This window comes from Bacillus sp. AFS012607 (assembly GCF_002558005.1).
In the GTDB taxonomy this organism is placed as follows: Bacteria; Bacillota; Bacilli; order Bacillales; family Bacillaceae_G; genus Bacillus_A; species Bacillus_A thuringiensis_S.
This window is the reverse complement of the sequence record NZ_NTVM01000010.1, coordinates 1-56,970: the sequence shown is the minus strand read 5'-3', so window position 1 is coordinate 56,970 and position 56,970 is coordinate 1. Positions and strand designations below refer to the sequence as shown.

The following is a 56,970-nucleotide window of genomic DNA, read 5'->3' as shown; positions in this document are numbered from 1 at the left end:
AACGGCATAAACAGTACAATGTTCAAAAGATACGTAGTACTACCTACCGTATCAAATAGAGTCAAGTTGATTTGACTTACACGAATCCACGTTTCATATCTACTTATATCCCATACAGTCGCGATTTGCGTCACCTTATACACTAGCGAAAGGTAGAATAGAAAAACATACACCCATAAAAAATGCCGAATAGATATATTGTTTTTCGCTTTAAAATAAAATCCAATTTGAAACACAATACAAAAAATTATAGTAAAAAAATACGTATACAAATAACTAATCAAAACTCCTGTATGCATGTAGAATCCCCTAACTTTACATTTTCATCTATGACTTTGTCTTTTTTAGTCTCCTTCATGATGTAAGTCATTTATAGGATAGGAAAAACTTTTAAAATAAAGAGTGGGATAAACATAAAATTTTTCTTAAATCTTCAGTTGGGTTTTATTATTACTCTTCTTAGGAATCCGCCATTGATAGCTAGGCAACAACATGCTTAAACCTAACAATACTATCATTTTTGCCTGTAATACTTTAACCGATGCAGCATATATAAACTCATGTGAATCGTTTGTTCAGTTAACACATGAAATTAAGAAATATATGACGTACTATAATCACTCTTGCTATCAATAGAATTTAAAGAAAATGACTCCTGTTTGCATACAGAAATCATCTTTTTTAGGTTGCCTAACTTTTTTTAGAATGTCCTTTACAAAAGGTACAGATCAAGAGCACCCTGTTCCTATTCGAGGGGATCAACTATACCTTCTTCCCTTAAAATCACACAAACCCATTTACAAATCCATAAAAGTAGATATAATATCCTTATGGAACCTTTATTAATTTATAAAGCATTGTCAAATGAAACAAGATGTCAAATTTTATCATGGTTGAAAAATCCAGAAAACCATTTCGATGAAAAAGCTTATCTAGAGCAAGGCCTTAGTTTTCAAGTTGGAGTGTGCGTAGGAGATATCCAGCTTAAAACTGGCTTAGCCCAATCGGTTATTTCTAGTTATTTATTAACTATGAAAAAAGCAGGTTTACTACAATCTGACCGAATTGGAAAATGGACCTACTATCGCCGAAATGAAAAAACAATACGAGAGTTTTCTGAATACGTTCAAAACGAATTATAAAATGAAAGCAAATAATCAACCTACCAATTGATTATTTGCTTTCCCACATTCTACTTTTATATAGCTGTCCAATACATTCTTTTTAAAACTTCGCTACCTATAAAAGTAAGAAACATAGAAAGGAGCATTTTTTTAACATATCATATCTAGTTATTTAGATATATGTCTTTGTATTTAACATTACATAATTCTAATACTATTGACATCCAATCATGCTCATTTCTTTGTTAATAAATCGATTTTACTTTCAAAATAATAATAAGAATGGAGAGTTTTACAAATGAAAAAAGTAAGTCCTTTACTTATTCTTACACTAGCAATAGGGGTGTTTGGAATTATTACTACCGAGATGGGTATTGTCGGCGTATTACCACAAATCACTCAGAAATTTGGCATTTCAACTGCACAAGCAGGATTTTTAGTAAGTATATTCGCACTAGTCGTTGCTATTTCTGGTCCGTTTTTAATTCTGCTCATTTCTAGTATTAATCGCAAAATAATTTTATTAACAGTCATCTTTGTTTTTGTTATTTCAAATATAATCTACGCTTATACAACACAATTTGAAATCATGCTTGTTTTTCGTATTTTACCAGCAGCACTTCACCCACTCTTCTTTTCAATCGCTCTTGTAACAGCTGCTAAACTTGCCCCTCCTGAAAAGAGTGGTCAAGCGGTTACAAAAGTTTTCATGGGAATTACGGTTGGCTTTGCACTAGGTGTACCATTAACCTCTTACCTTGCAGATCAATTTTCATTAGAAATTGCTTTCTTATTCGGAGCGCTTATTAACGCCCTTGCATTTATTGGAATGCTAATCTCACTTCCTTCTATGCCCGTTAAAGAAAAAATGTCTTTCGGCAAACAAATTCGTATACTCGGCAAACCAGGATTATGGTTAAATATTTTAACCATCACATTCCTTTTTGCAGCTATGTTTTCCGTATACAGCTACTTCGCCGAGTACCTTGCAAAAGTAACTTCCATGAATGGATCTCTCATCAGTATCATGCTATTCATATTTGGTATAGTTATGATTTTAGGCAATCATTTATTTGGTAGTCTCTTGCAAACAAGCATAGTAAATACAGTAATATCGTTCCCTATTTTATATTCTATTGTTTACATATTGGTTTATTATTTAGGTTCTTATCTTGTTCCAATGATTTTTATGGTATTCATTTGGGGAATCGTGCATGCTGGTGGATTAATTGTTGGTCAAACATGGTTAATAAGTGAAGCAAGAGAAGCACCCGAATTTGGTAATAGCCTATTCGTTTCATTCTCAAATCTCGGAATTACTCTAGGAACAACTATTGGAGGCTGGTTCATTTCAAACTTAGGTATTCATCAACTTATTTGGAGTGGATTTATATTTACACTACTTTCATTTCTATTAATTATAATAAAACTAAAATTTTTCACTTCTAATAACCTAGCTTCATTATCAAGCTAGTACATTTTCAATTCCAAATTGGATAAAAAACATTATAAAGTGAAACTTTAATCAGCTCTCACCACTTGGGCGTTTACAGGCAGCCCGGCAAATAGCGGGATAAATTCTATATAAAATACTGGTTATTCTTCTTATAAGATTTTATAAACTATAAAGTATGACACTTAGAGCCTTTAGCTATAATTACAAGTTAAAGGCTTTTTATATAAAAACAGCTTTAAAAGGTGCTAATCTTATGGAACATCATCAAAATAGAATACTAAAAAAAGGCTCCATTGCTGGAGCACTCAAAAAATAATATAACTAAACGAATTAAAACAAGGAACAGACAATTAAAATATACAAATAAAATATAAATAAATCTATATATATGTAATATTACATATAAGAACCCTATTTATCGCTGCTATAATAAACTTACTCGATGATTGTTATATTATTCATAGGTTATACCTTCTTAACACCAATTTTACAAAGAAAAAAGGACATCTTAATTGATGTCTTTTTTCTTATATGATAACGACGCAATACAATTAAGATGATTCCAATCGAAAGAAGGCACCTTAAAGTGTTTTTTCTTCATTACACAATACGAAAGCATACTCTCTTTCGCCTTCAACTTTATGTAATTATACATATTAACAAAAAATACACTTAATGAATATTAAATATAGTAAAATATAAACTGTGGACACGTTCTATAAAGCAGATTCTTTTGATAGGCGTAACATATCAATCATTTTAGGGGATGTGGCGTTACTCCGATACTAATCTCAAATTTCTTGTATTTTATGAACTAACAATCTGGTGTATATAGATGATTCTGTTTTATAGGGTGTGTTTACATTTATAACAAAGGGGTAATACGGATAGATTCGTATTAAATGAAAATGGTTCAAGTCGAAGGAAGGCACCTTAGGGTGTCTTTTCTTTATTCCTCCGCATCCCTCATACTGTAATACCCTAAATTAATAATAACCAAGAAATATCCCCCCATAATTCCAGCAGCGAATGTCCACATGAATTCATGGTGTTCTATTTCATACATAATAATCGCACCGAGTATTGCGGCTGCGAACCGATTCATCATTCCGAGCATCGGTGCTTTTTCTTTTTTTACAATGCTATCTCCGAACTTTTCAATACGCCTTCCTAAAATCCAGGCGCAGTACATACTCACCAAAAGGCCAATACTTATCCCTACAAACTGGGCTGAAAAAGGTGTCAGCAACCATCCCAATAACATTACGCCTAGCAAACAATACATTTGTATGTTGAACGATCTTAGTGCCATACGAATCATGTTATTCTCCTTTATCTTTCTCATTGTAGTTCCGTATCATCAATCCAAGCTTTCAGGCTTCAAGCTTTCAGCTATATCTTTTTTAAAATGAGGAAATTTGATTTTGCTCACCATTAAATAAGCGAGTACGCATGTACCAAATGCCACGGAAACTGGATTATTTAGGCGGCATAAAATGAGGATACACATCGCCGCAAATGGAATGGGCATTCCGATGAATGTTGGGAGTTTGCTTTGCCGTGTGTTAAACCTCGCAAGCCGAAGCATTCCACAAATACTATACGCGAGGGCACATATCATCCCGATAGACTGTAAATCTTTTAACGAAGCACTATATGCAAGAATAGACGGTGCCACACCAAAAGTAACTAAATCCGCAAATGAGTCTAGCTCTCCGCCTATTTCCGAAACAGAATCAAGTTTCCGAGCGACCATGCCATCAAAAAGGTCAAACAACATACCCGTAATAATAAAAACTGCTCCCAAATAAATATCGTGAACGAAAACAGCGTGAATAGCCAAAAGCCCACACACAAAATTTGCTATCGTAATCATATTCGGTATGTAACTCATCACATGCTTCCCCTCCTTTCTACTAATTGCTCCATCTCGGGTCTTACTCATTACAATCAATATCCTTCTGCTTTTCTTCCAATATCACTTTATTTATTTTCGTTAACGTATCGGTCATTTGCTCTAGGGCATTTATATCGATTTTGGAAAAGTATTTCTCAATTAATACATCATCTAACTCAGACAACCGCTCTATATACTTACTACCTTTTGGACCAAGTGTAAGAAAATACTCCCTTTTATTATTAGGGTTTACTTGTTTTGAAATCATCTGTTGTTTTTCCAATTTCGATAAAACTTGGCTCACAGCACTTTTCGTTATATTAAACGTACTCGCAATGTTATTTGCTGTCGTGTTTTCATTTAAATGAATATGAAATAACATGCTCTCTTGCTGCCCAGTAAGACCGAACTCATCCTTTAAATCTTGAAATAGTAAAATATAGAGTTCCGTATAGGCTCGATTCATTTCATTAATTACTTCTTTATACGTTCTAGTCATAGCATCCTCCATGCTTTTATTTCGTTTCACTTAATAGTTAAGTTTACTTAACTTAACTATATTATACCGTTATGTTCGTGTAAAGGGAAATATAACTCTACACTTTATCAGCTGTGCTTTTAATGTATGTAAAACTTTCTCTCTTCATAATCTTCTACATCAGCTTCTTCCCAAAGCTCACGATTTTCCCCTCGCTCGATTAATGCAAACCTCCCCTTTCTCCAGTTGTATTGCCGCAAGACCAATGTATAAGACATAGCACCTATATCAAGTTCATCTAAATACTCTTCTAAAACAAGCTTAGTTCCTTCATCTAAACACTTAACAAATAGTTATGAATAATCAAAATTAAAATCAAATAAATTCCATATAGACCCATTACTGGTTAAAATGTTATAATGAAATCACCCTACATAGTTACTCATAGCCAGACTGAGGAACTAGCGTCTTATTAAGTAATGCGCATAACTAAAATAAAAAAGACACTTTTTAAAGTGTCTTTTTTATTTATATTCTATTCCTAGGAATTATCTCTTTTATAAACAGAATCTATCAAACAGTAAAGGAGACTAACAGATGGAACATCCTGTTGCAAGAGAATTACGTTTTATACGTGTATGTCTTATCGTTTTGATTATTGTCATTGCATTCTGGGATCGTGAGAAAACTGTGGAAATCACTGATCACGGTAGTGAACCTATCGTAAACACGAGCAATATGACCCAAGTTGGTGAGAATACATTTGCATACAAAGACGAATCTAATCAAATTAAAATATTTAAGTTTAATCCAGATACAAATGAAATAAAATTAATAAAAGAGTTTTATGCTAACGAATATTAATGAAATTACATTGGACAAAAGGCACCTCAAGGTGTCTTTTTTATTTTCAAAAGGACCCGCTCATGTTTATACTTCAAAACATAAAGTAAATGGAATCCGTTAAAAAACACGAGTGACCCTTTGTTTTCCCCTCTTATTAAAGGAGGAACTATTATGGGATTTGGCGGTAGTTGCGGTGGAAGCTGCGGTGGAAGCTGCGGTTTTTCTGGAGGATTTGCACTATTAGTTGTATTGTTTATTTTATTAATCATCGTTGGAGCTTCTTGCTTCTGCTAAAAAACTATTGGAAAAGACACTCTTATATGGGTGTCTTTTCTTTGTAAACTAAAATGTATGTGAAATGAAAACATAGTTAGAATAGAATACTCACTTAAATTATTTTTCACTTCACAAACTACATCCAAAAAGTTGGATAATTTCTTTTACTACTCATATTATTAATGAATAAAGCAATAACTACAATAACAACGGAGCCAATTAAAACTGGTGTTACTAAATAACTCCAACTATTTGCCCCTAAAATAACGATAATCGGATCGGCGCCTGCTGGAGGGTGCGTCGTTCTCGTTAACATCATAACGGCTATTGCCATCCCCACCGCTAAAGCAATTGTCCAATATTCATTCCCAAACAAATGATATATTGATAGACCGATGAAAGTTGAAATCAAATGTCCTCCAATAATATTACGCGGCTGAGATAATGGCGCATTCCAAACTCCAAACGCTAATACACAACTCGCCCCAAATGGAGCCATTAATAATTCTGTAGAGGTTATGCTCGTTAAATATGTTAAGGTAAGAATTGTTAAAAATCCCCCTAGTAGTCCCGTTAAAGAGTCCTTTACATTTACTTGTAATGGGCTTCTTCCTTTCCCTTTCATTTTTGTAAAATATCGTACACTTATTGGTTGAGGATCTTTCTGCTTAGTTGCTGTTATATTATCCATCGTTCTCCTCCTTTATTTACCAACAATTATAACTTGACATAACTAACCTGTAAACATTAATTTCAAGGGTTAGTTCAAGAATACAAAAAAAGAATCAACTGTTATAAGTTGATTCCCTAAACTTCTTCACATTTTCGATTCTGGAATTTTGCTACCTTTTTCCGGTTCCCACATATTTTCATAGAACACCATTTTCGTTTTCCACTCTTATCTATAAATAATAAAACACAGTCAGGGTTTGAACACCTTTTAAGGAAAATAAGCTTATTTTCTACTATTAAAGTTAAAGCATCAAATGCAATTAACGATGTGAGTACATCCTCGATTTCTCCAACCGGGATAGGTACTAGCTGCTGTTCAATGATTTTATATGTAAACGGTGCTTTCTCAATTTGTTTTTCTAAATACGTAATAAAATCATTGGAAATTTCGTGCTGATCAGCAATTGCCTCAAACTGCTTTCTCATTATATTTCTTATTTCTAATATACTAGATGTAACCAGCTTCATTCGCTCTTGAATCCCTATAAATGTTTTTCCATTCAAAAAAGGAAGATTAACCTTTATTACATATAGCCATTCTAATACATCTTCATCTGTTATTAATAAATCATAACGTTGTCCACGCTTAACTAACTCTGTATTTACTAAATCTAATGAGAGATTTCCCGATATAAGTGGGAATTGTTTTGTTTCCTGCATGTACTCATCACCTTCTCTTTAAATAATCATATTCCAAATTAATACAGAAGTACAACTTTTTTATAAACTACAAAGTATGAAGATTAAAGTCTTTAGCTATAATTACGACTAGAGGCTTTTGTATGTAAGTAAATGAAAAAGGAGCTAATTTTATGGAACATAATAAAAATGGAGTGCTTGCTTTAATTGTTTTATTTTTAGGATTAGTGTTTTTTGTTAGTGGAATGGTTTATCATTTATGGGGCTCATTTTAATTTCAACTTTTAGACAGATAAATAATTCGAATCAGAGAAATGCACAATATTTTCCCTTTTCCTTCCAAAATCAATATAATAAGATATAAAATGTAATGCATATAAAGATAAATATATATAGCACTCATTAAAAGTGCTTCTATTTTGGAAGGAAGAAACAAACGATGAACAAAAAGTTATTAACATCATTATTATGTAGCACATTCTTGTTTGGAGTATCAGCTTGCAATTCACATGATACATCTGCGAAAAACGAGCAAAAGACTTCAAAAAAAACAGAGAATAACGAACTTAATCGCAAGGTTCCGCAAAAAGAACTTCCTACCAATGTAGATTCCTCTGATGTATACATGTCAATGGGATCTGCCGAGTCATTAGATGTTCTAGGGACTGGAGAAGTTAAAGCACAAGGTGTCTTTAAAGTATTAGATATCGCAGTTTATAATCACAAAGAAGAACCCATTACACTAGATATCAACAACTTTAAATTAATTGATGGATTTGGAAGAGAATATCACATTTCCAATGAATATCAGTCAGTACTTAAAGCTGCAAATATCTCCACATTCAAATTTAATATTGTTAATCCTAATGAAAGTTCGGAAGGAAACATTGTATTTGATGTACCGAAAAACACGCAAGGATTAACCTTAAAAATTAATAATGATAAGTTAGATAAAGAACTCCAATTAAAAGTGGAATAGGCCAAATAAATACGTCTACCTTAACATTCTCTACTGACATAAAAAAGTACAGTCTTTTCTACAGCAGACTGTACTTTTTTACTTATCATTTCACATAACATTCCCTAATTTTTTTGACTAGATGCTCTCCAATCACGAAAAGATGTTGGGCGTCCAGAAAAAGCTCTTTGCTTTGTAACAGATGGTTTTTCTTCAGGAGTCATTGTTTTTTCTTTAAGATTCGCTGGTTTTTCTTTAAGCGTCACTGATTTTTCTTCAAGAATAGTCACAGCTGTTTGCATTTTTTCTAACTGTTCTTTCAACAATTGTTGTTCAATCTTTAAATCCGTAAGTAAACGTAAAATCATCTCAGAATTAGCCATAAGATCCTCCTTCCCCCAATACACAGAATAAAATACAATATGTAGAAGACAAAATACCGGTGACAAAAATAAGGTCGTCAACTCTTTTTAACTTCCAAAATCCTTTTATTTTTTTAAGGACCTGCTCCATTCATCCTTAAAAACATAAATTAAATTAAATCCATTAATAAATGGTCTTTATGGAAGGAGGAGTTAATATGGGCTATGGCGGTAGTTGTGGTGGAGGCTGTGGTTTCGGCGGCGGATTTGCCTTACTTGTTGTGCTCTTCATCTTATTAATCATCGTTGGCGCTAGCTGTTGGGGCGGCGGATTCGGCTGCTAAGGAGAGGCACTCTTGAGAGTGTCTTTTTTTTGATATGCGGCTCGTATACATATTGTTCAAATCTATATATTTTTTAAAAATATAGATTTAAAACATATTTCTCAATGAATAAAATAACTTAACATGGTAAAATAATATTTGGATGGGAGTCCAATATATTATTAAAATTAAGATGGTTCAAGTCGAAGGAAGGCACCTTAGGGTGTCTTTTCTTTTTTATAAATAATTATAAATTAAAATCGCAAAAGATACTTACTACTTATAAGGAACATTTTGTTTAGTCCAACTATCCCCATATTTATTTGAAACTAATTACTATCATAAATATAAAGAAGTTATGGATAAAATAGTGAGGTAAATAAAACAAAATATAGATTTGATTCATATTTCTCAACGAGGTACCACCAGCGTTTTTTTTAAAATAAGCTAAGCAAAAAAATAATCAGCTGCCCATATGGACAGCTGATTTACATCATTACATTTCTATTATTTATCTTACCACCTGAACAGATGCTGGTTTCCACCCCTGATTTTCTACCCAATCAATATTAACCTTATATTTTTTATTATTTTGCTTATCTCGTACATTACCGTAGGCTTTATTATTACCATTATTCCCAATAAAATCGAAAATCAATTGGCTCTCTGGAACATCAACAGCATAAGAAATTGCTTTTTTCATCTCACTCCAATCTACTGTTCCTTCTTTAAATTTCATTTCAGGTTTTGCTCCTTGCTCGGTACCAATTGGCTTCCAAGAAGGATTAGTTTGAGAACCCTTTTCTTGAGATGCCGCTTTTTCTTCCTCATTATTTTCATTTCCGTTTGTTTTTACCGATTTTTCTGCTTTTGATTTCTCTTCTAGCTGTGCTGCTTCTTTATCTTCAGTTTTCTNNTTTCTTCTCTTCTATCTTTGTTGCTTTCTTTTCTTGAGCAATTGCTTTCTTTGATGTATTAGAAGCAGTAAATAACTGGTATGTCACTATACCAACTGTCACTAATATTAAAGTAAATGCAATATTAAAAATTGCCTTTTGACGACGATTCTGTTGTTTTTCTTGAAATCTACTTACTTGTCCCATTCTTCAAACCTCCGCGTTTACTTTCTCCTCTACTCTTTATGTATTATCTCTATAATTTTCTTAATATTTTATTAAATAATAGAAATAAACTACACTTTCCTACAGGATCTCAGATCATAATAAAATTTATTTTTTTCAAGCATCTGACATATGTCATTCAAAATAGTTTAATACATTAAAAATTGATAAGCTTCCGCACTTAAGAAACCTTCAATTTTATTCAAAGGTGATTCCAATTATGTCCACATTAGATCTCCTGTAGAAAGCTTTTTAACAATTAAACCTCTTCTTCCCTTATTTATAATTTTTAAATTAAATTTCCCTCTATAGTATAATAAAGATGTTTCGTTTTCTAATGGGGTATGTCGTAAAATCAAAAGGGATTTTATCTCTTTTACCTTCTTTTCAGAGTAAATTTCACCACTAGGAAATTCTATTATTCCTAATGTAATCTTTAATTCGCTCTCATCGAAAGGCCACTCCTTATTAAGTTCCCTTATCTTTTGTATAAAGCTTCTTTTGGTTTGTCCTATATATAGCAATGTTACATTCTTAGCACATACTCTAGAGATTGCAAATATCCCCTTCTTAGAAGCTTCTTCCCTATTATAAAAATCATTTATACTATACATTCCATACCATTTAATATTTACTGTTTCTATGAATCTCACCTCATTTTTAGACAATATTATAATTTCTGAATGTTCAAATTATAATAGACGCATAGTCCTGATTACTTGAATTATAAATTGTGCTTTTCAATAATACATTTTATTATTACTAATTTCAATAATACAAAAAAAATACAATATTATAGTTTAATTACAAAACTTTATAAAAAAACAAAGTGATGTCGTACCAAATATTATATTTTTTCAATATCAGACTATCGTGAACAAAAGTTAGAGAGTTATGGAATAAAATATAATTTGTATGTACATACATTTCTTTAAAAAGAAGTTTTGTAGTTTGCAACTGAATTAAAAAAACATAGATTTTTATGACTCTTTTTGGGGATATAGCAAAGTGGGATCTTTTATATGCACGTTACTATACCGAACTAAATTTCGGTATAGTATTTTTTTGCAGCTCCTTGATTTTTCACCAAATACGCATAAAAATCAATAGTATGAAAATAAACTACTGGCTAAAAGTTTACTTTCGATAAAATAAAAAAGAACCTGCTCCATTCATTCTTAAAAACATAAGGTAAAGTGAACCCGTTAAAATACACGAATGAACCTTAGTTTTATCCTCTTACCTAAAGGAGAAACTATTATGGGCTATGGTGGTAGTTGCGGAGAAGGCTGTGGTTTTGCTGGTGGATTTGCTTTACTTGTTGTACTCTTTATACTATTAATCATTATCGGATGCAGTTGCTTCTGCTAAAAAACTATTAGAAAGGACACTCTGATATGGGTGTCTTTTCTTTATGGAAAATATCTACTATCAACCTAATTAATTTTGCCTTATAACTTCTATCATCAACAAAGGGTGATACAAACTATTACATATGTTTGTACCACCCTTTGTTGATGCGTTTAGACTTCACAAGTGTTGAAGTTTTAGACTTCTCCCTTAGTGCACCCATATTATTAGAACATCCTGTAATCTGTAGACAAAATGTAGCTAATAAAAACAATATTAATAATTTCTTCAATAAATCCTCCTACATACATAAAACACCATATGTTACAAAACAAACATAACATCAACTCTTTATAAAAACAATATAATCCTCGGTCCTTAAGCTATCTCTTAACATAGGAGTACCGTCACATATCCATCAAGCTAAGATTTTAAAATATCCCCTGCTTAAGGAATTTGTAAGTATCAAGTAAGAAAAACGAGAGCTTTGTTTTCTATAATCAAAATAGAAAGTGAAGGAAAAAAGATTATTTCTGCGATTAATATGCATGTAACAAGAGAAGAAATCTACATTTTTTTAGAATAATAATATTAGTATGTCCAAGTTTTGGAGATTGCTTGCAAATATTTTGAAGTTTTCGCACCAGAATTCTAATTACCATACTTGTTTTTTGCCATCACATATTGGAGGTTAAAACATGATTAAAAAAAAGAAAATACAAAGATTAGCACTTACCTTTATCCTACTCTTTTCTTTAGGCATTTCATCTTTCTCGCTTACAACAACTATTCACGCAGATACAAGCGAGGAACAATCTGCTGAAAAGAAACTAGTCTCTTTAACGGAGCGTACATCATTATTTTTTGAATATCTCCAGAAAGGTAAGTATGCAGAGGCACTACAGTTGACGTCTGCTGCTTTTCAATCCAAGTTTACAGCAACCACATTACAAAACTGGTGGACACAAAGTGGCTGGAGCGGGATAAAAAGCATGGGAATCCCCGTGATAAAAGAACGAAACTTGGTCCATCAGACGGTGGAAATTCCAGCAGCTACCGAAGGAACTACCATACCGCTACTCCTTAAATTCACACCTGGCGGGAAAGTAGATGAAATTGGCGAAAGGCCACCCGAGGAATCTTATACCATCCCGCATCCTAGCTATGATCAACCTGACTCCTATCAAGAACGTGAAATCGTCATTGGAAATTCTACCTATCCGTTACCAGCGACATTAACAGTTCCGAAACATAAGCGTGGTGAAAAGCTGCCCGTAGTTGTTCTTGTTCATGGTGCTGGCATCCATGATCGCGATAGCACATATATGGGAACAAAAATCTTACGAGACATTGCGGTGGGCCTTTCATCCAACGGAATTGCAGTGTTGCGCTATGAAAAACGCACCTTAGAACACGCATTAAAGATGAGTACAGAACCTGGTACGTTAGACCGTGATACTACAGATGATGCTATATTTGCAGCAAAATCAGCAGCGCAGCAGGAAGGCATTGATCCAAATAATATTTTCATTCTTGGACATAGTCTAGGAGCTGGTACAATGCCACGTATACTGAGCAAAGCGCCTTCCTCACTTGTCCGAGGAAGTATCTTACTCGCACCACCTGCACGCCCTTTGACTGACATTGCCATTGATCAGTATGAATACCTTGGGGCGTCAAAGGAAGAAATCACTGAACTAAAAAGACAGGTTGCTTTTATTCAGGATCCTACTTTCAATCCTGACCGTCCTCCAGCTGACTACAATTTTGGGTCACCTCATTTTATGTATGATGTTTCTAGGTGGCGTCCAGTTGAAGAGGCAAAATTACGAAAAGAGCCTTTACTCATTCTGCAAGGAGCACGCGATTACCAAGTAACAGTAAAAGATGAATATACAAAATGGCAAGAAGGACTTTCAAACCGCGGAAATGTTCAGTTCAAAAAATACCCGAAATTGAATCATTTCTTCATGGAAGGTGGCGGTGAATTAAGTCTTCCTAGTGAATACGAAATCCCTGCTAATGTTCCCGAGTACGTCATCCAGGACATTATTACATGGATCAACGAGACAAAAAAATAAGAAAACATCAAAATCCTTCATGCAATCATCATTGCGTGAAGGATTTTTGAAACTAGTGATTCAGACATATCTATTATAATTATATTTTTCTACGCACTAAATAAAAAGCTAAGGACCCCATAATGACAGGTGCAGCGAAGTCAAAGAAATGTGAAAAAGTAAAAGTAAAAAGAAAAAGAAATGGTATAAGTGTATAGATAAATGCTAGTCCTATAAATAAAGGAATTCCAAATTGAAACTCTCGACATCGTTTAATTTTCCTATATAAAACTTCCCCAAGTAAACAAGCTATGAGAGCTGGTATACTACCATAAGTGACGATAGTTTTTATGAATCCATGTAAAACGTCCGGGTGAATAAAGCTAGGATTAAAAATATATGAAATTAAGAACCATCCAAAAATAAAAGCAAACAGACTTGCAGCATAACTAACTACAAATTTTATCAAAGTAAGCAACGTAATCATCCCCATAATTTCCTAATATTATCTTCATTGTATCATTTTCTCTTAAAAAGACTCCAAAAGGATATACTTGCCCTTCAGCTTTCTTTTTTAACGCTTGTTCAAGACGTATTTTTTGATGTTATTCTGTATAAAAAACTTCTGGGAGCAACCTGCTCTGTTAGGTTGATAGCGATGGGGTGCCGCCAGCTTTCCGAAAAAATCACGCTAAGCCAAAAACCATAATAAGCTGTCCGTATGAGCAGCTTATTTACATAAAAAAAGACACCCTTAAGGTGCCTTTCTCCGACTGGATAAACACTTTAATTTTACTAATGTGTATTGGACTTTCCATCCTCAATGAATGGAAAGTAGAGATGCTTCAATTATGTACCGATCTGGAGCGTCTCCTATATAGTCAAAAGGATAACAAGTTGTTAATGTTAATGTTGACTCACTTTTTTCTACAATAACTGTTCGATCTTCTGAATCTGTTATCCAATGCTTTTTAATTTCATATGTATATGTTTTATTTTCATATTCCACGATAAGTTGGTCATTTTCCTTTAATTGACCAAGCTCGGTAAAAACAGTATCTCTATGTCCACTTAAAACTGTATGACCATTTCCAGATGGTGTAGTAGTTAAGTCACTAACAAACATACCTACACCCTTTTTTAGTACTTTATCATCAGCTCCCCAATATACAGAGTATTTCTTTTGTATTTTAGGGATAATTAAATATGCTACTTTATCTCCTAACTGATGGTTTACCTTTGAAGCAGGAATTTGTACAGGTTCTTCAGATTGTAATGAAGTGTCAATCTTTGTCTCTGTCTCTATCTCTGTTTGATTGATTTTTTGCGTTTCATTTTCTTTAGAAGGTGTGGAGGTCTCATATTGTTTAGCCTCGTTAGTTGTTAACGACTCTGCTGATTGTCTAGCACTATACCATTCTAGAAAATAATAGGAAAAGATAGTAAGTCCAATAACAGTTAAACATAAGCCTATCCATTGTTTTTTATTCACTTTTATCACTCCATTTGAAAACGACAGGATTTCTCCTGCCGTTTTAAGGAACTATTTTATGCGTTTGTCTTTTTACGACGGAACATTAATACAGAACCAGCTAATGCTAATCCTAAGCTTGCTAACATCATTGTAACACCGTTTGATGCTGTATTAGGTAATTTTTCACCTTGTTTTTTTGTTTCTTTTTTCACAACTGTATTAGTATTTTTCTTTGTTTCTTTTGCAGTTGTTTGAGGCTTAGTTTGTTCTTGTTTATTATTTGTTGTTTGGTTGTTTTGTTTTGAATTCTCTTGCTTAGTGTTTTCTTGTTTAACAGGTTCTTGTTTAGTATTTTCTTGTTTAGGTTGTTCTTGAGGTTTAGTAGTTTCTTTATTTTCTGTTGTAGTATTTGTGCTCTTTGGATATTTATAATCTTCACATGGAATGCCGTCTTTATCATTATCTAAACGGTGTGGATCATTTCCAACACCATATCCATTTTGATCCCAGAATGCTTGAGCATCTTGTTGACTTTTAAAATGGCCACAGTTTTTTGTATCATTAGGACTCTTAGCTGCAAATGCAGAAGAACTGTACCCCACTGTTAATAGTGTTACCGCTGTTGCTGAAGCTAATAATTTTTTCATAAATTTCTTCATCCCCCTAAATGGTATGTATTTACATTGAAATATTTTACATTTAAAAATCTAAAAATACAATAATAATTTGTAGATAAATGTAAGATTTCTAGATAATAATACCAAACTATTAATTCATATATTGTCATATTATGTCGAAAGAAAATAAAAAAAGAGCCAAGGCCCTCTTTAATAACTACTAATAACCATAGTCACTATTCTCACAGTAATATGAATTTGATTCATCACAACAAATATATGCTGTTTGTTGGATAAATAATGGACTCGGTGAAGCGTTAGCTGTAGTAGCATTTGAGAAAGTAATACTTGAACATCCTCAAATAAGAAAGTTCTTGTATCTCCTGGTGTTAATGTAATTATTACAATTCTACATGCCTAATAAGGAAAAGGTATACCGTATACTTTATACAGTTGGCTATTGTCAGGAATCATTTTGCACGAAAGAAAAGACACTCTATATGAGTGTCTTTTCCAATAGTTTTTAGCAGAAGCAAGAAGCTCCAACGATGATTAATAAAATGAATAACACAACTAATAAAGCAAAGCCTCCAGAAAAGCCACAACCGCCACAACTACCACCATAACCCATAATAGTTCCTCCTTTAGATAAGAAGGGAAAACTAAGGTTCACTCATGTATTTTAATGGATTCGTTTCATCTTATGTTTTTCCGCATTGATTGAGCAGGTCCTTTCGAAAACTATTCACATATTAACTATATTTTTAAAAATGAATAATTTAACTATAACAATAAATAGATAAATTAATATAATGTATTAATTCTAAAAGAAGGGAGGAATAGCCATGCAATTAGTTTGTTTTAAAATAGTAAGTGGTCAGTATTTCTTGTTTGTAGAAGGTATTCAAATTCCTGTACCAATTCCAGCAGTTGCTGCAGCTTTATTAATTGGTTTAGGAGTAATTCCACTTTGTTCTTAATGTAAAGAATTCGGATCATTCCTAACTTTCAATTGGAAAAGCCTCAAGTATATGAATACTTGAGGCTTTCTTTATATCAAAGAAAAAACACCTTATAGCGCTTGAAGATCTCCTGATTTAATTAATGCGGCCGTTACATCATCACCGAAAGTATTGAGACAGAATACTTGCTCGTCTACCTTATCCATCACTGTAGCTTCACCTATCACGCCACCTTGAAGTTTAATAAAATAGTTATGTTCTTCTACAATTTTACTAAAATCTCTATTTGCCCATCTTTCAGTAATTGCTAATAGCTCTTCTTTGTTCTTGAAATTGTTTCCGTTTAGAATATTTCTTACTTTCTCTGCATTCTTTTTGGACATAGGGGTTGCTCCCTTTCCTTCACACGCTTTTACTTTTTGATGAGTCATGCTATGCATAGCTGAAATAACTTCTTCTTCAGTAGAAGTTACTGTAATGTGAAGTTGTGCATTTGAACCTTTCACTTCTGCTTCATTCGATAGTATGTCTTCTTTATTAACCTCTGCAAAAACATGGTCCTCACTCCCCATTGGGACTTCAGCAAACTGTAATATTCCATAAGTCATACCAGTTGCAAGTACTACTACCCCTATAATAGATGCTAGCCAATACGTTAGCTTCTTGTCCATCTTCATTTCCCCTGTCTTCGTTTAAATATCTTAACTAAATAATACCATATTTAATTCCTTTTTATTGAAGAGTCTCTAATTTCTACTATTTAAAAATATTCTCATCGTCTAATGTAATACGATATAATCATTTTATAATACAAAAAAATCATATTCTCATTCCCTATTTTTTTGGAGGTGATTGTCTTGAATAAAAACATCAATCTACTTCTTCAAATAATAATTGGAATTATAATCATGATCGCACCTATTCTCATAACAGGATCTATATACGATGTCACTAAATCATTTGGTGAACTATTAGTGGCAGAACTTATTATAAGAACACTTTCTCTCATTATTGGACTTTTAGTTATTAGTACGGCTTTGCATCGTTATTCTCAATAATTATTCATGTTCAAAAAATACAAATATTTTACATACCAATTCTTATGTATAAAGACACCCAAAACAAGTGTTACGAAAAAAATATAAAAAAGACATCTTTTCTAGGGAAAGATGTCTTTTTTATATAAACCTTAACGTTCGTTCTGTAAAACCCTCGCTGCCTTTACTCCTTCTTTCTCTTCTTTTAAGAATAACGATACGATAAATGCAACAATAATAAAGATTAACCCAAGTGCAAATGCACCTTGGAACCCTGACGTTAAACCGTTTAACTTCTCTAATGGATCCAGTGGATTTGCGGAGCTTTCCATATACTTAGTTGTTCCTGAAGACATTTTCGAAATAAAGATAGCTGTACCAATTGCACCAGCTACTTGTTGCAACGTACTAAATAGTGCTGTTCCGTGCGGATATAAATCTGGTGTTAATTGATTTAAACCGTATGTTTGTGCTGTCATGACAAACATGAGTCCAACCATTAATACGCTATGCATGACAATAATTTGTACCATTGATGTATCAGGAGTAATGCCTTTAAATAAGAACATTGCAATTCCTACTAAGACAATGCCGGGAACGATAATAACTTTCGGACTAAATTTATCAAATAGTTTACCTGCGATTGGTCCCATTATGGCGCTAATAACACTTCCCGGAAGCATGATAATTCCTGATTTAAAAGCTGTAACGAGTAAAACGGTTTGCAGGAACATCGGTAATAAAGTCATCGTTGAAAATAGCGACATCATCACAATGACAATTAATCCAACTGATAATGTAAACATCGGAACTTTAAATGCTCGTAATTCTAAAATTGGATTCTCAATTTTCAATTGTCGAACGGCAAAAATACATAATGAGATAAGCCCAACAATTAAAGCGCCATACACTTTCGTATCGGACCATCCTAAATCACCCGATGCACTAAAGCTATACACAAGCCCGCCAAATCCTAATGTCGATAAAAGGATAGATGGGTAATCTACTTTTGGCCTTGTTAACTCTGAAACATTTTGAATGTACTTCATCCCAATCATAATGGAAATGATCACGATAGGAATAACAATATAGAATAACCAGCGCCAATTTAATGAATCCACAATTACTCCAGATAATGTAGGACCAATTGCCGGAGCTGCCATCATCACAAGTGCGATTAATCCCATTGTCGCACCACGTTTTTCAGGTGGACAAATGATTAAAATCGTATTCATTAATAACGGTGTAATTAACCCCGTCGCTACAGCTTGGACGATACGGCCGACTAATAAAACGGAAAATGTCGGTGCGAATCCCGCAATTAATGTACCGACTAAAAACGTTACCATAGCAATCAAAAACATTTGTCTCGTTGTGAGCCATTGCTGAAGTAACGCTGTAATTGGGACTAAAACCCCAACCACCAACATGTAAGCTGTAGAAAGCCATTGAATCGTTGAAGCTGTTACGTCAAATTCTTTCATTAATACTGTTAACGCATTACCAAGTAATGTTTCATTTAATAATGCAACCATTGCACCTAAAAGTAATGCAATTAAAATGGGGGTATGTTTCAAATTAGAAGTATCAACTTTGCCACTTACAAGGCTCTTAGTTGTCATATTCATTTACAGATTCTCCTCCTGTTTCTTACTTAAAAAACTTTAAATACACCGGAACACATGTAATATAATATACATATGTAGATTAAAAAGGGAGAATCAATTTTCAGTCACTGTATATTTAATCTACAAAAAAGGAGAATTGTAGATGAACGATAGTGAAAAACAACTTGATTTACGTATTAGACGTACACATAAATTACTGTGGGATTCCTTATTTGAATTAATGACGCAATCAAAACAGAAATATAGTACGATCACGATTAACCAAATATGTGACCGCGCAATGGTACACCGAACAACCTTTTATAAACACTTCGAAGATAAAGATGCTTTATTAACATTTGGATTTAAACGATATAGCAAGATGATTGCTGAAATACCGGTTTCAGATCGATTAAGTAAACCATTTCAAGTAATGGAACAATTTCTACACCATGAAGAAATCGGTAAAATATTAGAAACGCAAATGTCTGATGAACAATTTATTAACCGGACACAGCATTTAAGTCACGAAACGAGAAAACAAGAAATAGAAGCGTTAAATCAACTGCACAAAAATCATACGATGCCCAATGATTTAATCATTGAATTTTATTCAGGGGCAATCACCTCATTAAGCGCATGGTGGTTTAAAAGTGAAAGAAAAGTTTCTGCTGCTGAAATGGATAGGTATCTCCATCAACTTATTAATCGGGATATTTTTCAGTTTGAAAAGGAATAAGACTACACCTTTTCAATCATGCAATAAAGTGAAACTTTAATCAGTGGGGGGTTTTGTTCATCCCCCACTGATTATCAGCCCTCACCAATCGGACTTTTACGGACAGCCCGACCCCCACCTAACTTCTTTGCTTCCACTGAATTTTGAGGTGGGGGTGTTACTGCCCGTTAAAGCGGGATCAAATTGACCACAAAATAGGAATATGATATATTTTCCGTAGAATACTATATAAGTGTAACAGCGAATAAATTGGCATATAATAAAAAGAAGAGATGCGCTAACATCTCTTCCTTAACTGCTACCGTATAGGGTGGTGGTTATTACACGTTACTATTTTTTACGAAACCCACCCTTTTGCTTCCTACGGCGCGGAGTGGGTTTTTTGTTGTCCTTACCCAGAAGTTGCTTCCGCAAAAAATACGCTGAAACTTCACGTACAGTCGCTTTTACAAATTCTTTTACAAGGTCAAACAAAAACTCCATATTATCACCCCCTTTCCTTCCAAATGGAAAGAAGGGATAACCACCCACCCTCACAATATGCAGTTACATATATTTTATTAAATGATTGTAAAGATATTATGTAAACAAAATAAATGAAGTTTTACATAGAAAAATATGAGTTTATATTATTTTCATTCTCTTCAATTAGATTTTCTTTTTAGATGCTATCTTCAAATAAGGTAGCATCTAAAAAACGTTAAAAGGAATTTTCTCCCTAGTGTCTTCTTATATTTTATGTAATCTGCGCATTTAACCTTTTCTACGTTCTTTAATTACTTACTGAATATAGTCATACAGATTTTTCGCTAACAATAAACAAGTTACTGTAATGAAAAGAGCACGAACATACCCGCTTCCTTTTTTTATAGCGAATTTGGAGCCAACAATCCCTCCAGCAATTTGAGCAATCCCCATTATAAAACCATATGCATAGTTTACTTGCCCTACATACATAAACATCAACAATGCACCAACATTACTTCCTAAATTAAGAAGCTTCGCATTACCTGCTGCTTTTAAAAAATCATACCCAATAAATAAAAGAGAAAACATTAAAAACGAACCTGTTCCAGGACCTAGAAATCCATCATAAAAACCAATAGCAAAAATAAAAAAGGTAAAAATAATGACGTGTCGACCAGACAATTTCTTATGAGTGGAAATACTACCCCAATCCTTTTTGAATATCGTATAAATAGCGACCGCACCAAGCATAATCAACATCAATGGCTTCAGTACTTCTGGATTCATTAAATGAACGGTCCATGCCCCTATTATGGAACCTATGAAAGTGAGCGGAACTAATTTAAACGCCGATTTCAAATCAAGATTACCAGAACGATAAAATACAATATTACTAGTTGCACTTCCCATTGTCGACGCTAGTTTATTCGTAGCTACTGCACTTGCTGGATTCAGTCCTGTAAATAATAAAGCTGGTAAAGCAATGAGTCCACCACCACCTACAACTGAATCAATAAATGCAGCTACAAATCCAAAAACAATCAAAATCATTAATACAGATGGGTCTAAATAAAAATCCATACTATTAACCTCCCCTTTAGTCACTATTCGAATAGTAACTAATAATTTGCTAAATGTAAACAGTTATTGTAACGTTGAAATATAAAGTGAAACTTTAATCAGTGGGGGGTTTGTTCATCCCCCACTGATTATTAGTTGAACCAATCGGGCTTTTACGGGCAGTTGATCCCCACCTAACTTCTTTGCTTCCGCTGAATTTTGAGGTGGGGGTCTTACTGCCCGTTAATGCGGGATAAAAGCAAACATCGGAGGACGAAAAAAGTGGACTACATAGTGCAACAGCTTAAAAAAATTGGTTTCAATGAATATGAAGCTAAATCTTATGTATCTCTTGTTAAACAAGGACCTGTCACAGCCTACCAAGTGAGTAAAGATTCGGGTGTCCCAAGAGCGCGAATTTATGAGATTTTAGGTAACCTTGTAGAAAAAGGAATTGTCATGAAAGAAGAAATAAATGACACCACTCGCTATTCACCTCTACCTGTTGAAATCTTTTTACAGAAGGCGCAATCAGAATGGCAGTCTACATATGAAGGAATAAGTGATTCATTAAAAAAACTAGAAACTTCCGAGGAAAAAACGGATAATCGAGTGATTACTTTAAAAGACAATCAAACAATCATTAGCTATTGTCAGGCATTAATAAAAAAAGCAGAACGACGTATTGTCATTTCAATGTGGGATGAGATGTATGAAGCATTAAAAGAAGATCTATCTGAAGTAGCTGATAAAGTTTCAATACAAGGTATTACCCTGCATGTTGAAAATCCCATTAAAAATCTAGAAGCCCATCGCATAACACCTTATACAGAAACCTTGTCTACAGAACATTGGTTTATTGTATCAATAGATTCTAAAGAGATGATTTATGGACCATCACTTGAAGAGCGTAATATTGCTTTTTATACAGATGATCCCGTCCATATATACTTATTAGAGGATTATGTATGGCATGATGTTTTAGTAAATCGACTTGTCCGACGTAGCCAAGATGACTTGCAGCAATGGATTACTGCAGAGAGAAAGTCTTTCTTTATGGGGAAATGAGGAACATATTCAAGAGCAAACCAAAAGATTTGCGTATTAAACCTAACAACTTCTCCGTACAAAAATAGCCGACTATTATATAGTAAATATTCGGCTATTTTTGTATAAATTTATACAGACGCTGCCATTACCCCGGCGATTAATGAGATAAACGCTTCTCCCACTCTTTCACCTTTTCAATTGTTACATCTAATTTTTTAGCTATTTCTTCTACACTCATTCCTTTAAAGAGCATTCCAGCTGCCGAAAGTGCTTTATCAATTTCTTCTTGCTTCTCTTGTTCATATAAACGACCTACTTTTGTCATCCGTAACCACTCCTTTACCTTTTTATATGCTTTCTTCTATTTTATCATCCAATCTCCACAAACCGCCCAAACTCCTTCAAAAACCTCAGCTTAAAACTCCCCACAGGCCCATTCCGATGCTTTGCCACATGAATCTCCGTCATCTCTTTCTGCACCGTTTCCTTATCATAATAATCCTCTCGATACATAAGCATAATAACATCCGCATCTTGCTCAATTTGTCCTGTCTCTCTTAAATCAGATAAAAGCGGGCGCTTATCTTGACGTGACTCTACAGAACGAGATAATTGCGACAATGCTACTACACAAACATTTAAATCACGCGCTAACAACTTAAGCTTCCGTGAAATTTCACTAATCTCCTGAAATCGATTGCCCTTATGCTTTGGATCTCCCGTAATAAGCTGCAAATAATCTACAATGACTAAAAGCTTCTTATCACCATGCTTCCGCTTTAACTTACGAGTTTGCATCCAAATATCTTGCACCGTAACACCTGCATGATCATAAATCTCAAGTGGTAACTCACCAATCTCCGCAAACGCCTTACTCACCTTTTCCCAGTCTTCCATCGCAAAACGGTGCTTCGGATTTTTCAGCCTACCACCTGACACTTCACCTACGCAAGAAGCCATTCTTTTTAACAATTGCTTACTACTCATCTCTAACGAAAACAATCCAACCGCCGCTCCAGACTTCGCCGCATGCAGTCCAACATTTAACGCAAACGCAGTCTTTCCCATAGAAGGGCGCGCACCAAGGACAATAAAATCACCTTCCTGCAATCCGCACGTCATCTTATTTAGCGATGTATAACCAGTCTCAATACCTGTAATTTCTTTCACATCTTGATGAAGCTCTTCATACAAACCAACTAACGCATCCTTCAAATCAAACTCACATACGCAGTCCTTTTCCTCTAACTCACAAAGTGCCGTAATCGTCTCACCAATAACTTTCTCATTCTTCTCCGCAATAAGACGCTCTCCCATCTTGTGCCCGAGAACACCCGCCTGATACATTTTCCAGGCACCTCGAACAAGCCCCTCATAATAAGAAAAGTTACTAGTCGCAGGCACACCATCCATTAATCCTATAAAATACTCCATTCCCCCGATCCCCTTCAAAAAATTCGGATCTACTCTAGAAATGAACGTCACAAGATCAATCGGTTGCCCCTCCTCTTCCATTTTTCGCATTAACTGAAATATAGACTTGTGCACGGGCATAGAAAAATAGTGCTCCGTCAAACGGCACTCCTTAATAAGCTCTCCATCAAGTAATAGAGAACCTAGCACCGTCTTTTCCGCCTCTACATTTTGAATACTCATGGCCGCCACCCGCGTTCCGCTAAAAAGCGCTGCAACTCTTCCTCTGACGGCTTATTCTTCTCCCACTCCTCACACTTCGCCAAAAAATTCTCCGTCTCTCCGCTACTAACAGACGACTCCTTCTTTCGAAACCTTTCCGTATCCGCCTCAACCTCAGACACTTTCGTAAATCCTTTCCCGTGCCATCCCCTCAAAATCCCCTTCACATAAGCCATCTTCCGATTTTTATTCTCATACGAAATTTGAAGGGCCTTCAGCACAAGCTCCTCTGACAAATCATTCATCCACGCATTCAATTCCTCTACCGTATACGGAGACAAACTACCAAAATGTTGCTCATAAAACGTGAACACCTTACTTCCCGTTTCCTTCTCTATCCCCTCTTCTTCCACTGTTTCCTCGCAAACTGGATTAACATCATCCATATCCATATCACTAGGCATACCGAAATGTGCTAAAAGCATCGGAACATTCAGCTCCTCCTCCGCACACTTCTGAAGAAACATATGTACAAACTCCTTATTCTTCACACCCTTCAGCTCACGGAGCACACACTTCTCCACATTCGTATTCGTCACAGGATTATAACGAAGCCAATTTAAAATGAATAACTCCCGCGTCTCCACATCATAAAGGATCTTTCCATAATCAATGAAGCGCTGCAAAAGCTTATCAACAGTCTCCCGGTTATAACCCGTCTCCATCTCAGCTAACCGCTTCGGAAAAGGAAAAATCCCACACTGCGTCGTCTTCGAACAAGTTAACAAATAAATATAAAAATACCGCTCCTCCGGCGTCAAATCCAATACAAAATCATCCTGCCAAAAATTCACCTGCACATTACGATACACCGCCATCCTAATTCCTCCTGTCTCCATTCAAAAATGAAAAATCCCTCTTTGTACTATATATAGAAAGGAGGGCCAGGTTTTTGGCGTGTTATTTCAAAATTTTTTTCGACGCCTACTACGGTGTTTGTTGTTGTTTTTGTTTTTGTTGTGTTTTTTCTTAGTGATTTATTACTTGGTAGGGGCTTGTAAGGGGCTTAGGAGGGGTTAGTTATCGGTTACTTCGATTAGGAAGACTCGATCTGAGAAGCCACCTCTTTCTTCTGCCTTCTTTTTGCGGATGTTGTTGATTTCTTTTAGTGTTGTGCCTTCGTGTTTGGTTAGGGGGTTTATTAGTTTTAGGAGGTTTGATAGTTCTTCGAGTTTGTAGGGTTTTGTTTTTACTTCTAGGTATTCGGTTAGTTCTTCTTGTGTTTTTTTTCAGAGTTCTTTTATGTATTCGTCTTCGGGTAGAATTCTTGTTATGGGTGTTTTTCCATTGGTTTTTATTATTTGTGGGATTTTGTTTCGGATTAGTTTGTTGTAGGTTGGCATGGGAATTCGAATAATGGAGTTCAGAATTTTTTGATGATATCCTCTATATCGCTTTGAGGTGTATCAAAATAGTTTGTTATCTCCTGTATTAAATGGAGAAATTCTTTCACGGTAACTGGAACATCATGATGAGTTGGATTTCCCTTCCTTATATCCTTTCACATCGCTGCATCCATTCTTTTAACGATCCTATCTTAATTTTATACTTTGAACAGATTTATTGGAGTATACGTTCTCCTGTTTTATAAGCAAGTAACACTTCCTTTTTAAACTTCATAGAGTATGGGTTTTTGACATAGAAAAAAACTTTAAGGTAGACAAGTTTTTATTTTTTAATCTGTCTACCTTAAAGGGAACATATCAATTTGTCGATGTGACCTTTCTAATTTAGTAAGAACACAGAATACTATACATCTCGACCACATTATCCCGCTAGATGTATACGGTAGTAATGACGCTTCAAATTTCCAATTATTATGCGAAAGGTGCAACACTTCTAAAGGAGCAAGATTTACAACCACCAGCTTAGTAAGCACTCCTGTTTGGAATTTGTAAATATCGTTCTAATTCACTAATAATGCTCTCTAATCATCGTCATATCCTCTTTTTATTTTCTAATAAATAAGGCCATATCAAAAGCAAGCATCCCCCGATGCCATTTTGATACAGCCTTATTTACTACTGCTCTTTAATCATTTTAAGGACATGCTGGTATTAAAAACTTACTCTACCTACAAAACATTACCATCCTTTAAATAATCATAAAGCTTATTATCCATCGATTTCTCCATAATCATGTTCATCGTAACAACCGGTAGTTCTTTTCCATTTTTATCTTGCATTTCAGTTTGTTCTACACTTGCTTTATCAGGTCTCGCTTTTCCTAAATAGTAAAAGTCGCTTCCCTCGTCATCATCTTTTTTCACAAAAATATGGACGTCAATATTATTTTCTTTAGCATCAATAATTGTTTGAACTTCCTTTGATTTTAATGTTCTATTACTTCTTGTATACCATTTAAGAACATCTTGATTAAGGAATTCATCACCATAGTCCACACTGGATTCTACCTCATCATTTTTATGGTATGTGATAAATATTGGACAAGTATAGTACTTTGTCTTATAACCATACATAGTTGAGCTCTCATCATTATGCCAATTTAAAAGTTTACAAACATCTTTTCTTGAGTATTTTTTATATACAGTAAGGTTACTATCACACTCATAGTTTTTGCTCTTTTCCCTTGCACTTTTAATAATGTCCATAACCATACGCTTAAAGTATTCATTTTGTTCTAAGCTTTTTCGGATAGAATCATTAAACATATACGCCTTATCGTCCTGTAAAGAGAGAATTGGCTTTTCTCCATATTTCTTTTGGCTGTTTTGCAAGAAAAATTCTAATTCAAAAATTCGTTGTACAGAAGTAATCGTATCATCATCTGTTAAGCAATTAGATTCTTCAAGTTGCTTTATATACTCATCTTTATCAACTTTTTCTTGCTTTAGTAACAATTCTAATAAAACAATTTCGTTTTTACGTTTTCCATTCAATACTTCCAATGAAAACATCGTTAAAACTTTATTTTCGTACTCTGTTAAGGCAGGGACATCTTCTTTCATTTTCAATAAGAACTGATAATAGTTCGAATATCCTTCTGCCAGTACAACTGGATCAATAGAATGGTTTACTATAAAGTCATATAGATATGGAGTTCTTCCTATTCTATTTTTCAACTCAGCAAAAGCTTCCTTTAATACTTTCATTGCTGTTAAATTACTATTATTAATCGCTTTAAAAATTTGCTTTTTCGCTATCTCTTCAAAGTTAACTGTTGAAATACCTTTAATATAACTCGTATCATTTGTATATCTACGTATATTGTCTTTATTTTGTGATCTATCTCCTGAAAGGGCGATTGGAATTAAATAGTTGTTTTTATAATTTCCAATAAAATCAATGATTGTAACAAAATCTTTCGAGTCGTGTTTTCGAAGTCCACGCCCCAGTTGCTGTATAAAGATAATACTTGATTGAGTTTGTCTCAACATAACAACTTGGTTCACACTTGGAATATCAATTCCTTCATTAAAAATATCTACCGTTAGAATATAATCCAGTATGCCATTTTCTAATTGATTCACTCGCAGTTCTCTTTCCTCTTGGGAATGATCACCGGTTAATGCAAATGTGCGAAAACCTCTATTATTTAAGGCATATGATAATTGTTCTGCCTCATCTTTTCGGCTGCAAAACATTAATCCTGTTACTTTCTCACCAGAATAACCATAGTATTTTACTTTTTCAACTACATGATCCACTCGCTCTTCCGTAACAAGTTTAGATAAAGCAGTTGTGTCATCTATCTTTTCACCATTATATTCAAAATCAGTAACTCCGAAATAATGAAAAGGACAAAGCATATCTTCTTCAAGTGCTTCTTGCAAACGAATTTCATAAGCAATATTGTAGTCAAATAGCTCATAAATATTAAAGTTGTCTGTACGTTCAGGTGTAGCAGTCATTCCCATTAAAAATTTCGGTTTAAAATAATCAATAACCCTATGATAAGAACTAGCACCAGCTTTATGAACTTCATCTATTAAAATATAATCGAATAGCTCAGGATCAAATTGGTGTAAAGTGGCCTCTTTTGAAATAGTTTGGATCGTCGCAAATAAATATTTAGCATGCACTTGCTTATTTGATCCTGATAAAATCCCAAAATCCTCATCGGCTCCGCCAAGAACCTTTTGAAAATCTGATTTTGCTTTATTTAATATTTGCTCTCGGTGAACAATAAACAGCATCCGTTTAGGTGCAAAATTTCTAACATCAAATGCTGAAAGATATGTCTTCCCCGTTCCTGTTGCGGAAATGACTAAGCCTTTTGCTTCTCCAGCGTCTCGAATAGCTTGTATTTCTTTTAATGCAGCTTGTTGCATTTTATTTGGCGTAATTTTCAACGCTTCTTCAATTGCATTATGATATTGACCAGGTAATTCTATAACTCGATCTAGCAACTTATTTTCTGCAACTTGTTCATATATTGTTTCGTAATTTGCAATCAACTCTTCAGTTAAAATTTGGGAATTTCCCCAGACTTCTTCAAATTGTTTTTTAAAATGCTGTACTATCTCTCCATCTTCATGCGATGTTAACTTGACGTTCCATTCATAGTTTACCTTCAAAGCATGCGCAGTCAGATTTGAACTACCGACAATTAATGAACAATGTGTTTTATTATCAAATATGTACCCCTTTGAATGAAAACCAGATAAGTTTGTTAATCTTACTTCTACATTTTCAAGTTTCATTAATTCTCTAAACACTTTTGGTGTATTAAAATTTAAAAATGTAGATGTTAATATACGTCCTTTAATCCCTTTTTGTTTAAGATCAAGGAAATGTGACTTTAAAGTCGCTAGCCCACTTTCCGTAATAAAAGCCACCGAAAAAATAAAGGCTGTACTATTTTCAAGCTCTTCCAGCAATGAGCTTAAAACATTTTCATTTTTCTTCGTATTGTTTACTAATAATTTAGGCTTATATATTCCAGGATGATTATGTTTTTGATTAATAAATCCTTTATATAAAGACCCTTCTAACTTTTGAATGAAATTCTCCATATGATCACCATTTATGACAAATTTTTATACTAATTGTATTACTCACTGATTTAAAGTGCAAATTTATTACAATAAAAAAACTATCCGCATAAAACGAATAGTTTTTAATCAAATTACTTTACAAGCGATTCTTTTGATAATTTCTCAATAGTTGGGATATCCGCAGGTGCCCATTCTAAAGCTGCTAGTTCATTCGGATATAACCATTTAATTGCTACGTGCTCAGTTAGAACCGGACTTCCTTCAACAAGTTTACAATAGAAAGTTTTCAAATGAACAATACCAAAATCATACTCATAGGCTGTATAATCAATTTGCTCACCAATCTGCACGCTACAATGCATTTCTTCATCAATTTCACGCTTTAACGCCTCTTGAGGTGTTTCTCCCTCTTCTATTTTCCCACCTGGAAATTCCCACATAAGAGGTAGCGATTTAGATGGCCCTCTTTGTGCACATAAAATTTTCTCATCTTGGACAATTACTGCTCCAACAACATAAATATTTTTTTTCATTATGTCCTCCTTAAATCTCACAGAAACTCTATACTTTATGTTTCCACACTTTATAGACTGAAAAATGCCTTGTATATCTTTTAACGACTAATATATTTTTAATCAGTAAGCTAGATTTTATCTAACCCTATCTAGCCCTTTTAATGTCATTAGCCTAACACTCTCATCTCTTTTATATTATATAGAAGTAACTACAAAAATAAAGCCCGATTGAATACTTCCCTCTTAATTCTCTTTTTTCAGCATTTCCTCATACCTAAAATCACATTGCTCCAACAACAACCTACTCTCCCCACTATCCTTATAATAAGAATTCCAACCCCGCTCCCTCAAAATCCCCTTCCAACTATCACTCTCAACCATCCTCTTAATCACACTATCCCAATAAGCAACCTCTTCCTCTGTCATATCTTTCGGTCCCATAATTCCTTTCCAGTGCTGGAAGATGACGTCGATCCCTTGTTCTTTCCATGTTGGGATTTCTGGTAGTCGGTCTAGCCGTTTTGGTGCGGATACGGCTAGTATTTTTATTTTGCTGGCTTTGTATTGTTTTTCGGCTTCGGATAGGGTCATGGTTGCGGCGCTGATTTGTTTGTTCGTTAGGGCGTTTATGATTTTTTCTTTGTTTTCGTAGACGAAGAATTGTAGTTCGGCAGGTTTTATGCCGAATGCTTTGCTTACTTGTACGAATGATAGGTGATCGTCGTTTCCTAGGCCTGGTGCAACGCCGATTTTGAAGTTTTTCTTGTCTTGTTTTAGTTGTTCCATTAGTTGATTTGCGTTTTCTATGTTTGATTCTTTTGATACGACAACAACTTCCCAGTCCGATGCGAGTGTCGCGAGCAGCGTGAAGTCTTTATATGTTAGTTTACTGTGGCCTAGTAGGTTGTTCGTTATGAGTAAGCTTGAGTTAATCGCCAGTACGTGACCGCCTTTTTGTTTCGTATATTTCCATCCGACATCACCGCTGCCGCCTACTTTATTTGTGACTGTGATTGGTTTTGTGAAGATTTTTTCTTCTGTGAGCGTTTTTTGCATCGCCCGCGCTGTTAAGTCCCAGCCTGCTCCTTGAACGTTCGGCGCAACGATTTCTACTTTGTCGATGTTCACTGTATTCGTATGGGATTTTTCCGAGGAACAACCAGCTATTACTCCTGTCATGATCCATATACATAGTAATAATCGCTTCTTCATAGTCCTCGTCCTATTCGATATTTTCGTTCTGGTCGTCCGATAATGCCGTATGTGTAATCTACTGTGCATTCGTTTGTCGCTACTAAGTATTCTAAATATCTTCTTGCGGTTGTTCTGGAGGCCCCCATTTGTTCTCCCATTTCTTCTATTGTAATGCCCTCTTCGAATCCTTTTATAATCCCTTTCACTTTTTGTAGTGTTAACGGGTCCACACCTGTCGGTAAGTTTTTTATGTCTTGTGTTTGCGAAATGCCGAAGAAGTTATCGATAAGTGCTTGATTCACTTCATTGTTACTATGTAATAGTTGCTTCTTTCTTTTATAGTCTTCAATGGTGCGAACGAATTTTTCTAACGTGACCGGTTTTATAAGGTAGTTACTTACGCCGTTTCGAATTGCTTTTTCTAGCATATGGTTTTCATTTGCCGCAGTAACCATAATAACGTCAACGTTTGGAAAGGCTGCATGGATTTTCGGCAATAAGTCCGTACCGATCCCATCTGGTAAATAATTATCTAATAGAAGTAAATCGATTTCTTCCCTTTGTAGTAATTCCATCGTTTCTTTCGCGTTCAATGCTTTTCCAATCACTTTTACGTCTTTTATTTTTGATAAAAACTCTTCCTGAATTTGCGCGACGCGGAAATCATCTTCTGCAATTGCAACCTTCAACATATGCCCATCCCCCCTGTTTGTCATGTACTTTCTTTCAATGTTTTCGGAAGGTAAATTGTAAAAATCGCTCCCCCGTTTTTCTCGTTTTGAATTTCAATTGTTCCCTGGAGTAGTTCTACCATTTCTTTTACGTTCGCTAGCCCGTAACCACGATCATTTCCTTTCGTTGAAAATCCTTTTTGAAAAATGGTCGTGATTTTTTCAACTGGTATCCCTGCTCCACTATCTATTACTTCAAACACAATGTCGTGCCCAATATCCGTAACAAAGAAGGAAACATTCTTTTCCTCTCGTTCATTCACCGCATCAAATGCATTGTCGATTATGTTTCCAAGGATCGTAATAAGGTGCGAAACTTTTATATGATCTGGTAACGGTTGAAGCGCACTATCACCTTCAATATGAAAATCAATTTTCTTCTCAGACGCTGTTCCGATTTTCCCCAATAAAATAGCTTGTACTTTTGCATCAAGAATTTGATGGAATAAAATATGATTTTGGCTTTGATGAATATTAGATTCTTGCTGGATAAATTCAATCGCTTCTTTGTAATGCCCTAACTGAAGTAATCCTGATAAAACAAAAAGTTTATTTGTAAATTCATGCGTTTGAGCACGTAAGTCCTCTGAATACTTTCTTACCTCAGATATTGTGTTCACTAAGTTTTGCAGTTCTGTTTTATCTCTAAAACTACATACAACGCCTACCGTACTGTTATTTTCGAGTATTGGTGTCCTATTTAAAATAAACACTTTATCTTGAAACGCGATTTCTTGATCGTTTTCTAGTACTCTCTCCATATGAAATTCTGGTAAAACTTTTGAAATGTGCCGCTGCATATAATCATCATGTACATGCAGCATTTCTTCTGCCGAGGTGTTCATCATCGTGATAAGGCCATTTTGATCAATGGCGATAATTCCTTCTTTTATAGATAGTAGTATTGCACTTCGTTCCCGGTATAGCGCTGCGATTTCATTCGGCTCTAAACCGAGTGTATCTTTACGAATACTACGTGCTAAAAGAATGCCACCAATGATTCCAGCTAGTAATACACCTAAGGAAAAGAGGATAATTTCTTTCGTTCTGCTTAATATGTTATATTCGATACCTTTTATTGAAAACTCTACTGTTACAACGCCTACTACTTGATCGTAGTCTTCGTTATGAACAATAATAGGTGCCTTTGCCATTAAGGCTAGACCACTTTCACCATTTCCTTCAAGCGTATAGTACCCTCCAAAAGTGAGTGCCTCATAGTTATACGGGTTGTTACTCTTTGTTCCAATCAACTCAGAATTAGAATGGGAATACATAACCCCATAGCGATCTTCCACAATTACATAATCCGCACCAGCTTGCTCACGAACTTGTTCCGCAATGGATTGAATGCTACTTTTATGTTCGTTATATTGAAAAGCATCTTTTATAGCTGGCATAAAAGAAAGAGATTTAGCCGTTTGCAGTGCTAGCTGTTCCACTTGACGTTTCGTATCAACGGACTGAATGTAAACAAATATTCCTGCTAATAGGAGAACGACAAATAAAATTAACGTAATAATTAAGCTTACTATTTTCGTTTGCAATGATACTTTGCGTGATTTCTTCATATTTCATATCCTTTGATAAAATATTCAAAACTATCAATCTCCTTTTTCTATTATTATGACAAAACTGAAAATGAAGCAACTATTAAAAATATCCATGTACATAAAGTACAAAAAGAATAAAATTGTCATAATATTGAGATTTTATTCTACAGACAGTACAATTCAACTATAATGAACACGCTTTCATAATTATCATTTTATTACTAAGCAAGAGGAGGAATTAGTATGGCTCAAGCAAAATCTAATCGAGTCGCCGGCAATATTTTCAAAGGTTCTGTCGGCAATTTAATTGAATGGTATGACTGGTACGTTTACTCTGCTTTCGCTGTTTACTTCTCAGCAGAGTTCTTTCCTAAAGGAGATCCAACGAGCCAGTTACTGAACACAGCGGCTATTTTCGCAGTTGGATTTTTAATGCGCCCTATCGGAAGTTTATTAATGGGACGCTATGCAGATCGGCACGGACGTCGGGCAGCATTAACACTTTCGATTACAGTTATGGCCGGTGGTTCTTTAATTATCGCCTGTACACCTAGTTACGAAAGTATCGGCATTATGGCGCCAATTATTTTAGTTCTTGCCCGTTTACTACAAGGGTTATCACTCGGGGGAGAGTACGGAACTTCCGCAACATATTTATCTGAAATGGCTAGTAGTGGACGCCGTGGTTTTTATTCAAGTTTCCAATATGTAACGCTCGTTGCTGGACAGATGGTTGCGTTAGGCGTTCAAATTGTTCTTCAGCAATTACTAAGCGAACCAGATATGAAAGCTTGGGGATGGCGTATTCCATTCATTATTGGAGCGATGGGCGCAGTAGCTGTATTATGGCTTCGCCGCACGATGGATGAGTCGGAGCAGTTTTCAAACATAAAATCACAAAAACGAGAAAGCGCAGGAACCGTTCGCGCTCTTATGAAACATCCCAAAGCAGTATTAACAGTAGTCGGCCTAACATTAGGTGGCACTGTCGCATTCTATACGTACACAACATATTTACAAAAGTTCATGGTAAACACAGTCGGCCTTCCGAAAGAAGTTGTAAGTTGGATTAACTTTGTCGCACTACTTATTTTCGTCGTACTTCAACCAATTGCGGGACTACTATCCGATAAAATTGGACGCCGCCCACTATTAATGGCATTCGGTATTCTCGGAACATTACTAACAGCGCCGATCTTCTTCTTCCTAGAAAAAACGACAGAACCAATGGTAGCATTTTTACTCATGATGGTCGGACTTATTATCGTTACTGGCTACACATCCATTAACGCAATTGTAAAAGCAGAACTCTTCCCAACTGAAATTCGTGCACTTGGCGTAGGTTTACCATATGCACTAACAGTTGCGATATTCGGCGGAACAGCAGAATTCATCGCATTATGGCTAAAGAGTATCGGAATGGAATCACTATTCTACTTCTACGTAGCTGGATGTATCGCGATCAGCTTTATTACGTATTGGCGTATGGATGAGTCATCGAAGACTTCGCAAATTGAGGCGGAGCTTGGTGGTGGGGATAGTTTAGTTAATAATAAATCTAGTTAAAATTATGTATTCTATGTTCTTCGTTTATCTGAACTCGATTTGCTTTATCTAAAAAAGCATAATTCATTAAGATATAATTTAAAAACCTCTACTTATATGTAGGGGTTTTTGTATGACGAAAAAACACGTATTATCAATAATTGCAAAAAGCCGGAGATTTTGCCAATGTAGAATCCATTGGTACTCACACCATGCGAAAAACCTTCGGCTATTGGTTCTATAAACAAACAAAAGATGTTGCTATGTTACAAGAAATTCTTAACCATAGCACACCACACATCCCCCTGAAATATATTGGAATTAATAAAGAAGAAAAAGATAATATTCTTGATACATTTCAAATTTAATTCACTTAAAATTACTATTTCAATCATCATAAAAAAGACCTTTTATTTTAAAATAAAAGGTCTTTTTTTATAAACATATATGTATTAAGATTTATATTTTTTTACTGTACAAGGAATAGTTACAATGTACAAATCTATAGCATAGATTGTAACCCAGATACCTTTACCTTCAGCTTCTAACTTTTTATCTAGTTGAGACAAATGCTCTGAAACTTTTCTTTTTCCCCATCTTCTAGGAAACCATTGAAAAACCTTAGGAACATTATATTTTTTATTATACCAAGTATTCAATCTCCAAAAAATGAAAAAAACCAAAACAATAATTATGATACGAAAAATATCAGAATATGAAATTCCTAAAACCATATTATATTTTCTCCATTTCCACTAAAACTCAGATAATTTACTTCTTAATTCTAATTCATCCTCTGTTTCGAAACCCTTAAATAATAAATGAATTATTTGATTATGATTAAAAAACACATTATATTCTTTTAATAAATTACCATGAGGATATGGACAAGAAACATAATCGCATAATTTATTATCAGCTTGTTGTTGCTTTCTTCCATAAATCATAAGAGGTTGATTAATTTCTTCTATAAGAGCTACAGAACCAATTGGTAATAATTAGCCTCCAATTGGAAAATAAGGGACAAACAAGGACAATCTACTCAGCTACCCTAAGATTTTAATGGTTTAATATTTTGATTTTCAAGTTTGCCTTCACAAATTCCTGTTAACACTGATAATAAGAAAAACAGGCCGTAACGAGCGATCAATTTGATCATAAAGGTCATACGCTTCGCCAAGTGGAACATCCGAATCATGTGGCTGTTCACCCTGTAACAATTACTAACAGCAAGTAGAAAACGTTTGGATAAATAAAAAGCAAATAAATTATTAAAAGATTGTAACCCCTACTATAAGAAATACTATTATTACTAAAGGAAGAATGATAATCATAAAGGATATTATTATTGTTAATAATGCTTTCCATGCTGAAAATTGGTGTGCTTCTCCTAAACATTTTAAGGAAATAATGATTGTCCAAATTCCAATAACTATATCAATTATGGAAAAAATAAGAAACAAAATCGTTAAAGTTATGCTACTATCCATTTCCGGTGTCTCACTCGTAAAGTTTTCTATCCCAAACAAGAAAAATGAAGGCACCCAAACTAATATAAGAGAATAAACGTAAGGGATATAAGAATAGGCAACTGAGTAACGTGTTTTTTCAAATGTACCTTGTCCACCAAGTTTTTTTGCCACCCAATTAAATAACGCTGGTAGCAAAAAATAATAAATTAAGAAAGCAACGAAGGTACCGAATATAACCATTGAGATTATTGAAACTGGACTACTTATTGAATCCCCCACATTTTTAGAAGATGCTCGATCTAAAGTCTGTACGAATGAGCCTAGTAAAATGAGTAAAAACACATTCTTAGGTTTGGATATAAAAATTTCTTTCATTGTATCACGTGGTTTTATCCAAATGGAGAACCAAGGATTAAGTGCACGTTTAAATTGATTTTCTGGAGTTTCCATATAAAAAACATTCCCCTTTCTTAAAACATATTAAATGTAAATCCCTAATTATCCCAATTGTGTACATATAAATATTAAAGCATAAATAGTCGATTATTTAATTTCATCTGAAACTTAGGGGGAGTGCTTCTTAGCAATTACCTCTATATTTTCTTACATTTTTAACTATGGGCTGATTAGTTACTTTCATTTTTGAGTACCTCACATTCTTTAATACACGGGATAAACAGCTATAATCTTATCATCAATAAGAACAAACCTAATTTCCATTCCTTCAGATGTTTTACCAGAATATAATCTTCCACTTATACATCTTTTATTGCTATAAGCCTCGTGAATGGCTTCCATAAGAAGAATGCAATTATACACTTGAAATGCAACAAATCCTCTTTAAAAGCCTATACGTATTTTCCCTCCATCTTCTATATGCTTACGTAAATAATAATACTTATGGAGTTCTATAATCATATAAAACAAAGCAAACGAAAACACTGTGCATGCAGACATAAATACAATTGCCCCCATCTGTTGTGTTGCAATGCTAAGAATTATATTAGCAATTAACTGCCCCAATCCCGCTGCAATAGCTGCTACTTTTACACCACCAGTTCCTTTCGATGATTTTGATTTTTTTCTTGGTTCCTGAAGTTTTTCAATATGATTTTTATAAAAATAATACAAAGCGAAACTATACAAACCAAATGAAAGAATAAAATAGATGGGAGTTTGTAATTGTAACACTTCATAGGCAAGTTTTTGCGTTATAACCAATAATCCGACTGAACATATGGTGCCATATACTCCTCGAAATAGAGTGTATTGTAATTGTCGTTTTCGAGGATTGATAGCAATCCATATCGCCCACAAATTTAAAAAAACAACTGGAGGAGTTACTATATATACATAGAGTAATTGAAAAGGATTCGCAAATGCAGGCAAAAGAACAAACACGTCTGCCCCCAAAAGGACAAGAACAATTACGTGGACTCTTATTTCATTTACAGGATAAAGAGCCATATAATGTGCAAAAGCTTTCTTATTAAAATTTAGACTTTTTTTCATGTTAATTAAACCACCCCGCTACTGTTGACCAAGTTTTTTTCATTTCCCCTTTAATACATAATGAGTAAAATATGAATCGGTTAATTTTACTAAACATATTATGAGATTTTGTCGCGAATTTTCAAACATCAAATCTTTCTATTGAATATTAGCATATAATCAATTCTAATCATGAAACATTCTACCTTTTATAATGATTTTGGATAAGTTATAAATAGTCTCTACCTATTAATATTGTATAATTCAATAAATTTGTTAAGACTGTCTTCTAATCTCTTAATTGTGTTTGGATACTTTTTTGAATAATCCTCACACATTTTTTTTAAATAATGATAAAGTGTTTGATAATCAATTATTACCTCATCACCACTGTATAATGCAAATTCTACACCTTCAAATGAATCTCCATTGGCAATATCATACTCATCCAAATCTCCTGGAAAAGTACATGCGCCATATTCCTCTCCAAATCCTACTCCTTCACAAACTGAATTGATTACCTTTAAAAATCTTTCATCATCTACCATATTAAACACTGCTTGTATAGGGAAATGAGTTAAATCTAGTAAATCCTCATCTTTTAATCTAAATTCTCTTTGCATACATATCTCTCCTCGTATATCTTTAATTTATTCTGGAAAAAAAGAAGAAATTTCTCCATCTTTATGGTATCCTCTCCAAGTTATCTCTTTACTGTCAACACCTGTCCATTCTCTTGAAAGAACTCCATCACTAGTTTTTAATTTAGCGTCATTAGCTGCTTCAATTCCACGGTTAATAAATTCCTTATCACTTATAATTTTAGGATCATAAATGGTTTTTGTGAATACTTTATTTCCATACTCTCCTGTAGGAGTGCCATCCATATTTAACTTAGGCATATTGTATTCTACTGTTTTTACACCTGGAATTTTTGAAGGTGATTCACTGACTATTTTTATATCGTTTTTAAAGAACTCTTCACTGTTGTGTGCTCCACCAATACCTCTCCTTCTTGGAACAGAGGGATCTATATTTTTAATATGATTTTCTAATTTAGGAGTCGCTTTAAACTTTCAAGTGATTTAATGGTGAATGTTTTTGATACTTTTTACCTATTATGGACATTAAAAAAGCTTATGCAGGTTATACATAAGCTTTTTTACTCATGATTAGATATTTTTCAAATGCTACACCTTAATGCAAGTCTTAAAAAGATTAAATATAATAGTCAGGATTTTCATCCATTTTAATTAAAAATTCTTCTAAAGAATCCGCTATTTTCTCATCTTCAGAGTAAGTAGGACATTGACCTAATTCATTTTCCTCTTTAAATTTAATTGTTAAAAAGTTAAGTTCTGTTACTTCAAAAAACACTAATGAATCATCATCTAGGTTTGGATTATATTCATAAATATCTTGCCTTAAACGGAAATCTGCAACTGAAATCGGGTCCATAAATCTGTTGAAAAACGTTCTTGTATCAGACTTAAAAAAACCACAACCTATTTCTTGATAAAAGCGTTTCAGTTCTTTTGGAAGTTCCATTTGTAATAAGCTTTCTGCCTCATCTATCTCACCTTGATATATAGGATAGAAAATAGGTTTTTGTTTAGAACGGACACTTCTGTCTGCTACAACATATTCTTTTAAAAAATTAAACATAATTTTTAATACCCCCTATTAAAGAAGGGTTATTTTTAACGCTTCCTCAAGCATTGTATTAAAATCATTATATGTGTTCATTACCGTACCTGATGGTTTATCAAGTTCTAAATAAGTACCGTCTGATAAGCTCTTACAAAACCACGCAATATTTGAATCGCCAAAGAAAAGATACTCTTTTTGAAATTCATTTTCATACCAAATCTCATTCGTGTCTATAAAACCGCAAATATGTTCATCTTTTTTTGTTTCTAGTAAAGAAGAATCAACTCCGTAAAGTACCAGTCCATCAAAGTCTAAACCATTTACAGTTTTAAGAAACTCTTCGTATTCCCTCGGTAAATCAACATTAAATTTCTCTTTTACATGTTCTCTTAATCTTTGAACTTCAGTATCCGTTGCGGGTATATTCAGCTTATAATTAACACTTTTCAATATATCTCCAATTTCCAAAATCATATTTTTCCACATATAAATTTCACCATTGCTTCAGCTTGAATCAGTTCAAAAATTTCTTTTTCATTTCCCTCATAATTGTTTAACATTCTTAGAATTTTTAAATCCTTTACATCCATGTCACTAACTCCTATCAATTATTTTAGGACTTTCTTTTACATGTTTGCTTCTGAATCCCATACCTCGATAAATTCAAAACCTTTTAAATCACTTTCTAACACTGTATTTCTAAATTCATCTGATACAAAAACGGAAGGAATATGTAATATTTCATTTAAGTAAACTTTAAATATTGTTTGGTTCTTAACCATATTAGGTAAGAATGCGTATTTTTTGAAATCTATTACTAAGCCAGAACGTAGTTTCTTTAGTATAGCTTTCTCATAGTTAATAGCATCTAGTGCATTTAAAACGTTAATTATATAATACACTTCTCCCGTCACATCATGAATTAGGGGAAGAAATTCTACATTATCACCAAGTATAGACTCTAAAAATTTTTTAGCTTTCCCACTAACCATTGGCGTACCAACTTCTCCCCAAAAATGAGGCAAATCACTTTGATTTCCTTCTTCTACACATTTAATACGTATTTCTCCCCATGAATCAGATGCTTTTACTGCCGAGTCAATTTTCCCTTCAAAATACTTTTTAGAATCTTCTTCTAAGTTCAATAGTTGAAAGGATTCATAGTCATCAAATGAACTCTTTAATTCCCAAATTTTCATTTTTACTCTCCTTTGTTATTTTTCTATTATAAGATTACTCTTTCTTCGGTTTATTTAATTTTAATTCACCATTCAATAAACGTTCTCTTATATCATGTAAGGCGTCAACAGCATCTTCTTGAGTACCGCCCCGTTTCTTAACAAGACTTAATACTCTCTCTACTTCAAGTATATACTCTGAACTATGCTTTCCTATGTGTAAGACTTCAGTAGTCACGTATTTATTAACTTTATAAGGTAAAAATACTCCATTAGCCGCCGAATCATGGTCTATCCCAAATTCCTTTAATAATTTTTGTGCCTTTTCTGCCCTACTATCATTCCAAGGTGTTAGATGATGTGCTGCATTAGAATATGGGGGTGGTTCAATCCCTGCATCCTTAAGTTCTTCACGTAATATTTTAGATGCTGTATACGAATCAGGATACTCATTTTTCACTTCAACTCTATCAAGAACTTTATCCGCATAATCTTTTATTACTTCTTGTACACCTTTAACTCTACTTCTTCCACCAGTTTCAGAAAACATAAATGTATCACGGGCTTCTTGTAAAACTTCAAATGTTTTTATCTGATTGCTACCAAAACCACTAGTACCTGCGAATGCAAATCGTTCTTTCAATGGTAAATGATTCGAAACAGACGAAATACCTTCTGAGAATTTTGTTAGATTTGCAGTAGTTGCTACCTTCGATACTTTACTTAATCCTTTATCACCAATAAGTCCTAATCCAACTTGTGTTAAAGCATAACTTCCCCATTTAGCACGACTTTCAGCATCTCCATTTATTACATCATTAATAAATGAATCTGACAATACATTATACATCGTACTGAGGGTATCAATAGGGTGCAAAGCAGCGTTCCCCATGTTTTCCCACGTTTCCCAATCTCCTAAAGCTTTTATTCCGTCTATTGTATCGCTAACTGCTTGTCCCGTACCATCTACAATACCGTCCCAAATTTTTTCACCAGTAGATTTTTCAGGTAGCTTACCACACATTTCACCTTCTTCAATTGAATTGGCAGCTTGTCGTGCCCTCTCTTCTGTAATCGCTTGAATTGAAGTTGTCCATTCCATATTCAACCCTTGCATACTAAATGTACCACTTGCAGGACTAAACCCTTTCCCACTTTGAACTTCCGCAAGACCTGCAGCAATACTAGCTGCTAATTGAAGTGCTGTACTATAATTATTACTAGAGTTCTGATTGAATTGATACAAATGATCCAGCTTTTCTTGCAGTTTTTGCCTCATAACAATAAAAAGATTTACCATGGCATCCATACCCGGCATTGGCATAGCTTGATTGACAGCTTCCATACTTGTTTTCATTCGGTCAATTTCCCGAATTTGTTCTAATATCTCGTGTTCAATTACATCTGCCTGAGCTACCTGTGATTGAAAGTCACTTGGAAAAGCATCATTTTGACGGATTAATTCTTCACACAAATAAATGATTCCTTGTGCCAAAGGTCGAAAGGTTTGTACAAAAAATGCTTTTGCACTACTATATGTTTGCCCTTGTAAAACAGTATCAACTGCAAAAGCGTCAATCGACTGAATGGCTTGTTCCATACCTTGAATAGTAGCGGTACATACAGCATTCATGCTTTGAGTTTGGCTTCGTACCTCTCCCAAATACATATTTAAACTCATGCATTGACCTCCCTTGTTAATTGTTGTTGTTGATAGGAAAGGGCGTTTTCTAAATCATTAAGGTCTCGTCTTTCTTTAAGCAACGTTTCTTTTTTGTTTTCCAATTCAAATGTGACTTTTCGTTCAATATGTTGTGCATCTTGATACGTATTCATAAAAAACTGGGACATTTCTCTATCACCATGCCAAGTTCCTAAAATTCGATCAAACAAACGACGATTTCGACTTCTACATTCATAAAAATCTGCTTCCGCTTGTTCTTGAGCTTGAATCGCAGATTGATTTCGGTCTTGTTCTTCAAATACACTTCGTAACTTTTGATTTACTTGATTAATTTGTTTTTCAATATCTTGACTCATCTTTTTCCTCCTACTATTTTACTTTACGTAGGTTGTCACATTAGCGAAAAGTATTGTGAAGTTCGTTATCCATTCTCTCAAATTCATTAGATACCGAATGAATATTATCAACCGCTTGTTGAAAGGCAGCGGAAAATTGTTTCGTCAAGTCTAACATTTGTTGATTCGCTTCTTGTGCTTTGAAGTTAACAGATAATGTTGTACGCGTCGCCTTTGTTATAGAACGAGTTGTTACACTTTGAATCCTATCAGAGGCTGATTCCATTTTCGTAGCAATTTGCGTTGCTGTTTGTAAATTACTTTGAAATTGTCCCATTCTTTCAAACCCTTTCTATAAGTTTTCCAAACGCATCAAAGAAATCTCATAAAATATATATCCCTATCAATATCACTCGCTCTAGGCATGCAATCAAATGAGCCATACAATATAAGCTGTATGGCTCATTTGAAATGCTTGTTATATAGATTATGACAATTTTTATTTCAAACCGAAATTACGTGATAATTCTTCATCATGAGAAGCAACAGCTTCTGCAGTTTTATTCAGCTGCATATTAATTTCTTGTAATAGCTGTGCAAAGTTTTGTACTTTTGGCTTTAATTCATTGAACTGTTGATCAAAACCTTCGAAAGCACGACCTTCCCATTCTCCTCTTAATTCATTTTGCAAGTTTTGTAGTTGACTTAAAATGTCCTCAATTTGATTTGCACCTTGTCCATATCGAGCCGCTTTTGATTTAAGCTCCTCTGGTGACATACGAATTTGTCCAGCCATTTTCATTTCCCCTTTAATACATAATAAGCAAAATATATTTTGGTTAATTTTACTAAATAGATTATAATGTATTATTTTGAACTTTTAAACACTTTATCTTTCTATTGAATATTAGAATATTAATATTCTACTTTTTCTTGCTTTACAAGATTTTATGCAAAAAAGACCACCAAAAGGCAGTCCCTCAAAACTCAATCCCATCCCTGAACTGACCCCATAAAGTTAGACAGGTCGTTTCATTAGGCAGCCTTTAGGGCATGAGTTCGATATTGTACCGGACTCATGCCTTTTAGTTTTGCCTTAATTCTTTTGTGATTATAATAATCGATATATTTTTCAAATTCTTGTTTAAAGTGTTCTATGCTTTCAAAATCTTTTAGATAAAGAAATTCAGTTTTCATAATACCAAAGAAACTTTCAATAACCGCATTATCGTAACAGTTCCCTTTACGAGATATACTTTGCGTAATCTTGCGTTCCTTTAGGGCGTGACGATACTTCTTCATTTGATAATGCCAGCCTTGATCAGAGTGAATAAGGAGTTCGTCTTCTTCTGTCAATTGTTGAAAAGACTTCTCCAACATCTTCGATACAAGTGAATAGGTTGGTCTTGAATCAATTGTATAAGCGATTATCTCTCCATTAAATAGATCTAACATCGGTGATAAGTAGAGCTTCTCGCCACATAATTTAAATTCTGTTATGTCTGTAACCCATTTTTCGTTCGGCTTTTCAGCTTTAAAATTACGTTCTAAAATATTTGGCGCAATCTTACCTACTTGTCCTTTATACGAGCGATATTTTTTCATACGAACTAGACTCTTTAAACCTAACTCTTTCATAATTCGTTGAACTTTTTTATGGTTGATTTTGTGTCCTTGGTTCATTAACTCATCGCGAATACGGCGATATCCATAACGACCTTGGTGTTCATCGTAAATGTTTTGAATTAAGGATCTTTAGCTCTTTATCTTTATCTGGTCGATTAGAATTCTGTATCCAGTAATAATATGTACTTCGTGGGAGTTCTGCTAATTTTAAAAGTGCCTGCACCGGAAATGCTTTCCTTAGTTCATAGATTACTTGCGCCTTATCTTGTTTGGTGATTTTTCCTTGTTTTGAACTAAGGCATTCAACTTTTTTAAATAAGCATTCTCCATACGCAAACGCTCCAATTCAGCTTGTAATGTTTCTACTGACTCTTCTGTTTGTGTTTGTTTCTTAATTGATTTTTGATTGTCCTTAGTCATAGATTGACGCCCCTTTTTCTTCGATTTAAGGGCGTCTACTCCTTTTTGATGTAGCTGAATACGCCATTTTCTAATAAGTCCAGGTGAAGAAATATTAAAAATGACTGCCGTTTCGTTTGGAGACGTCCCATTTTCGAACATATAATTTAGTACGTCTAGTTTATACTGTGCAGAATACGTTGTATAGCCTTTTTCAAAGGCCAGGATTCCATGATATTCAAATTGTTTTATCCACATGCGAACCACTTCGTGATTCGCTCCCAATGATTTCGCAATATCTTTTATACTCTCACTTCCATCTTGATAATGTATTACTGCATTCATTTTGTCTTCTGAAGTAAATTTAGTCATAAAAAAACTACACCTCCAATTGTTAGACTGTGTCTAACAATTGGGGTGCAGTTTTTTTATTGTTTCTTGCAAGTAAATTATTTATATTCCTGTCTATATAATTTAAACGAATAAATAGCTCCAATAAAAAATACAAAAGCTTCAAATAATATAAAGATTTGACGGAAATTCTCAATATCTTTACCAACTAAAGAAATAAATATAGCATTCATTAGAATTTGAGTAGTAAACATACGAGAAGTAATTTTTAAATAAATAGCATTTGTGCTTTCATCTGGTTTACCAATTTTTTTGTAAATAATAATAAGTGCAATTACTGAACCCAAAAATAGAAGTGCTGTAATTCCTACAACGATATTGAAATTGCCTGTACTTTCTAACATCCATTTATTTAATAGATCAATCATTATTATCTTCCTTTCCTACATAAGAGAATATTTCGTCCTTCTTTTTCACTATAATAAAAAAAGAAAAAGGAAAACATCGAACTTTCTTACAAACATTCGTGTATTCTTACAGTTTTGTCATTTTGTAAATGTATTCATCGCCTTGCCTTTCACTATTTTCTTTGGAAAACATAGTGAATTACGAGAAAGAGCGCTACAAGATCAACTTCCAAGGAGTAGTGCACTAAAACTCTTAATTAATGCAATTAGTTTGTTTTAAAGTAGTAAGTGGACAATACTTCTTAGTTGTAGAAAGTATCGAGATCCCTGTGCCAATTCCAGCGTTTGCTGCAGCTCTATTAATTGGTTTAGGAATAATCCTGCTTTGTTCTTAATTTAAGGAACTCCAAACAGCCCTACCTTTCAATTGATAAACCCTCAAGTGTATGAATGCTTGGAGGTTTCTTATAAAAAAAAGACGCCATAAGGCGCCCCCACAATTGGGTAGATAAGACTTTAGTTTTCCAATCTAAAGAAGTTTTGTATCAGCTCTTTGAGAGCATATCATAATATTCGGTTCATTTATTATGTATTTTTACATACCTATAAAAATCCCTCTATTTTCCACTTAATAAAATGAATTACCAATATTAATAAGATTCAAATAAACTTTTCTACAAATTCAAAACATTTACAAAATAAGAAAAGTGATATATTTAAGGTGCAAGTTATAAAAAATATTAAGGGGGATTTATTATGTTCAAGAAATTAGTAGTTGGAGCATTAGCAACTGGTATTAGCTTAATTGTTAGTGCATTTGGAACACCGTTTAATAATAGGATGCAGGTGTTAGCCATGTTACATAGTAAATTCGTTGAAGATTCGGTTCTGGTGCAAAAATGTTAGTTGAAAACATAGAATAGCAATTTTCTCTTCATTTCTATCTTATGAAGCTAAGCCAAACCATTTAGGAATAAATTCTTTCTGATTTTGGACAGACTTATCCGGTAAAACAAGTTGCCCGTTTTTTATCATATGCATAGATTCGACACCACTCAATATAGAGATTGCTGTTTTAGATGACTTGAATCTCTACAGGATAGGCAGGGTTCTTCTCTACTGTTATCACACGAGGTTTAGAAACATGCGAAAAAGCCAAGGCTTTCTTGAAAAAGCGCTTGACTGCTGGTTTATCTCTTGATTTACTTAGATAAAAATCAATTGTATTACCCTCTGAATCAACTGCACAATATAACTATATCCATTGACCTTTTACTTTTCTTTCAACTTAGGTCTTATATCTTTCTGTAACGTTTGTGAGGGATTTAAGTGTCAATTCTTTGTACGATAAATTTCAATGTTAAAATCCGCTTTTTTCTTTTTTCTTTTTTCTTTTTTCTTTTCTTCAGACCCTCTTATTGATTCTTCTAAACACTTCAATAATACGTCTTCACTTTTGCATCGAATAGCTTCATAAATTTTAGGTCCAATGTTCTCAGGCAATTGCCTAACTGCAACATAGAATCCACTAAACAACATTTCTAATTCACTTGCTGTAAACTCATACTTCTTTAACTCGCCTTCCGATTTGCGTACAGATTCATTCACCAGAGCATTCTGTGTTATATCTAACAAACATATTAAATAATCGTATAAACTTGCATTTTCTTATATATATTCAATAACTTGCAAACGTTCATTAGGAAATCTTCTCAACGCTTCCATTTTTATCTGTCTATAACTCGGAGTGTGCTCATGAATATCTGTTAAAAACTCTTCAGTGCTCATAACTCTTCCCCCTACATACTCATGTTATATATTTTAACATGTATAACTCGTCAGAAATAGAAACATTTATTTAGAATGCTAACGGATAACCATTTTTAATTTAATCCCATAGATGAGGTCTTTTTAAACCTAAAGCCCTCATATCTCTTAATAATTGCCCTGTATGTACGGCTTCATGATACGCCATTCTCATTAACATATCTCCAAGGTTTCTAGTATATCCTACATCTGAGCGATCTATTTTTATATTTTCAAGATCTTCCTCATTTAATCCCATTATAAAATCTAAGAAATTTTTTCGATAAGGTTTTGCAAAATCAACCTCATCTTGAATGGTTGTAAAATCGCGTGTATTGAAAGGATTTGGTTCATCATCGCTATAGGGCAAACTTTTTCTAGTCTTTAAAATTTCAAGATATAAATATTCAGCTTCTAAAACATGCCGTACTTGTTCTAATATAGTCATTGAAGATGAATCAACCCTATGAAATAAAACCTCACTGGGAATAGAACTCCATAAATTTAAACTTCTCCGGCGTACTTCATTAGAATTCATAATTATTAGTTCAATTTTGTTCATAAAATAACTCCCTTTACACTTAACTAATTACAATGCTGTATCATTTTGAATCTTATCTAATCTTTTTCTATCAAATAAACCAAGACTTACACCTACGATTGATGATACTATCGCGAAAGCACCTGCAACTAAGAAGATTGACAAAACATTTATTGACTCAGCCAAAAAGCCAGCTATCATAGCACTAAAAGGTAAAGCTAAAAATGCTACCATTCTAGTAGAACTGATAACTCTTCCGAGCAACTTGCTAGGTACAGTCTCTTGTCGCAATGTAAACCAATTAATAGCTAATAAAGTAACTGATCCTTTAATAAAAATTTGACAGAATACTAAAATTACTAAGCTGAATTGAGAGAAGTACAGGAGCATCTGGGCAAGTCCTATAACAATCCCTGAATAAATAATAACATTTCCTCTTGGAATATGTTTAAATTTACTTGCAAAATAAACAGCCAAAATTGGTCCAATTGCCTGTAATGAAAAAATTAATCCAATATTTATAGGACTCAAGCCTAGATAATCTTTCAAGTAATACATAAAAAGAGATTCTACAGCTCCAAATCCTATATTAATACCAAAAATAACTAGAGAACCAACTAAGATAATTTTCGTTCCAAAGACATATCTTAGTCCTTCAACAATAGGTTTTACTAATTCAGGGCGTTTCTTCTCTTCTTCAGCAAAATCTCTAAATTTTAAAAATAAAAATATTGTTCCTGATAAAAAGAAGGCCACACTTGTTATTAATAAAACATTCGAATTCCCAAAAAGCGCTATTGCAATCCCCGCTACGGCGGGTCCCAAGAATGTGATAATCGTTTCGCTTAGTCTAAAGAATGAGTTACCTTGAATAAGATCCTCTTTAGATAAGATTTCAGGAACTGCAGATTCAAAACTAGGATGATGAAAAGCTGCTAAAGCAGATAAGGTAAAAGCGGCAATATATATAACTATTATGCTGTTATAACCACTTAAAAAAAGTATAGGAACTACGAGTACAAAAAGCGCTGAAGCATAGTCTCCTATTATCATTATCTTCTTTTTAGACATTTGGTCTGCTAATGCCCCACCTATTAAACTAAAAATAACTTGGGCTCCAAGCTCTAATGCTAGTACGAAGGCCATTTTACTTGGAGAATGGGTTAAATCATAAACAATTAATGGAATTGCTATAGTGAAGAACCACATTCCTAATTTACTTATTGTCATCCCAGAAAAAAGTATTACATAATTCTTATTTAAAAAAACTTTAGGTAGCATATCAAATCACTTCACTTCACTTTTAACTTCACTTCACTTTTAACTACTTGACCACAGAGAGGACAATCTAACATTTTTTCCCACGAAGAAACAGTATTAGTTTCTAGGGTTAAAAAGTCCACTTCCATAACTTTCCCTAAAGAAATAGGTTGTGCAATCTGCGTTAAAATTTTTAATGCTTCATTAACAATTGTTCCAGCTACAATAGCTACGTTTGGACTTATAGCAGCATTGTTTCTAGTAAACTCCATGTTATTCATAGCTTCTAATTGCTCGTCTTGTTTATCGTTTAATTGTCTTGCATAATTAATGTGACATTGTACACAACCTGTCTTAGAAGGAATCATAGAAAAGAATCTACCACGAGTATTTAATACTCCACCATAAACCATTGGCAGATTACATTTAACCACACCTTCGTTTACCCAGTTTGCAATATGTAATGTTGGCTTATCTGCAACACATATCACAAGCTCAGTTCCTTCAATATGTTCAATCACATCTTGAGGTGACTCTATTTTCTTATTTATAATTTGAAGATCCACATTAGGGTTGAATTGGGATATTCGCTTTTTAGCCATTTCAACCTTACTATTCCCTATATCTGATTCCGAATAAAGCAACTGTCTATTAAAATTACTTAATTCAATATTATCAAAGTCCAGAGCTTTTATATTATGAAATCCTAATGCTGCCAAATGATACAGTACTTGTGTTCCAAGTCCTCCTACACCAAGAAGTGCAATAGGCGTTTCTAAAATCTTTTCTTGAATTTTATATTTATCTTCTCCGAATTTCGTGAATAGTGAAAAATAATTTATATTCGCTTTATATCTTTCTAAGATGTAATCATTGAGTTCTGGTACAATTGAATTATCTTCTAAATAACCTTCATTTCCTAAAACTTTTATAGCCTCAATAATTTCATTTGAACTAATATTAGGAAATTCTTTTTGTACTTCTTGAACGATGTTTGGAATGTTTCTCTGGCCATCTAATTTATTTATTAGAAATGAGATGCTACCAGTAGGGTCTGGAATTATACCTGCTAAACCTTCTTCTTCACCAATTTGAATTTCTTTATTTAGGAAAAAATAAGGGATAGTTTCTTTAAATTTTGGTTTCATTTTATAACATCTCCTTAATTAATTGATTAATTAAAAAATTAAGAAGAACCGGAAATCCGGTTCTTCTTAATGACTTAACCTGGTACATTAGTAAGTGCATTAGCAGCAACTACTTTTTTAGAAGCTTTTTTTACTTTAACGATCATATGTAATCACCTCCTACATTTGATAAATCTAGCATAACACACAAAAAAGAGAAATTACATAATAGTCTGATAGTTTCGGGTTGAGAAACTTTTTTTTGAAAATTATAGAAATAACTATTTTTAGTAGTTTATTCACCTGTAAAAAATCAATCCATAAGCAAGTTTAAGTCTTGATAGGTTAAGTTTCCATTTGAATGTAATAATTTCCCCTGTTTAAAGGTGCTGCTTATCTTATCAAGGTTTGTTAGAATATTCCTAAAAGCTGAAGATCCAAGACTCACTCTCTCAATTTTTAATGTCTTTATGTTTTGCATGGAATTTAAGTTTTCACTTTGAAGCAAATTTATAGGTAACTCTATATTTTCTCTAAGTACTTTTATTGTCTCAATATCCTTAACTCCAGGAATAAAAATACAATCTGCTCCGGATTTTTTATATTCTTCTGCACGAACGATTACATCCTTAATACGATCTTTTAAATCGCCAATATCTAGCCAAAAACTATCAATTCTTGCATTTATGAAAAGATGAGGCGAATAAGCTTTAATAAAGTCTAAAATGACCTTTTGCTCATTAATTTCTCTTAAATACGTACCTCTCCCATCCTCTATATTTATACCTACCACTTCAAATTTTTCTAACTCATTTAATATTTTTCGTAAATCAAAAATATTAGCGGCATATCCTCCTTCAATATCAGCTGAAACAGGAAGTTTGGTATTTTTCGAGATATTACTAATGGAATTTAACATTAACTCTAAAGGAATCTTCTCGCCATCTGGATAACCTAAGGTTGCTGCGATACCAGCACTAGTAGTCCCAATCGCTTGAAAATCGTTTCTCTCAAAAATCTTAGCACTTGATGCATCCCATGCATTTGGAAGCATTAATGGATTGTTTTGATCATGTAACGTTCGAAATAACTTAATTTTCTCTTTAAATTCCAATTTAAACACCCTTTAGTAAATTATTTTTTTAGTTTTACACTTGACTTTTTTTGCACCTACTAGTTATGTTGTTTTACATAACGGATTAAATTAGATCTTGCAGAAAGGATAGGTGTGAGTATATGAAAATTGCGATAGTAGGTTTAGGACCAAGAGGTATATCAGTATTTGAAAGAATAGTCTCTAATATTTTATCTGAATTAAAATCAGAATCTTATGAAATTTCCTTGGTTGATCCACATCCTCCAGGTGGAGCTGTATGGAGAACAGACCAGTCACCTCAACTTTTAATGAATACAGTGGCTTCGCAAATAACTTTATTTACTGATGATAGCGTCCAGTGTCGGGGTCCTATCGTTAATGGGCCTAGTCTATTAGAATGGGCAAATGAATTAAGGGATAAAATTGACACTTTGGATATGCCCACCGTTATTACAGAAGAAATTTATTCCTTAGAACCTAACTCTTACCCTACAAGAGCTCTATACGGCTATTATCTTAAAGATTCATTTAATACTATTCTTGAAGAATTACCCTCAAATATTAAGATTAACTTAATTCAAGACACATTAATTAATCTCTATCCGAACAATGAAGATTATACTTTATTTCTTAATAAGTCTTTAACACCAATTAAAGCTGAAAAGGTTATCTTTACAACTGGGCACTCAGATCAGAAATTAACTTCAGCTGAAGAACATTTCTTTGAGTTTGCTAATAGTAACAACCTAAATTACTTCCCACCATCCAATCCAGCAGATGTTAATTTAGATTCAATAGAACCTAAAACTCCCGTAATAATAAGGGGATTAGGCCTTAATTTTTTTGATTACATGTCACTTTTAACAAGTGGGAGAGATGGAAAGTTTGAAGAAATTAATGACAAATTAAATTACATTCCCTCTGGTAAAGAACCTTTATTAATTGCAGGTTCTAGGCGAGGCTTACCTTATCACTCTAGGGGACAAAATCAAAAAGGTTCTTCAGAAAGACATATCCCACTATTTCTAAAAAATGAAGTTATCGAGCAGTTAAAACATAAAAATAACCTAAGCTTTAAAAAAGAGATATGGCCTTTCGTAAAATTGGAAGTTGAAAGTATCTATTATACAACTTTAATTCGCAATCTCTATGGAATAGAAAAATCTTGTCAGTTCCTTTACGAGTTTGTTAATTGTGCCATAGAATACCATAAGGATCTTTTAATCAACTTTGGAGTAAAATCAGAACTATTTTTTGATTGGCACAAAATTAGTTGTCCTTATGGTGATAAAAAATTTAATTCAATAACAGACTTTCATAATTGGTTAGATACTTACTTACATAATGATATTAACGAAGCAAACCTGGGTAATAAAAACAGTCCACTAAAAGCCGCATTAGATGTTTTAAGGGATATCCGAAACGAAATAAGAATACTTGTTGATCATGGAGGAATAAATGCTGAATCTTATAAAGAAGAGTTACGCAATTGGTATACACCTTTAAACGCATTTCTTTCAATTGGCCCTCCTGTTCAAAGAATCAAAGAATTGAGGGCATTAATAAGAGCCGGAATTTTAGTTTTAGTTGGACCTGAAGCAACTGTAGCTACTTCACCTATAAATAAAGATTTTAAAATTAGCTCTAACCGTGTTAAGGATTCGATATTTCATGCAAAGAACCTAATTGATGCTAGACTACCCTCAGTTAATATAAATCAAAGTAAAAATATTTTAATCTCAAATATGTTAAAAGCAGGTCTAGCCTCAGAATTTAAGATTGCAACGAACAATAATTATATTTTTGAAAGTGGAGGTTTAGCAGTGACTCCCCCCCCAAATAGATTAATAGATAAAAACGGTAAAGTTAATCCTAATTTATACTCCTTTGGAATTCCAACAGAAGGCGTTCATTGGGTAACTGCTGCGGGAGCGCGACCAGGGGTTAATTCTGTAACACTCCTTGAATCCGATTCAATTGCAAGAGATGTTCTAGGCTGCAATATTACAATTAATAATGTGTATAAGCAGACCATTAGCTGAGGAATTATTCCTCAGCTAATGGTCTTAAATTGGTTTTATGTATAACTCAACCACTTGTTATAAACATCATCAACAAACTTTTCACTCAACCCTGTGTATGATTCTGGATTAGTAAGGGAATTTATCTCTTCATCGCTAAAATACTTCTTAATTTCATTGTCTTCTAATAAAATATCTTTTAAATCTTTGTCTTCTTCAAAAGCTCTCATTGTTAATTCGTACAATAAATCATGGGCAGTAGTTCTACCAATTATCTTCCCCAATTCTAACATTACGTTCTCAGATACTATTAAACCTTTGGTAAGAAAAAGATTCTTTTTCATTTGTTCTTCATTTACTATTAAGTTTGTTAAGACATTTTTAAGTTGTTCTAATGCGCCGCTTAAAGTTATGCAAATTTCCGAAATATAAGACCATTCAGATTGCCAAAATGTAACATCTCTTTCGTGTTTCTGAATCATACTGTCAATAGCTAAAGTTGATTTTCTATTGACTATTTTAGTTAATCCCACAATATAAGAGCAAGTCATAGGATTTCTTTTATGCGGCATAGTGCTACTTCCTACTTTACCAGAATGGTACCCCTCTTCTACTTCTCTAATCTCTGTTCCTTGAAGGCTTATTATTTCTTCTGCAACTTTAGCTGTAGTTGCTCCAATCATATTTAAAATCATGCTAAATTCTGCAAATCGGTCTCTAGACGTGTGCCAAGATACTAAGGGTTCAATTAGGTTTAAATTTTTTACATACTCTTTTCTAACAGCTAACCCTTGCGCTCCTAATGAAGCTAAAGTACCAACTGCACCTCCCAGTTGCCCCACTAAATATCGGTCTGCACCTTGTTGTAACCTTTCTAAGTGACGACCAAGTTCATCTGACCATATAGATATCTTATATCCAAAAGTAATCGGTAAGGCATGCTGACCTAACGTTCTGCCTGGCATTACTGTTGACTTATATTGCTGGCTTAATCTCAAACATATCTTTAATATTTCTTGAGTTTGATTATAAATAAGTTCATGAGCACCTTTAATTTGCAGGGTAAGTCCCGTGTCAATTATATCTTGTGTTGTTGCTCCCCAATGAATGTACTTACGTGATTCTTCATCACATAAACTCTCGAACTCATGTAGGAATGCTACAAAGGGGTGTCCAGTTTTTTTCATTCCTTCTCTAATCTTATTAAAATCAAGTTTATTTTGGTCAGCTGCATTTGCAATATTAGTCGCTGCATTTTGAGGTATAATACCTAATTTAGCTTCAGCTTTTGCTAAGGCAACTTCTGAATTAAGCCACAATTGTATTAAATTCTCGTCTGAAAAATTTGTTCTCATTTGTTTTGTACCAAACTGGTCCTTAAAGATTTCAGAATCAATTGGTGTCGAATTCATTAGTATCACCTTTCTTTTTCATTAATTTAAGATAAAATATCTACTATTGATATTAGCATATTAATGTAAGTAATTTGTCTTAAAATTGATTTTATATATTTTTGAAACCTAAAATGAAAAGGAATACGGGAACAAAAGAACAAAAAAACACAACAGATAAAAGATTCTTTTCGTAACAAACGAAGGGATCTTTTATCTGTTGTAAGAACCGTGGGTTCCCAAGAATCCTTCACCTATCATTTATTCATTTCCTGTTCCCAATTATCAACTTAAATATCCGCTACTCCCTGTTCCAATGGCTACACATCTCCTTTTGTTACTGTAGCTTGTTCATATAACGTGTTTAACGATGTTATTCCCCATAAAGAAAAAGATAATCCACTTAAAATTGTAATCTCGATGACAGTTTTCCCCTTACCTTATATAACGTAGAAAGCTGAAAAAGTACTTGTTATATTGTTATTATTCCTTCATACTCGTCTCTACATAGTCTAAATTCAATTCATTAAATTCTTCTAATGTATCTAACGCTCTAACGTATTCTATGGGGGTATTTCTTTCTTTGTTGGATAATAGCTTGTTGTATTTTCCCATCTGTTTGCAATTTTTCGACAGCAATGTCTCATACGATATGAAAAACTCTACTAGGGTGTCTTTTACCCAATATTCAAAAGGTTACATGTGTTTGCTGATTAAAAATTATTTCCTTATAAAGGATAGAATCACAATAATTATGCATATAATTCCGCCTAAAAGCTTGTCCTATTTCAGTGATTTTGTCTAAAAAATTTTGCGTATTTTTTTAACTGTGTTCCTTTAAAATTTCTCATTTCTCATGAGTCTGTTCAGTTTTTTAAAGTGTAACTTTGTTTAAAAAGCTTTGCAACAGAATTACTACCAGTAACACTCGTCATATAATTAATAATTTGTTGTATATATTCACTATTAATAATAGGCCATTGAATACCTAATAATTTTAGTGTTTTTTGAGTTTCAGTCGAATCAAGATTTATTGGTTTATAACAATTATCTTTTGGTTCTTCAAATGTCATGAGGTTTTGAATATCTTCCTGTTTCTTTTTATCTTTAGAAAGTTCTAAAATAAATTGTTGATACTCTGTTTCAGAAATTACTTTAATTGGATATCCCATTGAATTTAGTAATTTTACAAGTACATTTAAATTTAACGTAAGATGATTGTATATATGATTTACGCAATTTTTGCTATTTTCATGTATTTCATTTGAAGTTACAAACCCTGTGATAATTTTGCTGCAATAATCTACAGGTGTAAACTCAACTTCACTTGATAATAATACATCTGTCACGATACCATATTGTAATATAAATTTTAATTTGCTCATAAATGCATTTTCGGTGAAGTTATATTGATGTTGTCCATCGATATATCTATTTGTAAGATTTCCTACTCTATAAATAGTAGCATCTGTTCCCGTTAATATTGCCTTGAATATTTCATATTCCGCCAAAAATTTACTTTTCACATACACATTATCTTTGTAATTTTGTTTTACATAAAAATCGCTTTCTTTAAATATTGTTTCCGTTTCATTTAATGCAAATTGTCCGGCTACACCAGTTGTAGATATATGATGTAAATCCTTAGTATCACCAACAAATGCAAGAAGTTCTTTTACCGCCTGGACATTTGCTCTTTCAAATTCACTATACTCGCCAAAATGTTTTGTTAAAGCTGCAGCATGAATAACAGTTGATATTTGTTGATGAAGCTCCTTATATAATTCGTTTTCTAATCCCATATTTTGTTTAGCTAAATCACCTTGTACAATAAAGATACGTTGATTTACTAAAGATTGATAGCTTACAAATTTATTTTTAAAATAAAATTTTAACATGTGTAATAAACGATTATTTGCCTCTTGTTTATTTTCCCCACGAACTAAACAATATATCTTACATTCTGTAGTATCCAATAGTTGTTCTAGTAGGTGAATACCTAAGAATCCTGTAGCACCTGTTAAAAGTATTTTGCTATTATTACTAAATTCGTGTCTTTTTGTTTTCTTTAGCTTCTTTGGAGGAGTTGTCAATTTAATATCTAATGTATCTGAATGTGAATTTACTTTATATCCATATTGAATTTTTTTAGCTATATTATTAATTGTTTTTAATTCAAAGTAATCTTTAATAGTTACATTCCAACCTTCAGAAAATGTTTTTACTAAAGTACTCATAATTTTTAAAGAGTACCCACCTAGATCAAAAAAATTATCATTTATCCCAATGACAGAGGAGTCAATCCCTAAT

62 protein-coding genes and 11 pseudogenes (1 of these 73 only partly in view) are annotated in these 56,970 nt (G+C 33.6%); 19 read left to right on the top strand and 54 right to left on the bottom strand.

Annotation, left to right across the window (positions count from 1 at the left end; all coding sequences use genetic code 11):
* On the bottom strand, positions 1-299 hold the beginning of the coding sequence (locus tag CN409_RS10600) for a VanZ family protein (RefSeq protein ID WP_000556849.1). It extends 352 nt beyond the left edge of the window; the window shows 299 of its 651 coding nt (coding positions 1-299); its start codon is at positions 297-299; its stop codon lies beyond the left edge, outside the window.
* A 235-nt stretch (positions 300-534) separates the two neighbouring features.
* On the opposite strand from CN409_RS10600, the pseudogene CN409_RS32325 reads away from it, so the two are divergent.
* The 3 genes and pseudogenes from CN409_RS32325 to CN409_RS10585 form a co-directional block, all read left to right on the top strand.
* Positions 535-636, top strand: a pseudogene (locus CN409_RS32325) (TetR family transcriptional regulator); the annotation flags it as partial.
* A 194-nt stretch (positions 637-830) separates the two neighbouring features.
* Positions 831-1,142 (top strand): ArsR/SmtB family transcription factor, encoded by a 312-nt coding sequence (locus CN409_RS10590; protein WP_000433538.1) that lies wholly within the window; start codon positions 831-833, stop codon positions 1,140-1,142.
* 280 nt (positions 1,143-1,422) lie between these two features.
* Complete coding sequence (locus CN409_RS10585) at positions 1,423-2,598, top strand: MFS transporter (RefSeq protein ID WP_000757912.1); 1,176 nt, start codon at positions 1,423-1,425, stop codon at positions 2,596-2,598.
* A gap of 931 nt (positions 2,599-3,529) precedes the next feature.
* Here CN409_RS10585 and CN409_RS10580 read toward each other — a convergent pair.
* The 4 genes and pseudogenes from CN409_RS10580 to CN409_RS32320 all read right to left on the bottom strand — a co-directional run.
* Positions 3,530-3,901, bottom strand: coding sequence for an ATP synthase subunit I (locus CN409_RS10580; RefSeq protein ID WP_000620598.1), 372 nt, complete (start codon positions 3,899-3,901; stop codon positions 3,530-3,532).
* A gap of 39 nt (positions 3,902-3,940) precedes the next feature.
* Entirely contained in the window at positions 3,941-4,525 is a 585-nt protein-coding gene (gene pssA, locus CN409_RS10575; protein WP_136803911.1) for a CDP-diacylglycerol--serine O-phosphatidyltransferase, read from the bottom strand.
* Positions 4,518-4,976: a MarR family winged helix-turn-helix transcriptional regulator gene (locus tag CN409_RS10570; RefSeq protein ID WP_000198951.1), complete on the bottom strand. Its 459-nt coding sequence runs from the start codon at positions 4,974-4,976 to the stop codon at positions 4,518-4,520. The genes pssA and CN409_RS10570 overlap by 8 nt, the downstream gene beginning before the upstream one ends.
* A 69-nt stretch (positions 4,977-5,045) precedes the next feature.
* A pseudogene (locus CN409_RS32320) lies at positions 5,046-5,305 on the bottom strand (hypothetical protein); the annotation flags it as partial.
* Between the two features lie 247 nt (positions 5,306-5,552).
* On the opposite strand from CN409_RS32320, the gene CN409_RS10565 reads away from it, so the two are divergent.
* Positions 5,553-5,819 (top strand): YmzC family protein, encoded by a 267-nt coding sequence (locus CN409_RS10565; RefSeq protein WP_000400973.1) that lies wholly within the window; start codon positions 5,553-5,555, stop codon positions 5,817-5,819.
* A 153-nt stretch (positions 5,820-5,972) separates the two neighbouring features.
* Positions 5,973-6,095 carry a YjcZ family sporulation protein gene (locus CN409_RS10560; protein ID WP_097981499.1) on the top strand — a complete coding sequence of 41 codons (123 nt, stop codon included), beginning with the start codon at positions 5,973-5,975 and terminating at the stop codon, positions 6,093-6,095.
* Between the two features lie 118 nt (positions 6,096-6,213).
* On the opposite strand, the gene CN409_RS10555 is transcribed toward CN409_RS10560, so the two are convergent.
* Both CN409_RS10555 and CN409_RS10550 read right to left on the bottom strand, forming a co-directional pair.
* Entirely contained in the window at positions 6,214-6,768 is a 555-nt protein-coding gene (locus CN409_RS10555; RefSeq protein WP_000368843.1) for an HPP family protein, read from the bottom strand.
* A 116-nt stretch (positions 6,769-6,884) separates the two neighbouring features.
* A complete protein-coding gene (locus CN409_RS10550) occupies positions 6,885-7,469 on the bottom strand; it encodes a CGNR zinc finger domain-containing protein (RefSeq protein WP_086390195.1) in 585 nt (194 codons plus the stop codon).
* 418 nt (positions 7,470-7,887) lie between these two features.
* Here CN409_RS10550 and CN409_RS10540 point away from each other — a divergent pair, with 418 nt between their 5' ends.
* Positions 7,888-8,427 (top strand): DUF4352 domain-containing protein, encoded by a 540-nt coding sequence (locus CN409_RS10540; protein ID WP_017762862.1) that lies wholly within the window; start codon positions 7,888-7,890, stop codon positions 8,425-8,427.
* A gap of 104 nt (positions 8,428-8,531) precedes the next feature.
* On the opposite strand, the gene CN409_RS10535 is transcribed toward CN409_RS10540, so the two are convergent.
* Positions 8,532-8,789, bottom strand: coding sequence for a hypothetical protein (locus CN409_RS10535; RefSeq protein WP_140161773.1), 258 nt, complete (start codon positions 8,787-8,789; stop codon positions 8,532-8,534).
* Between the two features lie 197 nt (positions 8,790-8,986).
* On the opposite strand from CN409_RS10535, the gene CN409_RS10530 reads away from it, so the two are divergent.
* Positions 8,987-9,112 (top strand): YjcZ family sporulation protein, encoded by a 126-nt coding sequence (locus CN409_RS10530; RefSeq protein ID WP_000540377.1) that lies wholly within the window; start codon positions 8,987-8,989, stop codon positions 9,110-9,112.
* 490 nt (positions 9,113-9,602) lie between these two features.
* On the opposite strand, the pseudogene CN409_RS10525 reads toward CN409_RS10530, so the two are convergent.
* Together CN409_RS10525 and CN409_RS10520 are read right to left on the bottom strand one after the other, a co-directional pair.
* Positions 9,603-10,194: pseudogene (locus CN409_RS10525) on the bottom strand (YrrS family protein).
* A 236-nt stretch (positions 10,195-10,430) separates the two neighbouring features.
* Positions 10,431-10,865, bottom strand: a complete 435-nt coding sequence (locus CN409_RS10520; RefSeq protein WP_002162905.1) for a hypothetical protein — start codon at positions 10,863-10,865, stop codon at positions 10,431-10,433.
* Between the two features lie 607 nt (positions 10,866-11,472).
* Here CN409_RS10520 and CN409_RS10515 point away from each other — a divergent pair.
* Together CN409_RS10515 and CN409_RS10505 are read left to right on the top strand one after the other, a co-directional pair.
* Entirely contained in the window at positions 11,473-11,583 is a 111-nt protein-coding gene (locus tag CN409_RS10515) for a YjcZ family sporulation protein (RefSeq protein ID WP_000540371.1), read from the top strand.
* Between the two features lie 677 nt (positions 11,584-12,260).
* On the top strand, positions 12,261-13,643 hold the full coding sequence (locus CN409_RS10505; protein WP_000592098.1) for an alpha/beta hydrolase family protein: 1,383 nt from the start codon (positions 12,261-12,263) through the stop codon (positions 13,641-13,643).
* A gap of 79 nt (positions 13,644-13,722) precedes the next feature.
* Here CN409_RS10505 and CN409_RS10500 read toward each other — a convergent pair whose 3' ends face one another.
* The 5 genes and pseudogenes from CN409_RS10500 to CN409_RS10485 form a co-directional block, all read right to left on the bottom strand.
* The gene (locus CN409_RS10500; RefSeq protein WP_025988997.1) at positions 13,723-14,109 is read right to left on the bottom strand and encodes a hypothetical protein; all 387 of its coding nucleotides are present in this window, start codon (positions 14,107-14,109) and stop codon (positions 13,723-13,725) included.
* A gap of 25 nt (positions 14,110-14,134) precedes the next feature.
* Positions 14,135-14,257: pseudogene (locus tag CN409_RS32180) on the bottom strand (GNAT family N-acetyltransferase); the annotation flags it as partial.
* A gap of 185 nt (positions 14,258-14,442) precedes the next feature.
* Complete coding sequence (locus CN409_RS10495) at positions 14,443-15,114, bottom strand: class D sortase (protein WP_001036099.1); 672 nt, start codon at positions 15,112-15,114, stop codon at positions 14,443-14,445.
* A gap of 56 nt (positions 15,115-15,170) precedes the next feature.
* The gene (locus CN409_RS10490; protein ID WP_000734538.1) at positions 15,171-15,743 is read right to left on the bottom strand and encodes an excalibur calcium-binding domain-containing protein; all 573 of its coding nucleotides are present in this window, start codon (positions 15,741-15,743) and stop codon (positions 15,171-15,173) included.
* Positions 15,744-16,236: 493 nt separating this feature from the next.
* A complete protein-coding gene (locus tag CN409_RS10485) occupies positions 16,237-16,344 on the bottom strand; it encodes a YjcZ family sporulation protein (RefSeq protein ID WP_000540375.1) in 108 nt (35 codons plus the stop codon).
* A 214-nt stretch (positions 16,345-16,558) separates the two neighbouring features.
* On the opposite strand from CN409_RS10485, the gene CN409_RS32545 reads away from it, so the two are divergent.
* On the top strand, positions 16,559-16,693 hold the full coding sequence (locus CN409_RS32545; RefSeq protein ID WP_001177693.1) for a hypothetical protein: 135 nt from the start codon (positions 16,559-16,561) through the stop codon (positions 16,691-16,693).
* Between the two features lie 92 nt (positions 16,694-16,785).
* Here CN409_RS32545 and CN409_RS10480 read toward each other — a convergent pair whose 3' ends face one another.
* On the bottom strand, positions 16,786-17,346 hold the full coding sequence (locus tag CN409_RS10480) for a PRK06770 family protein (RefSeq protein WP_000358712.1): 561 nt from the start codon (positions 17,344-17,346) through the stop codon (positions 16,786-16,788).
* 186 nt (positions 17,347-17,532) lie between these two features.
* Between CN409_RS10480 and CN409_RS31770 the strand changes: the two genes are divergently transcribed.
* Entirely contained in the window at positions 17,533-17,733 is a 201-nt protein-coding gene (locus CN409_RS31770; RefSeq protein WP_001038824.1) for a hypothetical protein, read from the top strand.
* Positions 17,734-17,864: 131 nt separating this feature from the next.
* Here CN409_RS31770 and CN409_RS10470 read toward each other — a convergent pair whose 3' ends face one another.
* Positions 17,865-19,340 carry an MDR family MFS transporter gene (locus tag CN409_RS10470; protein ID WP_097981500.1) on the bottom strand — a complete coding sequence of 492 codons (1,476 nt, stop codon included), beginning with the start codon at positions 19,338-19,340 and terminating at the stop codon, positions 17,865-17,867.
* A 142-nt stretch (positions 19,341-19,482) separates the two neighbouring features.
* Between CN409_RS10470 and CN409_RS10465 the strand changes: the two genes are divergently transcribed.
* Positions 19,483-20,058, top strand: coding sequence for a TetR/AcrR family transcriptional regulator (locus CN409_RS10465; protein ID WP_000999971.1), 576 nt, complete (start codon positions 19,483-19,485; stop codon positions 20,056-20,058).
* A 330-nt stretch (positions 20,059-20,388) separates the two neighbouring features.
* Here the strand turns inward: CN409_RS10465 and CN409_RS31765 are convergent, their stop codons facing one another.
* Together CN409_RS31765 and CN409_RS10455 are read right to left on the bottom strand one after the other, a co-directional pair.
* Positions 20,389-20,541, bottom strand: coding sequence for a hypothetical protein (locus tag CN409_RS31765; RefSeq protein ID WP_000394757.1), 153 nt, complete (start codon positions 20,539-20,541; stop codon positions 20,389-20,391).
* 297 nt (positions 20,542-20,838) lie between these two features.
* Positions 20,839-21,606, bottom strand: coding sequence for a TSUP family transporter (locus CN409_RS10455; RefSeq protein WP_000348456.1), 768 nt, complete (start codon positions 21,604-21,606; stop codon positions 20,839-20,841).
* A gap of 261 nt (positions 21,607-21,867) precedes the next feature.
* Between CN409_RS10455 and CN409_RS10450 the strand changes: the two genes are divergently transcribed.
* The gene (locus CN409_RS10450; protein WP_098900001.1) at positions 21,868-22,653 is read left to right on the top strand and encodes a TrmB family transcriptional regulator; all 786 of its coding nucleotides are present in this window, start codon (positions 21,868-21,870) and stop codon (positions 22,651-22,653) included.
* A gap of 139 nt (positions 22,654-22,792) precedes the next feature.
* Here CN409_RS10450 and CN409_RS31760 read toward each other — a convergent pair whose 3' ends face one another.
* From CN409_RS31760 to CN409_RS32805, 5 genes and pseudogenes are all read right to left on the bottom strand, one after another.
* Positions 22,793-22,960, bottom strand: coding sequence for a hypothetical protein (locus CN409_RS31760; protein WP_000169783.1), 168 nt, complete (start codon positions 22,958-22,960; stop codon positions 22,793-22,795).
* Between the two features lie 44 nt (positions 22,961-23,004).
* On the bottom strand, positions 23,005-24,291 hold the full coding sequence (dnaB, locus tag CN409_RS10440) for a replicative DNA helicase (protein ID WP_098848978.1): 1,287 nt from the start codon (positions 24,289-24,291) through the stop codon (positions 23,005-23,007).
* Complete coding sequence (locus CN409_RS10435) at positions 24,288-25,148, bottom strand: DnaD domain-containing protein (RefSeq protein ID WP_086390190.1); 861 nt, start codon at positions 25,146-25,148, stop codon at positions 24,288-24,290. Before CN409_RS10435 ends, dnaB begins: the two co-directional genes overlap by 4 nt.
* A gap of 198 nt (positions 25,149-25,346) precedes the next feature.
* Positions 25,347-25,673: pseudogene (locus tag CN409_RS10430) on the bottom strand (nucleoside triphosphate pyrophosphohydrolase).
* Positions 25,674-25,696: 23 nt separating this feature from the next.
* Positions 25,697-25,813 (bottom strand): annotated as a pseudogene (locus CN409_RS32805) (MerR family transcriptional regulator); the annotation flags it as partial.
* Between the two features lie 217 nt (positions 25,814-26,030).
* Between CN409_RS32805 and CN409_RS10425 the strand changes: the two are divergent.
* The gene (locus tag CN409_RS10425; RefSeq protein WP_080018653.1) at positions 26,031-26,228 is read left to right on the top strand and encodes an HNH endonuclease; all 198 of its coding nucleotides are present in this window, start codon (positions 26,031-26,033) and stop codon (positions 26,226-26,228) included.
* Positions 26,229-26,404: 176 nt separating this feature from the next.
* Here CN409_RS10425 and CN409_RS10420 read toward each other — a convergent pair whose 3' ends face one another.
* The 5 genes from CN409_RS10420 to CN409_RS10400 all read right to left on the bottom strand — a co-directional run bounded on the left by CN409_RS10420 (position 26,405) and on the right by CN409_RS10400 (position 33,298).
* Positions 26,405-29,305: a DEAD/DEAH box helicase gene (locus CN409_RS10420; protein WP_074789482.1), complete on the bottom strand. Its 2,901-nt coding sequence runs from the start codon at positions 29,303-29,305 to the stop codon at positions 26,405-26,407.
* 113 nt (positions 29,306-29,418) lie between these two features.
* Positions 29,419-29,820 carry a (deoxy)nucleoside triphosphate pyrophosphohydrolase gene (locus CN409_RS10415; RefSeq protein WP_000739609.1) on the bottom strand — a complete coding sequence of 134 codons (402 nt, stop codon included), beginning with the start codon at positions 29,818-29,820 and terminating at the stop codon, positions 29,419-29,421.
* A 225-nt stretch (positions 29,821-30,045) separates the two neighbouring features.
* Positions 30,046-31,014, bottom strand: a complete 969-nt coding sequence (locus CN409_RS10410; RefSeq protein ID WP_000746639.1) for a tripartite tricarboxylate transporter substrate binding protein — start codon at positions 31,012-31,014, stop codon at positions 30,046-30,048.
* Positions 31,011-31,688 (bottom strand): response regulator, encoded by a 678-nt coding sequence (locus tag CN409_RS10405; RefSeq protein ID WP_000921548.1) that lies wholly within the window; start codon positions 31,686-31,688, stop codon positions 31,011-31,013. The genes CN409_RS10410 and CN409_RS10405 overlap by 4 nt, the downstream gene beginning before the upstream one ends.
* A gap of 20 nt (positions 31,689-31,708) precedes the next feature.
* Positions 31,709-33,298 (bottom strand): ATP-binding protein, encoded by a 1,590-nt coding sequence (locus tag CN409_RS10400; RefSeq protein ID WP_000749665.1) that lies wholly within the window; start codon positions 33,296-33,298, stop codon positions 31,709-31,711.
* 225 nt (positions 33,299-33,523) lie between these two features.
* Here CN409_RS10400 and CN409_RS10395 point away from each other — a divergent pair, with 225 nt between their 5' ends.
* Both CN409_RS10395 and CN409_RS10390 read left to right on the top strand, forming a co-directional pair.
* Positions 33,524-34,846, top strand: coding sequence for an MFS transporter (locus CN409_RS10395; RefSeq protein WP_086389948.1), 1,323 nt, complete (start codon positions 33,524-33,526; stop codon positions 34,844-34,846).
* Between the two features lie 140 nt (positions 34,847-34,986).
* A pseudogene (locus CN409_RS10390) lies at positions 34,987-35,193 on the top strand (tyrosine-type recombinase/integrase); the annotation flags it as partial.
* Between the two features lie 84 nt (positions 35,194-35,277).
* On the opposite strand, the gene CN409_RS10385 reads toward CN409_RS10390, so the two are convergent.
* The 17 genes and pseudogenes from CN409_RS10385 to CN409_RS10300 all read right to left on the bottom strand — a co-directional run bounded on the left by CN409_RS10385 (position 35,278) and on the right by CN409_RS10300 (position 45,439).
* A complete protein-coding gene (locus CN409_RS10385) occupies positions 35,278-35,559 on the bottom strand; it encodes a hypothetical protein (protein ID WP_000242739.1) in 282 nt (93 codons plus the stop codon).
* A gap of 21 nt (positions 35,560-35,580) precedes the next feature.
* Positions 35,581-35,772: a DUF4176 domain-containing protein gene (locus CN409_RS10380; RefSeq protein ID WP_042866487.1), complete on the bottom strand. Its 192-nt coding sequence runs from the start codon at positions 35,770-35,772 to the stop codon at positions 35,581-35,583.
* Positions 35,773-35,876: 104 nt separating this feature from the next.
* Positions 35,877-36,023, bottom strand: coding sequence for a hypothetical protein (locus CN409_RS31755; RefSeq protein ID WP_000620647.1), 147 nt, complete (start codon positions 36,021-36,023; stop codon positions 35,877-35,879).
* A 73-nt stretch (positions 36,024-36,096) separates the two neighbouring features.
* Positions 36,097-36,747, bottom strand: coding sequence for a Yip1 family protein (locus CN409_RS10370; RefSeq protein WP_086389949.1), 651 nt, complete (start codon positions 36,745-36,747; stop codon positions 36,097-36,099).
* Between the two features lie 390 nt (positions 36,748-37,137).
* Positions 37,138-37,809: a hypothetical protein gene (locus CN409_RS10365; protein ID WP_086389950.1), complete on the bottom strand. Its 672-nt coding sequence runs from the start codon at positions 37,807-37,809 to the stop codon at positions 37,138-37,140.
* Between the two features lie 221 nt (positions 37,810-38,030).
* Positions 38,031-38,411, bottom strand: a complete 381-nt coding sequence (gene cdiI / locus CN409_RS10360; protein ID WP_086389951.1) for a ribonuclease toxin immunity protein CdiI — start codon at positions 38,409-38,411, stop codon at positions 38,031-38,033.
* Positions 38,412-38,438: 27 nt separating this feature from the next.
* Positions 38,439-38,690: a CdiA family toxin C-terminal domain-containing protein gene (locus CN409_RS10355; RefSeq protein ID WP_002114738.1), complete on the bottom strand. Its 252-nt coding sequence runs from the start codon at positions 38,688-38,690 to the stop codon at positions 38,439-38,441.
* Positions 38,691-39,006: 316 nt separating this feature from the next.
* Entirely contained in the window at positions 39,007-39,453 is a 447-nt protein-coding gene (locus tag CN409_RS10345; protein ID WP_086389952.1) for an SMI1/KNR4 family protein, read from the bottom strand.
* A gap of 18 nt (positions 39,454-39,471) precedes the next feature.
* On the bottom strand, positions 39,472-39,924 hold the full coding sequence (locus CN409_RS10340) for a YrhA family protein (protein ID WP_000265800.1): 453 nt from the start codon (positions 39,922-39,924) through the stop codon (positions 39,472-39,474).
* Between the two features lie 140 nt (positions 39,925-40,064).
* On the bottom strand, positions 40,065-40,637 hold the full coding sequence (locus tag CN409_RS10330) for an imm11 family protein (protein WP_000707085.1): 573 nt from the start codon (positions 40,635-40,637) through the stop codon (positions 40,065-40,067).
* Positions 40,638-40,671: 34 nt separating this feature from the next.
* Positions 40,672-42,297, bottom strand: coding sequence for an AHH domain-containing protein (locus CN409_RS10325; protein WP_063675024.1), 1,626 nt, complete (start codon positions 42,295-42,297; stop codon positions 40,672-40,674).
* Entirely contained in the window at positions 42,294-42,656 is a 363-nt protein-coding gene (locus CN409_RS10320) for a DUF3958 family protein (RefSeq protein ID WP_000076127.1), read from the bottom strand. Before CN409_RS10320 ends, CN409_RS10325 begins: the two co-directional genes overlap by 4 nt.
* A 40-nt stretch (positions 42,657-42,696) precedes the next feature.
* Positions 42,697-42,972 carry a TIGR04197 family type VII secretion effector gene (locus tag CN409_RS10315; RefSeq protein ID WP_000529661.1) on the bottom strand — a complete coding sequence of 92 codons (276 nt, stop codon included), beginning with the start codon at positions 42,970-42,972 and terminating at the stop codon, positions 42,697-42,699.
* 162 nt (positions 42,973-43,134) lie between these two features.
* Positions 43,135-43,431: a WXG100 family type VII secretion target gene (locus CN409_RS10310; RefSeq protein WP_000918588.1), complete on the bottom strand. Its 297-nt coding sequence runs from the start codon at positions 43,429-43,431 to the stop codon at positions 43,135-43,137.
* A 111-nt stretch (positions 43,432-43,542) separates the two neighbouring features.
* Positions 43,543-43,644: pseudogene (locus tag CN409_RS32650) on the bottom strand (ornithine cyclodeaminase); the annotation flags it as partial.
* 26 nt (positions 43,645-43,670) lie between these two features.
* Positions 43,671-45,032, bottom strand: a pseudogene (locus tag CN409_RS10305) (IS3 family transposase).
* Between the two features lie 77 nt (positions 45,033-45,109).
* Entirely contained in the window at positions 45,110-45,439 is a 330-nt protein-coding gene (locus CN409_RS10300) for a hypothetical protein (protein ID WP_000566275.1), read from the bottom strand.
* Positions 45,440-45,578: 139 nt separating this feature from the next.
* On the opposite strand from CN409_RS10300, the pseudogene CN409_RS32800 reads away from it, so the two are divergent.
* Positions 45,579-45,695: pseudogene (locus CN409_RS32800) on the top strand (transposase); the annotation flags it as partial.
* Between the two features lie 479 nt (positions 45,696-46,174).
* Positions 46,175-46,324 carry a hypothetical protein gene (locus tag CN409_RS31750; protein WP_000473828.1) on the top strand — a complete coding sequence of 50 codons (150 nt, stop codon included), beginning with the start codon at positions 46,175-46,177 and terminating at the stop codon, positions 46,322-46,324.
* Between the two features lie 39 nt (positions 46,325-46,363).
* On the opposite strand, the pseudogene CN409_RS10290 reads toward CN409_RS31750, so the two are convergent.
* The 6 genes and pseudogenes from CN409_RS10290 to CN409_RS10265 all read right to left on the bottom strand — a co-directional run.
* Positions 46,364-46,697 (bottom strand): annotated as a pseudogene (locus CN409_RS10290) (DDE-type integrase/transposase/recombinase); the annotation flags it as partial.
* 53 nt (positions 46,698-46,750) lie between these two features.
* A complete protein-coding gene (locus tag CN409_RS10285; RefSeq protein ID WP_086390453.1) occupies positions 46,751-47,026 on the bottom strand; it encodes a hypothetical protein in 276 nt (91 codons plus the stop codon).
* A gap of 280 nt (positions 47,027-47,306) precedes the next feature.
* Entirely contained in the window at positions 47,307-47,786 is a 480-nt protein-coding gene (locus CN409_RS10280; RefSeq protein ID WP_001033113.1) for a DinB family protein, read from the bottom strand.
* A gap of 27 nt (positions 47,787-47,813) precedes the next feature.
* Positions 47,814-49,046 carry an MFS transporter gene (locus CN409_RS10275; protein ID WP_000937089.1) on the bottom strand — a complete coding sequence of 411 codons (1,233 nt, stop codon included), beginning with the start codon at positions 49,044-49,046 and terminating at the stop codon, positions 47,814-47,816.
* Positions 49,047-49,057: 11 nt separating this feature from the next.
* Positions 49,058-50,173, bottom strand: coding sequence for a HesA/MoeB/ThiF family protein (locus CN409_RS10270; RefSeq protein ID WP_000802792.1), 1,116 nt, complete (start codon positions 50,171-50,173; stop codon positions 49,058-49,060).
* Between the two features lie 292 nt (positions 50,174-50,465).
* Positions 50,466-51,275 (bottom strand): isocitrate lyase/PEP mutase family protein, encoded by an 810-nt coding sequence (locus tag CN409_RS10265; RefSeq protein WP_223838112.1) that lies wholly within the window; start codon positions 51,273-51,275, stop codon positions 50,466-50,468.
* 113 nt (positions 51,276-51,388) lie between these two features.
* On the opposite strand from CN409_RS10265, the gene CN409_RS10260 reads away from it, so the two are divergent.
* Positions 51,389-53,290 carry an FAD/NAD(P)-binding protein gene (locus CN409_RS10260; protein ID WP_000684560.1) on the top strand — a complete coding sequence of 634 codons (1,902 nt, stop codon included), beginning with the start codon at positions 51,389-51,391 and terminating at the stop codon, positions 53,288-53,290.
* A gap of 35 nt (positions 53,291-53,325) precedes the next feature.
* Here CN409_RS10260 and purB read toward each other — a convergent pair whose 3' ends face one another.
* Entirely contained in the window at positions 53,326-54,681 is a 1,356-nt protein-coding gene (gene purB, locus CN409_RS10255; RefSeq protein WP_001089379.1) for an adenylosuccinate lyase, read from the bottom strand.
* Between the two features lie 845 nt (positions 54,682-55,526).
* The coding region (locus tag CN409_RS10250; RefSeq protein ID WP_240518630.1) for an SDR family oxidoreductase at positions 55,527-56,970 on the bottom strand (1,444 nt) is incomplete at its 5' end.

Bases quoted from the DNA above. Each gene is read 5' to 3' on its own strand.
- CN409_RS10590 (WP_000433538.1), top strand. From the start codon at position 831: ATGGAACCTTTATTAATTTATAAAGCATTGTCAAATGAAACAAGATGT.
- CN409_RS10585 (WP_000757912.1), top strand. From the start codon at position 1,423: ATGAAAAAAGTAAGTCCTTTACTTATTCTTACACTAGCAATAGGGGTG.
- CN409_RS10580 (WP_000620598.1), bottom strand. From the start codon at position 3,901: ATGATTCGTATGGCACTAAGATCGTTCAACATACAAATGTATTGTTTG.
- pssA (WP_136803911.1), bottom strand. From the start codon at position 4,525: ATGAGTAAGACCCGAGATGGAGCAATTAGTAGAAAGGAGGGGAAGCAT.
- CN409_RS10570 (WP_000198951.1), bottom strand. From the start codon at position 4,976: ATGACTAGAACGTATAAAGAAGTAATTAATGAAATGAATCGAGCCTAT.
- CN409_RS10565 (WP_000400973.1), top strand. From the start codon at position 5,553: ATGGAACATCCTGTTGCAAGAGAATTACGTTTTATACGTGTATGTCTT.
- CN409_RS10560 (WP_097981499.1), top strand. From the start codon at position 5,973: ATGGGATTTGGCGGTAGTTGCGGTGGAAGCTGCGGTGGAAGCTGCGGT.
- CN409_RS10555 (WP_000368843.1), bottom strand. From the start codon at position 6,768: ATGGATAATATAACAGCAACTAAGCAGAAAGATCCTCAACCAATAAGT.
- CN409_RS10550 (WP_086390195.1), bottom strand. From the start codon at position 7,469: ATGCAGGAAACAAAACAATTCCCACTTATATCGGGAAATCTCTCATTA.
- CN409_RS10540 (WP_017762862.1), top strand. From the start codon at position 7,888: ATGAACAAAAAGTTATTAACATCATTATTATGTAGCACATTCTTGTTT.
- CN409_RS10535 (WP_140161773.1), bottom strand. From the start codon at position 8,789: ATGGCTAATTCTGAGATGATTTTACGTTTACTTACGGATTTAAAGATT.
- CN409_RS10530 (WP_000540377.1), top strand. From the start codon at position 8,987: ATGGGCTATGGCGGTAGTTGTGGTGGAGGCTGTGGTTTCGGCGGCGGA.
- CN409_RS10515 (WP_000540371.1), top strand. From the start codon at position 11,473: ATGGGCTATGGTGGTAGTTGCGGAGAAGGCTGTGGTTTTGCTGGTGGA.
- CN409_RS10505 (WP_000592098.1), top strand. From the start codon at position 12,261: ATGATTAAAAAAAAGAAAATACAAAGATTAGCACTTACCTTTATCCTA.
- CN409_RS10500 (WP_025988997.1), bottom strand. From the start codon at position 14,109: ATGATTACGTTGCTTACTTTGATAAAATTTGTAGTTAGTTATGCTGCA.
- CN409_RS10490 (WP_000734538.1), bottom strand. From the start codon at position 15,743: ATGAAAAAATTATTAGCTTCAGCAACAGCGGTAACACTATTAACAGTG.
- CN409_RS10485 (WP_000540375.1), bottom strand. From the start codon at position 16,344: ATGGGTTATGGTGGTAGTTGTGGCGGTTGTGGCTTTTCTGGAGGCTTT.
- CN409_RS32545 (WP_001177693.1), top strand. From the start codon at position 16,559: ATGCAATTAGTTTGTTTTAAAATAGTAAGTGGTCAGTATTTCTTGTTT.
- CN409_RS10480 (WP_000358712.1), bottom strand. From the start codon at position 17,346: ATGGACAAGAAGCTAACGTATTGGCTAGCATCTATTATAGGGGTAGTA.
- CN409_RS10470 (WP_097981500.1), bottom strand. From the start codon at position 19,340: ATGAATATGACAACTAAGAGCCTTGTAAGTGGCAAAGTTGATACTTCT.
- CN409_RS10465 (WP_000999971.1), top strand. From the start codon at position 19,483: ATGAACGATAGTGAAAAACAACTTGATTTACGTATTAGACGTACACAT.
- CN409_RS31765 (WP_000394757.1), bottom strand. From the start codon at position 20,541: ATGGAGTTTTTGTTTGACCTTGTAAAAGAATTTGTAAAAGCGACTGTA.
- CN409_RS10455 (WP_000348456.1), bottom strand. From the start codon at position 21,606: ATGGATTTTTATTTAGACCCATCTGTATTAATGATTTTGATTGTTTTT.
- CN409_RS31760 (WP_000169783.1), bottom strand. From the start codon at position 22,960: ATGACAAAAGTAGGTCGTTTATATGAACAAGAGAAGCAAGAAGAAATT.
- dnaB (WP_098848978.1), bottom strand. From the start codon at position 24,291: ATGAGTATTCAAAATGTAGAGGCGGAAAAGACGGTGCTAGGTTCTCTA.
- CN409_RS10435 (WP_086390190.1), bottom strand. From the start codon at position 25,148: ATGGCGGTGTATCGTAATGTGCAGGTGAATTTTTGGCAGGATGATTTT.
- CN409_RS10420 (WP_074789482.1), bottom strand. From the start codon at position 29,305: ATGGAGAATTTCATTCAAAAGTTAGAAGGGTCTTTATATAAAGGATTT.
- CN409_RS10415 (WP_000739609.1), bottom strand. From the start codon at position 29,820: ATGAAAAAAAATATTTATGTTGTTGGAGCAGTAATTGTCCAAGATGAG.
- CN409_RS10410 (WP_000746639.1), bottom strand. From the start codon at position 31,014: ATGAAGAAGCGATTATTACTATGTATATGGATCATGACAGGAGTAATA.
- CN409_RS10405 (WP_000921548.1), bottom strand. From the start codon at position 31,688: ATGTTGAAGGTTGCAATTGCAGAAGATGATTTCCGCGTCGCGCAAATT.
- CN409_RS10400 (WP_000749665.1), bottom strand. From the start codon at position 33,298: ATGAAGAAATCACGCAAAGTATCATTGCAAACGAAAATAGTAAGCTTA.
- CN409_RS10395 (WP_086389948.1), top strand. From the start codon at position 33,524: ATGGCTCAAGCAAAATCTAATCGAGTCGCCGGCAATATTTTCAAAGGT.
- CN409_RS10385 (WP_000242739.1), bottom strand. From the start codon at position 35,559: ATGGTTTTAGGAATTTCATATTCTGATATTTTTCGTATCATAATTATT.
- CN409_RS10380 (WP_042866487.1), bottom strand. From the start codon at position 35,772: ATGATTTATGGAAGAAAGCAACAACAAGCTGATAATAAATTATGCGAT.
- CN409_RS31755 (WP_000620647.1), bottom strand. From the start codon at position 36,023: ATGATTCGGATGTTCCACTTGGCGAAGCGTATGACCTTTATGATCAAA.
- CN409_RS10370 (WP_086389949.1), bottom strand. From the start codon at position 36,747: ATGGAAACTCCAGAAAATCAATTTAAACGTGCACTTAATCCTTGGTTC.
- CN409_RS10365 (WP_086389950.1), bottom strand. From the start codon at position 37,809: ATGAAAAAAAGTCTAAATTTTAATAAGAAAGCTTTTGCACATTATATG.
- cdiI (WP_086389951.1), bottom strand. From the start codon at position 38,411: ATGCAAAGAGAATTTAGATTAAAAGATGAGGATTTACTAGATTTAACT.
- CN409_RS10355 (WP_002114738.1), bottom strand. From the start codon at position 38,690: ATGCCTAAGTTAAATATGGATGGCACTCCTACAGGAGAGTATGGAAAT.
- CN409_RS10345 (WP_086389952.1), bottom strand. From the start codon at position 39,453: ATGTTTAATTTTTTAAAAGAATATGTTGTAGCAGACAGAAGTGTCCGT.
- CN409_RS10340 (WP_000265800.1), bottom strand. From the start codon at position 39,924: ATGTGGAAAAATATGATTTTGGAAATTGGAGATATATTGAAAAGTGTT.
- CN409_RS10330 (WP_000707085.1), bottom strand. From the start codon at position 40,637: ATGAAAATTTGGGAATTAAAGAGTTCATTTGATGACTATGAATCCTTT.
- CN409_RS10325 (WP_063675024.1), bottom strand. From the start codon at position 42,297: ATGAGTTTAAATATGTATTTGGGAGAGGTACGAAGCCAAACTCAAAGC.
- CN409_RS10320 (WP_000076127.1), bottom strand. From the start codon at position 42,656: ATGAGTCAAGATATTGAAAAACAAATTAATCAAGTAAATCAAAAGTTA.
- CN409_RS10315 (WP_000529661.1), bottom strand. From the start codon at position 42,972: ATGGGACAATTTCAAAGTAATTTACAAACAGCAACGCAAATTGCTACG.
- CN409_RS10310 (WP_000918588.1), bottom strand. From the start codon at position 43,431: ATGGCTGGACAAATTCGTATGTCACCAGAGGAGCTTAAATCAAAAGCG.
- CN409_RS10300 (WP_000566275.1), bottom strand. From the start codon at position 45,439: ATGATTGATCTATTAAATAAATGGATGTTAGAAAGTACAGGCAATTTC.
- CN409_RS31750 (WP_000473828.1), top strand. From the start codon at position 46,175: ATGTTCAAGAAATTAGTAGTTGGAGCATTAGCAACTGGTATTAGCTTA.
- CN409_RS10280 (WP_001033113.1), bottom strand. From the start codon at position 47,786: ATGAACAAAATTGAACTAATAATTATGAATTCTAATGAAGTACGCCGG.
- CN409_RS10275 (WP_000937089.1), bottom strand. From the start codon at position 49,046: ATGCTACCTAAAGTTTTTTTAAATAAGAATTATGTAATACTTTTTTCT.
- CN409_RS10270 (WP_000802792.1), bottom strand. From the start codon at position 50,173: ATGAAACCAAAATTTAAAGAAACTATCCCTTATTTTTTCCTAAATAAA.
- CN409_RS10260 (WP_000684560.1), top strand. From the start codon at position 51,389: ATGAAAATTGCGATAGTAGGTTTAGGACCAAGAGGTATATCAGTATTT.
- purB (WP_001089379.1), bottom strand. From the start codon at position 54,681: ATGAATTCGACACCAATTGATTCTGAAATCTTTAAGGACCAGTTTGGT.